The organism is Neisseria sp. WLZKY-1, assembly GCF_046546535.1.
Lineage (GTDB): Bacteria > Pseudomonadota > Gammaproteobacteria > Burkholderiales > Neisseriaceae > Neisseria.
Genome location: NZ_JBKGTW010000003.1, coordinates 55,904 through 112,348 on the forward strand (window position 1 = coordinate 55,904; position 56,445 = coordinate 112,348).

The 56,445-nt window shown below is 58.0% G+C and carries 54 protein-coding genes and 1 pseudogene (2 of these 55 only partly in view); 32 read left to right on the forward strand and 23 right to left on the reverse strand.

All coding sequences use genetic code 11. The annotated features are described in order from the left end of the window. Positions 1-483, reverse strand: partial view of a sulfate ABC transporter substrate-binding protein gene (locus tag ACLD9W_RS01730; RefSeq protein WP_410840413.1) — the 5' portion only. 558 nt of this gene lie to the left of the window's left edge; 483 of the gene's 1,041 nt are visible here — the first part of the coding sequence; it begins with the start codon at positions 481-483; its stop codon lies beyond the left edge, outside the window. A gap of 231 nt (positions 484-714) precedes the next feature. Here ACLD9W_RS01730 and ACLD9W_RS01735 point away from each other — a divergent pair, with 231 nt between their 5' ends. Beyond that, positions 715-2,106: an OmpP1/FadL family transporter gene (locus ACLD9W_RS01735; protein ID WP_410840414.1), complete on the forward strand. Its 1,392-nt coding sequence runs from the start codon at positions 715-717 to the stop codon at positions 2,104-2,106. Between the two features lie 192 nt (positions 2,107-2,298). Then, the gene (gene pqiB / locus ACLD9W_RS01740) at positions 2,299-3,927 is read left to right on the forward strand and encodes an intermembrane transport protein PqiB (protein ID WP_410840415.1); all 1,629 of its coding nucleotides are present in this window, start codon (positions 2,299-2,301) and stop codon (positions 3,925-3,927) included. Positions 3,928-4,160: 233 nt separating this feature from the next. Here pqiB and ACLD9W_RS01745 read toward each other — a convergent pair whose 3' ends face one another. The 6 genes from ACLD9W_RS01745 to lepA form a co-directional block, all read right to left on the reverse strand. After that, a complete protein-coding gene (locus ACLD9W_RS01745; RefSeq protein WP_410840416.1) occupies positions 4,161-4,322 on the reverse strand; it encodes a hypothetical protein in 162 nt (53 codons plus the stop codon). Between the two features lie 130 nt (positions 4,323-4,452). Beyond that, the gene (lepB, locus tag ACLD9W_RS01750) at positions 4,453-5,514 is read right to left on the reverse strand and encodes a signal peptidase I (protein ID WP_410840417.1); all 1,062 of its coding nucleotides are present in this window, start codon (positions 5,512-5,514) and stop codon (positions 4,453-4,455) included. Between the two features lie 72 nt (positions 5,515-5,586). Further along, the gene (locus ACLD9W_RS01755) at positions 5,587-6,156 is read right to left on the reverse strand and encodes a GTP pyrophosphokinase (RefSeq protein ID WP_410840418.1); all 570 of its coding nucleotides are present in this window, start codon (positions 6,154-6,156) and stop codon (positions 5,587-5,589) included. A gap of 54 nt (positions 6,157-6,210) precedes the next feature. Then, positions 6,211-6,627: a hypothetical protein gene (locus ACLD9W_RS01760; RefSeq protein ID WP_049260249.1), complete on the reverse strand. Its 417-nt coding sequence runs from the start codon at positions 6,625-6,627 to the stop codon at positions 6,211-6,213. Positions 6,628-6,689: 62 nt separating this feature from the next. Then, entirely contained in the window at positions 6,690-6,977 is a 288-nt protein-coding gene (locus ACLD9W_RS01765) for a hypothetical protein (RefSeq protein ID WP_410840419.1), read from the reverse strand. A gap of 58 nt (positions 6,978-7,035) precedes the next feature. Further along, positions 7,036-8,829 (reverse strand): translation elongation factor 4, encoded by a 1,794-nt coding sequence (gene lepA, locus ACLD9W_RS01770; protein WP_410840420.1) that lies wholly within the window; start codon positions 8,827-8,829, stop codon positions 7,036-7,038. Positions 8,830-9,056: 227 nt separating this feature from the next. Here lepA and leuS point away from each other — a divergent pair, with 227 nt between their 5' ends. The 3 genes from leuS to ACLD9W_RS01785 all read left to right on the forward strand — a co-directional run bounded on the left by leuS (position 9,057) and on the right by ACLD9W_RS01785 (position 13,512). After that, the gene (gene leuS, locus ACLD9W_RS01775; RefSeq protein WP_410840421.1) at positions 9,057-11,690 is read left to right on the forward strand and encodes a leucine--tRNA ligase; all 2,634 of its coding nucleotides are present in this window, start codon (positions 9,057-9,059) and stop codon (positions 11,688-11,690) included. Positions 11,691-11,820: 130 nt separating this feature from the next. Beyond that, positions 11,821-12,402: an acyltransferase gene (locus tag ACLD9W_RS01780; RefSeq protein WP_410840422.1), complete on the forward strand. Its 582-nt coding sequence runs from the start codon at positions 11,821-11,823 to the stop codon at positions 12,400-12,402. A 24-nt stretch (positions 12,403-12,426) separates the two neighbouring features. Then, positions 12,427-13,512: a DegT/DnrJ/EryC1/StrS family aminotransferase gene (locus tag ACLD9W_RS01785; protein WP_410840423.1), complete on the forward strand. Its 1,086-nt coding sequence runs from the start codon at positions 12,427-12,429 to the stop codon at positions 13,510-13,512. Positions 13,513-13,950: 438 nt separating this feature from the next. Here ACLD9W_RS01785 and ACLD9W_RS01790 read toward each other — a convergent pair whose 3' ends face one another. From ACLD9W_RS01790 to ACLD9W_RS01810, 5 genes are all read right to left on the reverse strand, one after another. Continuing rightward, a complete protein-coding gene (locus ACLD9W_RS01790; RefSeq protein WP_410840424.1) occupies positions 13,951-15,150 on the reverse strand; it encodes a sugar transporter in 1,200 nt (399 codons plus the stop codon). Between the two features lie 169 nt (positions 15,151-15,319). Further along, positions 15,320-16,615: an adenylosuccinate synthase gene (locus tag ACLD9W_RS01795; RefSeq protein WP_410840425.1), complete on the reverse strand. Its 1,296-nt coding sequence runs from the start codon at positions 16,613-16,615 to the stop codon at positions 15,320-15,322. 148 nt (positions 16,616-16,763) lie between these two features. After that, complete coding sequence (locus ACLD9W_RS01800; RefSeq protein ID WP_410840426.1) at positions 16,764-17,912, reverse strand: ATP phosphoribosyltransferase regulatory subunit; 1,149 nt, start codon at positions 17,910-17,912, stop codon at positions 16,764-16,766. Positions 17,913-18,292: 380 nt separating this feature from the next. Then, positions 18,293-18,640 carry a hypothetical protein gene (locus tag ACLD9W_RS01805; RefSeq protein WP_410840427.1) on the reverse strand — a complete coding sequence of 116 codons (348 nt, stop codon included), beginning with the start codon at positions 18,638-18,640 and terminating at the stop codon, positions 18,293-18,295. Between the two features lie 283 nt (positions 18,641-18,923). Beyond that, complete coding sequence (locus ACLD9W_RS01810) at positions 18,924-20,093, reverse strand: L-lactate dehydrogenase (RefSeq protein WP_410840428.1); 1,170 nt, start codon at positions 20,091-20,093, stop codon at positions 18,924-18,926. A gap of 262 nt (positions 20,094-20,355) precedes the next feature. Between ACLD9W_RS01810 and iscR the strand changes: the two genes are divergently transcribed. From iscR to iscA, 7 genes are all read left to right on the forward strand, one after another. Next, positions 20,356-20,799, forward strand: coding sequence for a Fe-S cluster assembly transcriptional regulator IscR (gene iscR, locus ACLD9W_RS01815; RefSeq protein WP_410840429.1), 444 nt, complete (start codon positions 20,356-20,358; stop codon positions 20,797-20,799). Positions 20,800-20,830: 31 nt separating this feature from the next. Next, positions 20,831-22,045, forward strand: a complete 1,215-nt coding sequence (locus ACLD9W_RS01820) for an IscS subfamily cysteine desulfurase (protein WP_410840430.1) — start codon at positions 20,831-20,833, stop codon at positions 22,043-22,045. 76 nt (positions 22,046-22,121) lie between these two features. Then, positions 22,122-22,589 (forward strand): hypothetical protein, encoded by a 468-nt coding sequence (locus ACLD9W_RS01825; protein WP_070773466.1) that lies wholly within the window; start codon positions 22,122-22,124, stop codon positions 22,587-22,589. Between the two features lie 198 nt (positions 22,590-22,787). Then, on the forward strand, positions 22,788-22,916 hold the full coding sequence (locus ACLD9W_RS01830; protein ID WP_002234986.1) for a hypothetical protein: 129 nt from the start codon (positions 22,788-22,790) through the stop codon (positions 22,914-22,916). A gap of 68 nt (positions 22,917-22,984) precedes the next feature. Continuing rightward, on the forward strand, positions 22,985-23,377 hold the full coding sequence (gene iscU / locus ACLD9W_RS01835; protein ID WP_410840431.1) for a Fe-S cluster assembly scaffold IscU: 393 nt from the start codon (positions 22,985-22,987) through the stop codon (positions 23,375-23,377). Between the two features lie 47 nt (positions 23,378-23,424). Then, positions 23,425-23,673, forward strand: a complete 249-nt coding sequence (locus tag ACLD9W_RS01840; protein ID WP_410840432.1) for a recombinase RecA — start codon at positions 23,425-23,427, stop codon at positions 23,671-23,673. 40 nt (positions 23,674-23,713) lie between these two features. After that, positions 23,714-24,034 carry an iron-sulfur cluster assembly protein IscA gene (gene iscA / locus ACLD9W_RS01845; RefSeq protein ID WP_410840433.1) on the forward strand — a complete coding sequence of 107 codons (321 nt, stop codon included), beginning with the start codon at positions 23,714-23,716 and terminating at the stop codon, positions 24,032-24,034. Here the strand turns inward: iscA and arfA are convergent. Further along, positions 23,994-24,220 (reverse strand): annotated as a pseudogene (gene arfA / locus ACLD9W_RS01850) (alternative ribosome rescue factor ArfA). The gene iscA and the pseudogene arfA overlap by 41 nt on opposite strands. A 67-nt stretch (positions 24,221-24,287) precedes the next feature. On the opposite strand from arfA, the gene hscB reads away from it, so the two are divergent. From hscB to ACLD9W_RS01890, 8 genes are all read left to right on the forward strand, one after another. Next, positions 24,288-24,785, forward strand: coding sequence for a Fe-S protein assembly co-chaperone HscB (hscB, locus tag ACLD9W_RS01855; RefSeq protein ID WP_410840434.1), 498 nt, complete (start codon positions 24,288-24,290; stop codon positions 24,783-24,785). Positions 24,786-24,839: 54 nt separating this feature from the next. Beyond that, positions 24,840-26,693 carry a Fe-S protein assembly chaperone HscA gene (gene hscA, locus ACLD9W_RS01860; RefSeq protein WP_410840435.1) on the forward strand — a complete coding sequence of 618 codons (1,854 nt, stop codon included), beginning with the start codon at positions 24,840-24,842 and terminating at the stop codon, positions 26,691-26,693. Positions 26,694-26,771: 78 nt separating this feature from the next. Further along, positions 26,772-27,167: a TIGR02328 family protein gene (locus ACLD9W_RS01865; protein WP_410840436.1), complete on the forward strand. Its 396-nt coding sequence runs from the start codon at positions 26,772-26,774 to the stop codon at positions 27,165-27,167. Positions 27,168-27,209: 42 nt separating this feature from the next. Beyond that, on the forward strand, positions 27,210-27,551 hold the full coding sequence (fdx, locus tag ACLD9W_RS01870) for an ISC system 2Fe-2S type ferredoxin (RefSeq protein ID WP_094030967.1): 342 nt from the start codon (positions 27,210-27,212) through the stop codon (positions 27,549-27,551). A gap of 124 nt (positions 27,552-27,675) precedes the next feature. Beyond that, a complete protein-coding gene (gene iscX, locus ACLD9W_RS01875) occupies positions 27,676-27,873 on the forward strand; it encodes a Fe-S cluster assembly protein IscX (RefSeq protein WP_036495570.1) in 198 nt (65 codons plus the stop codon). Continuing rightward, positions 27,873-28,664, forward strand: coding sequence for a polyamine aminopropyltransferase (locus ACLD9W_RS01880; protein WP_410840437.1), 792 nt, complete (start codon positions 27,873-27,875; stop codon positions 28,662-28,664). Before iscX ends, ACLD9W_RS01880 begins: the two co-directional genes overlap by 1 nt. Before the next feature lie 449 nt (positions 28,665-29,113). Continuing rightward, positions 29,114-30,136 (forward strand): YeiH family protein, encoded by a 1,023-nt coding sequence (locus ACLD9W_RS01885; RefSeq protein ID WP_410840438.1) that lies wholly within the window; start codon positions 29,114-29,116, stop codon positions 30,134-30,136. A 281-nt stretch (positions 30,137-30,417) separates the two neighbouring features. Next, on the forward strand, positions 30,418-31,830 hold the full coding sequence (locus ACLD9W_RS01890) for an SLC13 family permease (protein WP_410840439.1): 1,413 nt from the start codon (positions 30,418-30,420) through the stop codon (positions 31,828-31,830). Positions 31,831-31,848: 18 nt separating this feature from the next. Here the strand turns inward: ACLD9W_RS01890 and ACLD9W_RS01895 are convergent, their stop codons facing one another. Then, complete coding sequence (locus ACLD9W_RS01895; protein WP_410840440.1) at positions 31,849-32,088, reverse strand: hypothetical protein; 240 nt, start codon at positions 32,086-32,088, stop codon at positions 31,849-31,851. Here ACLD9W_RS01895 and ACLD9W_RS01900 point away from each other — a divergent pair. Next, positions 32,066-33,586 carry a polyamine aminopropyltransferase gene (locus tag ACLD9W_RS01900; protein WP_410840441.1) on the forward strand — a complete coding sequence of 507 codons (1,521 nt, stop codon included), beginning with the start codon at positions 32,066-32,068 and terminating at the stop codon, positions 33,584-33,586. The two genes, ACLD9W_RS01895 and ACLD9W_RS01900, sit on opposite strands and share 23 nt — an antisense overlap. Before the next feature lie 105 nt (positions 33,587-33,691). On the opposite strand, the gene ACLD9W_RS01905 is transcribed toward ACLD9W_RS01900, so the two are convergent. The 6 genes from ACLD9W_RS01905 to ACLD9W_RS01930 all read right to left on the reverse strand — a co-directional run bounded on the left by ACLD9W_RS01905 (position 33,692) and on the right by ACLD9W_RS01930 (position 40,935). Beyond that, the gene (locus ACLD9W_RS01905; RefSeq protein WP_410840442.1) at positions 33,692-34,858 is read right to left on the reverse strand and encodes a PIN domain-containing protein; all 1,167 of its coding nucleotides are present in this window, start codon (positions 34,856-34,858) and stop codon (positions 33,692-33,694) included. A 45-nt stretch (positions 34,859-34,903) separates the two neighbouring features. After that, the gene (locus ACLD9W_RS01910; RefSeq protein ID WP_410840443.1) at positions 34,904-35,335 is read right to left on the reverse strand and encodes a hypothetical protein; all 432 of its coding nucleotides are present in this window, start codon (positions 35,333-35,335) and stop codon (positions 34,904-34,906) included. Positions 35,336-35,410: 75 nt separating this feature from the next. Further along, the gene (locus ACLD9W_RS01915) at positions 35,411-35,746 is read right to left on the reverse strand and encodes a YbaB/EbfC family nucleoid-associated protein (protein ID WP_410840444.1); all 336 of its coding nucleotides are present in this window, start codon (positions 35,744-35,746) and stop codon (positions 35,411-35,413) included. 92 nt (positions 35,747-35,838) lie between these two features. Then, positions 35,839-38,223: a DNA polymerase III subunit gamma/tau gene (gene dnaX, locus ACLD9W_RS01920; RefSeq protein WP_410840445.1), complete on the reverse strand. Its 2,385-nt coding sequence runs from the start codon at positions 38,221-38,223 to the stop codon at positions 35,839-35,841. Positions 38,224-38,365: 142 nt separating this feature from the next. After that, on the reverse strand, positions 38,366-40,633 hold the full coding sequence (clpA, locus tag ACLD9W_RS01925; protein WP_410840446.1) for an ATP-dependent Clp protease ATP-binding subunit ClpA: 2,268 nt from the start codon (positions 40,631-40,633) through the stop codon (positions 38,366-38,368). Then, the gene (locus ACLD9W_RS01930; protein ID WP_410840470.1) at positions 40,630-40,935 is read right to left on the reverse strand and encodes an ATP-dependent Clp protease adaptor ClpS; all 306 of its coding nucleotides are present in this window, start codon (positions 40,933-40,935) and stop codon (positions 40,630-40,632) included. Before ACLD9W_RS01930 ends, clpA begins: the two co-directional genes overlap by 4 nt. A gap of 226 nt (positions 40,936-41,161) precedes the next feature. Between ACLD9W_RS01930 and ACLD9W_RS01935 the strand changes: the two genes are divergently transcribed. From ACLD9W_RS01935 to ACLD9W_RS01985, 11 genes are all read left to right on the forward strand, one after another. Then, on the forward strand, positions 41,162-41,512 hold the full coding sequence (locus tag ACLD9W_RS01935) for a hypothetical protein (RefSeq protein ID WP_410840447.1): 351 nt from the start codon (positions 41,162-41,164) through the stop codon (positions 41,510-41,512). An 8-nt stretch (positions 41,513-41,520) separates the two neighbouring features. Next, positions 41,521-41,934, forward strand: coding sequence for a DUF4279 domain-containing protein (locus tag ACLD9W_RS01940; RefSeq protein WP_410840448.1), 414 nt, complete (start codon positions 41,521-41,523; stop codon positions 41,932-41,934). 64 nt (positions 41,935-41,998) lie between these two features. Continuing rightward, a complete protein-coding gene (locus tag ACLD9W_RS01945; RefSeq protein ID WP_410840449.1) occupies positions 41,999-42,367 on the forward strand; it encodes a hypothetical protein in 369 nt (122 codons plus the stop codon). A gap of 197 nt (positions 42,368-42,564) precedes the next feature. Further along, positions 42,565-42,969: a lysozyme inhibitor LprI family protein gene (locus tag ACLD9W_RS01950; RefSeq protein ID WP_410840450.1), complete on the forward strand. Its 405-nt coding sequence runs from the start codon at positions 42,565-42,567 to the stop codon at positions 42,967-42,969. A 182-nt stretch (positions 42,970-43,151) separates the two neighbouring features. Next, positions 43,152-43,904 carry an HD domain-containing protein gene (locus ACLD9W_RS01955; RefSeq protein ID WP_410840451.1) on the forward strand — a complete coding sequence of 251 codons (753 nt, stop codon included), beginning with the start codon at positions 43,152-43,154 and terminating at the stop codon, positions 43,902-43,904. A gap of 142 nt (positions 43,905-44,046) precedes the next feature. After that, positions 44,047-44,379 carry a hypothetical protein gene (locus ACLD9W_RS01960; RefSeq protein ID WP_410840452.1) on the forward strand — a complete coding sequence of 111 codons (333 nt, stop codon included), beginning with the start codon at positions 44,047-44,049 and terminating at the stop codon, positions 44,377-44,379. Positions 44,380-44,576: 197 nt separating this feature from the next. Next, complete coding sequence (locus ACLD9W_RS01965) at positions 44,577-45,164, forward strand: hypothetical protein (RefSeq protein ID WP_410840453.1); 588 nt, start codon at positions 44,577-44,579, stop codon at positions 45,162-45,164. 68 nt (positions 45,165-45,232) lie between these two features. After that, on the forward strand, positions 45,233-46,285 hold the full coding sequence (locus ACLD9W_RS01970; protein WP_410840454.1) for a hypothetical protein: 1,053 nt from the start codon (positions 45,233-45,235) through the stop codon (positions 46,283-46,285). Between the two features lie 115 nt (positions 46,286-46,400). Next, positions 46,401-46,688 carry a hypothetical protein gene (locus ACLD9W_RS01975; RefSeq protein ID WP_410840455.1) on the forward strand — a complete coding sequence of 96 codons (288 nt, stop codon included), beginning with the start codon at positions 46,401-46,403 and terminating at the stop codon, positions 46,686-46,688. A 169-nt stretch (positions 46,689-46,857) separates the two neighbouring features. Then, the gene (gene mfd / locus ACLD9W_RS01980; RefSeq protein WP_410840456.1) at positions 46,858-50,724 is read left to right on the forward strand and encodes a transcription-repair coupling factor; all 3,867 of its coding nucleotides are present in this window, start codon (positions 46,858-46,860) and stop codon (positions 50,722-50,724) included. Positions 50,725-50,815: 91 nt separating this feature from the next. After that, positions 50,816-53,710, forward strand: a complete 2,895-nt coding sequence (locus ACLD9W_RS01985) for a DNA methyltransferase (protein ID WP_410840457.1) — start codon at positions 50,816-50,818, stop codon at positions 53,708-53,710. 505 nt (positions 53,711-54,215) lie between these two features. On the opposite strand, the gene ptsP is transcribed toward ACLD9W_RS01985, so the two are convergent. The 3 genes in view from ptsP to ACLD9W_RS02000 are tightly spaced (at most 13 nt apart) and all read right to left on the reverse strand, a layout consistent with a single transcriptional unit that may run on beyond the window. After that, positions 54,216-55,967, reverse strand: coding sequence for a phosphoenolpyruvate--protein phosphotransferase (gene ptsP, locus ACLD9W_RS01990; RefSeq protein WP_410840458.1), 1,752 nt, complete (start codon positions 55,965-55,967; stop codon positions 54,216-54,218). Between the two features lie 2 nt (positions 55,968-55,969). After that, positions 55,970-56,239 (reverse strand): HPr family phosphocarrier protein, encoded by a 270-nt coding sequence (locus ACLD9W_RS01995; protein WP_410840459.1) that lies wholly within the window; start codon positions 56,237-56,239, stop codon positions 55,970-55,972. A gap of 13 nt (positions 56,240-56,252) precedes the next feature. Further along, a protein-coding gene (locus ACLD9W_RS02000; RefSeq protein WP_410840460.1) for a PTS sugar transporter subunit IIA crosses the window boundary here: on the reverse strand, positions 56,253-56,445 show its final stretch. It continues 209 nt past the right edge of the window; only the last 193 of its 402 coding nucleotides appear in the window; the start codon falls outside the window, past its right edge; it ends in the stop codon at positions 56,253-56,255.

Consider the following 56,445-nt stretch of genomic DNA (forward strand, 5'->3'; position numbering starts at 1 on the left):
ATTGGCGATCACCAGTTTCACGCCCTCCCCTGCCAAGTCGCCCCAGTCCTTAATCTGCTTGGGGTTGCCTTTGCGTACGAGAAACACGGTCGTGCTGGTGAAGGGCACGGCGTTATTGGGAAACGCCTTCTGCCAGTCGGCCTTCACCAAACCTTTTTTCACCAGCAGATCGATGTCGGAAGCCTGGTTCATCGTCACCACATCGGCCTGCAAACCGTTGGCAACGGCCAGCGCCTGCTTGCTCGAGCCACCGTGCGACTGCTGCACCGATACCGCCGCGCCGTCGTGGCGCTTTTTGTATTCTTCGACAAACAGCGGATTGAAATCCTTGTAAAAATCGCGGGCAACGTCGTAAGAAACGTTCAACAGCTTCGTCTCCTGCGCCGCGCCGCCTGCGGAAGCGGTGTTTTGCGCCGCATTGTCGGGCGCACAGGCTGAGAGCGCGGCGGCGGCAATCAAGGCGGCAAATGATTTTTTCGGCATGGGGTTTCCTTTGATGTTTTTTTCAGAAGGCGGATTTATGCCAGAGGCCGTCTGAAAAGGGAAAGAACCGTTTGCCGCAGCCTTATGGCCTTTGGTTATAAACCCTTTCAGACGGCCTCCTTTCAGGTCGTCTGAAATCCGCATTAAATCGCAAAACACAGAAAAAAGTTTACACCACACGTTATTTTGTTAAAATTCGAGCCTTTACTTTAAACTGCGTTAAAACAACACATGAACCAAACCGCCAACCGCCTCCGCATTACCGCCCTCATCACCGCCGCCGCCCTCTCCGCCCAAGCCCAAGCCTCCGGCTACCACTTCGGTACCCAGTCCGTCACCGCCCAAAGCACGGCCAACGCCGCCGCAGCCGAAGCCGCCGACGCCGCCACCATCTTCTACAACCCCGCCGGTCTCGCCAAACTCGACGGCAGCGAAGTCACCGCCGCCCTCAACATCGTCGCCCCGCACATCGCCTACGGCGACGCCGAAGCCGAATATTTCCGCGGCGGCAGCGTGCGCGGCGAAACCTCCGGCAAAATTACCAAAGACATCGTGCCCGCGCCCCACCTCTACGGCGCATACCGGGCAAACGACAACCTGACACTCGGCCTGGGCGTCTACATTCCCTTCGCTTCCTCCACCGAATATCAGAAAAACTCCGTCCTGCGCCACAACCTCAACCAACTCGGCCTCACCACCGTTGCCATCGAACCCGTCGCCGCCTACAAAATCAACGACCGCCACGCCGCCGCCGTCGGCCTGATCGCCCAATATTCCACCGCAGAGCTGCGCAAATACGCCGACTGGAACGCCTCCGGCCGCCTCGGCGCACACAACGGCCTTTCAGACGGCCACGCCGAAGTCAAAGGCAAAGACTGGGGCTTCGGCTACCAGCTCGGCTGGCTGTGGGACATCGACGACCGAACCCGCGTCGGCCTCAACTACCGCTCCAAAATCAGCCACGACATCAAAGGCACGGCCGACTGGACGCCCGACGGCGCCGCCGTCACCGCCCCCAGCCCCCTGCTCGGCGGCAAAAACGCCTACGATGCCCTCATCAGCACCGTTTCCGGTTACAAACCGCACGAAAAAGCGCACGTCAAAATCGTCACCCCCGAATCCCTGTCCGTGCACGGCATGTACCAAGCCACAGCAAAAACCAAACTCTTCGCCGACCTGACCTGGACGCGCCACAGCCGCTTCAACCGCGCCGAACTCATCTTTGAAAACAGCAAAGCCGCCGTCAACGGCCGCTCCGACCGCACCGTCATCACCCCCAACTGGCGCAACACCTACAAACTCGCCCTCGGCGGCGCCTACCAATACAGCGAACCCCTGCAACTGCGTGCCGGCCTCGCCTTCGACCAAAGCCCTGTGCGCGACGCGCAAAGCCGCCTCAACACCCTGCCCGACGGTAACCGCATCTGGTATTCCGCCGGCGTTAAATACACCCACAAAAAGCGCCACGTCTTCGACATCGCCTACAGCCACATCCACATCAACGACACCCGCGTCCAAGCAGCCGCCGCCTCCGGATACGACGTCGACAGCAAAGGCCGCGCCTCCGCCTCCTTCAAAAACCACGCCGACATTCTGGGCTTGCAGTACACCTACAAATTTTAGGACTGTTCAGACGGCCTCAATGCACACAGAGGCCGTTCCCGCCTTCGCGGGAATGACGTTTCTGAAAGCGCAGCTTCAACGAAGTGAAAAAAGGCCACCTGAAACGCCAAAGGGCTTTCAGACGGCCTTTTCCGTTGCCATGCCCACAGCGAAACGGCATAATTGCCGCCTTTTTACACACACAGCAGCCCCATGTCCCAAGACCGCCCCACCCCCGTCCCCTCGCGCGTGCGCAAAACCAACGCCGCCGCATCACTAATCTGGATCGTGCCGCTGGCCGCCTTTCTCGTGGGCGGATGGCTGCTTTTCGACCATATCCGCAACACCGGCCCGAAAATCACCCTCTACCTCGACAGCGCCGAAGGCATCGAAGTGAACAACACCGTCGTGCGCGTGCTCAGCGTCAACGTCGGCAAAATCACCAACATCCGCCTGCGCGAAGGCGGCAAAGGCGTGGAGCTGACCGCGCAGCTTAACGCCGACGTGAAAGACATGATGAAAAGCGACACCCAGTTTTGGGTGGTCAAACCGCGCATCGACAGCAGCGGCATCTCCGGCCTCAACACCCTCGTCTCCGGCGCCTATATCGCCTTCATCCCCGGCAAAGCGCAGGAAAACCGCGACACTTTCGACGTATCCGACATCCCGCCCGTCGCCGCCCTCGGACAAGACGGCCTGCGCCTGAAACTCTCCGGCAGCAACAGCAAAATGCTCGACATCGGCGCGCCCGTCGTCTACGGCAGCCTGCCCATCGGCCAAGTGGAAAGCGTGCGCTTCGACCCGCAGCGCCGCCGCAGCGACTACACCGTCTTCATCGGCCACCCCAACGACAGCCTCATCAACAGCAGCAGCCGCTTCTGGCTCGACAGCGGCATCCGCATCCAATCCGAAGGTGGCGGCTTCCAGCTCGACAGCGCCCCCCTGGGTGCCCTCATTTCCGGCGCCATCACCTTCGACACCCCCGACAAAACCGCTCGCCCAGCCGAAGGCGGCACACCCTTCGAACTCTACGACAACCGCGCCGCCGTCGACAGCCTGCCGGGCGAACGCGCCCTCTACTACACCGCCTTTTTCAAACAGTCCGTGCGCGGGCTGGGCAAAGGATCGCCCGTCGAATACAAAGGCCTGCGCGTCGGCAGCGTCGCCGACGTGCCCTACTTCGCCGCCGGCGACAGCCTTAAACTGTTCGCCAACGGCTGGATACCCGTGCGCCTGCGCATCGAACCGCACCTTATCGAACAAAATGCCGACCACGAAAGCCGCAGCTACTGGCAGAACACCTTTCAGACGGCCTTAAACAAAGGCCTGAGCGCCGCCCTCGCCTCCGACAACCTGATACTCGGCAGCAAAATGGTCGAACTCTCCGACACCCCCGCCACCGGCGGCACACTCAAACCCTTCGCCGAATACGGCGGCGCGCCCGTTATCGCCAGCCGCAGCGGCGGCGGACTGGACGACTTGCAGGCACAGCTCTCTGCCCTGCTCGACAAATTCAACAAACTGCCGCTGGACAAAACCGTAGACGGACTCAACGGCAGCCTGGCCGAACTCAAAGCCACGCTCAAATCCGCCAACAGCCTGCTGGCCAAACCGCAGACGCAGGCCATACCCGCCGAGCTGAACAAAACACTGGCCGAGCTGCGCCAGACACTAAACGGCGTGTCGCCCGAATCGCCCGTCTACCGCGACGTCCAAGACACCCTGCGCAACATCGACAACACCCTGCGCGACGTGCGCCCACTGCTCAACACGCTGAAAGAAAAGCCCAATTCGCTGATTTTCAACCAAAACGCTAAAGACCCCGTGCCGCAAGGCAGGTAAACGCGGCAGCACAGACATTCAGACGGCCTGTTTCTCCAAACAGGCCGTCTGAATATTTGCACGGCAGACAAGACAAAAGCGGCACAGGCCGTCTGAAACGTTTTAACTTCGTTGAAACCCCGCTTTCAGACGGCCGGACTTTTTTTTTGGTTGGCAACAGCGCGAAGCAGTTGGCAGCAGCGTTTCAGACGGCCTTTTGCAGCGGCAGGCCGTCTGAACACCCGGGATTTCTTTTAAATCTCAAACACCGACCAATCCGGCCCTCCGCGTTTGAACCATTGGTGCGGCAGCACCATGCGCCCGACGGAGAACGCGCTGCCCACGGCGGGGTGGGCATTACGGTCGGTGTGAAAATGGAGGGAATCCTGCCGCATTTCGCACGGGTGTGTTGGCATTTAACTTGTGACAGTTTCTTGAGTAAAAAATATCCGAATGCCGGGCGGTTCAAATAGAGAAAGGCCGTCTGAAACGCGCTGTGCGGCGGCGGGTTTCAGACGGCCTTTGGTTCGTCAAGGCAAACGGTGCTTAGCGGATGCTGCTGCCGATGCGTCCCAATTCGCTCAAATTCATCCAGATAAAGAAGGCTTTGCCGACGATGAGTTTGTCGTCCACAAAACCCCAGTAGCGGGAATCGGCGCTGTGGTCGCGGTTGTCGCCCATCATAAAGTAGCTGCCCTGCGGCACGGTGCAGGTAAAGCCGCTGCCGTCTTCTTCGTAGCGGCAGTTTTGGTGCTGAATGTCGGTTTGCGCTTTTTGTCCTTGCGAATCGGCGATGAAGACGTAGTTGCCGAGGGAATCGGTGCTGACGGAAGGCACGCCGTCGGCTTTGAGCACGTCGAAGTTCCGTCCGGAAAAATCGGCGGCAAAGCGGCGGGCTTCGACGGTTTGCTGCGGGTTGTCGTCGTGCGGGTAGGCGTAGGCGCCCGCTTCGGTGTCAGTTTCGACGATGCTGCCGTTGACTTTGAGCACTTTGTCTTTGTATTCGACGGTATCGCCCGGCAGGCCGACGGCGCGTTTGATGTAGTTGACGGAGGGTTCGAGCGGATAGTTGAACACCACCACGTCGCCGCGCTCCACTTTGCCCGTATCAATCAGAACGTTGTTGACAATCGGCGTGCGGATGCCGTAGGCGAATTTGTTGACGAGGATAAAGTCGCCTTTTACCAGCCCCGGGCGCATGGAGCTGGACGGGATTTGGAAAGGCTCGGCCACGAAGGTGCGCAGCACGAAAACGGCGAGGATGATGGGGAAAAAGCCCGCCATGTAGTCGCGGAAGTGGTTTTCGTCGTCGAGCGAGCCGGTGAGGATTTTCTGGCCTTTTTCGTCGGTCTGCACCTGCTTCGTCGGCTTGAACGAGAACTTGCGCCACAGCCACACCGCGCCGGTGAAGGCGACGAAAATCAGCAAAACGGCGGTGAAGCTGAGTTTGACCGCAAGCACGCCGAACACGCCGACCATCATTAAGAGGTAGCCCCATTGCAGGCCGTCGCCCCACTCGCCTTTTTCGTTGCGCTCTTTGCTGCTGAGGGAAAACAGGCCGATGCCCGCGATCAGGGCGGCAACGGCGAGATAGACAAATTGGTTCATGATTTTTTTCCTTGTTGTTTGTGATTGTTTTCAGACGGCCTTTTCAAGCGTTGAGGCCGTCTGAAAGGTATTTCAGACAGGGACGAACTGCCGTTTGTAAGCAATGTGGTTGCGGATGTTTTCGGCGGCGTCTTTTTCGTCCCAGATTTGCAATTCCCACGGGTAGCAATCATTGGGTTCAAAATAAACGCACAAGCTGATGCAGCCGTTTCTGTTGTGCAGATACCAGTTTTTCAGGCTGTATCGGGTTTTCCAGTCGTCCAGCCGCTGCATGATTTCGGCGACGCTTTCTGAAGGCAGAATTACGCGCGCGCCGAAGATGTCGTTTAGGATATTGTTTACGGGGTATTGGTTTTCGCGCTCGGTGTAGCGGCGGATTTTGTCGGCGATGCTTTCGGCGGTTTTGACGCGGTAGAAAAAATCGATGCCGCGCGTGTCGGCGAACGCCAAGTAATCGTTAATCGCTTCGTGCAGGTTGAGACGGTAGGACAAAATATGCTCGGTCGGCACATGGGCGAGCGTGCGGCTGAGATTAAGCTTGGCGACTTTGCCGGTTTCAAAATAATCCTGCGAATATTGGGCGTGGATGCGGTTGATTTCGCGGATTAGGCGTTCGGTTTTTTGAAGATTAGTTTCTTGCATGATTTTGCCTTTCAGGCCGTCTAAAAACGTTTTATGCCTCAAAAGGCTGCTGCGTTAATCCGGCACGCCCGGATAGCTTTGTTTCCAGCACAATTCTTCTTTGGCGGAGCGCAGGCAAGTCCAGCCGTCGGGGCTGGTTTGCTTGGCAGGCAAATTGTTGAGCGTGTGCTTGGATGGCTTCCATTCGCCGTTTTCTTCGCCCGAGCGGGACGGCATTCGGGCTTCGTAATCAGCGCTTATTTCGCGCCCGTTTGCCAGCTTGAAACGGAAGCCGCCCGCTGCCGAAAGCCCCTGACCCGGGGTGAAAACATGTACGCTTTCGTATGATTCAAATGTGCACGCGCCCGTTTGCGGGACGTGTTTGCGTGTACTCAGGTTTTGGTAGCGGCATTCGCCTTCTGTCGGTGGTTCAACACGGCTGGCGTGTGCGGTGGTGGACAGCAGCAAAAGGATAAACAGCTTGCTTTTCATGCGGAAAACTCCTGTGAATATGGGAAACAGCGGGATATTTCAGGCAGTCTGAAAACTGTGTTCTACACATTCCCGTAAACAGCCATCCAAAGCCACAGCAAAACGGTGGGAATTAGGATGGTTTTCCAAGAATGGTCGTGTTTACCGATTAGGGTTTTTACAAAAAACACCAGTGAAAAAACAGCGGCAATCAGCGTCCAAAAAATAACAATCATGCCGACCATTTGCATGATTTGCGACATGGGTTTGGGCGTGCGCGCCAAAGTGTTCAAGCCGGAAACGGCAAGCCATGTGCCGACTAGGATACCGATGTTTCGGGCTTTTTCGGTTGCGGTAAGCGTGTTGCTCATGGTGGGTTTCCTTGTAGTGTGATTAGGTTGGTGAATGTTTTTCAGGCTGCCTGAAAACTTATTTATCCCCAATCTCCAAAATCGCCAAAAACGCTGATTGCGGAATCTCCACATTCCCCACCTGTTTCATGCGCTTTTTGCCTGCCTTTTGTTTTTCCAGCAGTTTTTTCTTGCGGGTAATATCGCCGCCGTAGCATTTGGCGAGTACGTTTTTGCGCAGGGCTTTGACGTTTTCGCGGGCGATAATCTGCCCGCCGATGGCAGCCTGTACGGCGATGTCAAACATTTGGCGCGGGATAAGCTCACGCATTTTGCTGGCCAGTTCGCGGCCGCGCTGCACGGCGGTTTGGCGGTGCACAATCAGGCTGAGCGCGTCCACTTTGTCGCCGTTTACCATAATGTCCAGCTTCACCAAGTCGGCGGGCTGAAATTCTTTAAACTCGTAATCCAGCGAAGCATAGCCGCGCGAAGTGGATTTGAGTTTGTCGAAAAAGTCCATCACCACTTCGTTCATCGGCAAGTCATAAGTGAGCATCACCTGCCGCCCCATATACTGCATATTGCGCTGCACGCCGCGTTTTTGGTTGCACAGGGTCATCACGTTGCCGACATAATCCTGCGGCACGAGAATGGTGGCGGTGATAATCGGCTCCATAATGGTTTCCACCGTGCCGATGTCGGGCAGTTTGGACGGGTTTTCCACGTCAATTTTTTCGCCGTTTTTCAGGATCACTTCATACACCACGGTCGGCGCGGTGGTAATCAAATCCATGTCAAACTCGCGCTCCAAGCGCTCTTGCACGATTTCCAGATGCAGCAAGCCGAGAAAGCCGCAGCGGAAGCCGAAGCCCAGCGCCTGCGATACTTCGGGTTCAAATTTCAGCGAAGCATCGTTTAATTGCAATTTTTCCAGCGCATCGCGCAGGGCTTCGTAGTCGTGGCTTTCCACGGGATAGAGACCGGCAAACACTTGGCTTTGCACTTCTTTAAAGCCTGCCAGCGGCTCGGCGGCGGGGTTGTTGGCAAGGGTTACGGTGTCGCCCACTTTCGCCTGCCCCAGCTCTTTCACGCCGGTAATCAGAAAGCCCACTTCCCCTGCGGTTAATTCTTGTTTTTGCACCGATTTGGGCGTGAACACGCCGAGCTGTTCCACCTGCGATTCGGCTTTGGTGGACATAAACTGCACTTTGTCTTTCAGTTTCAGGCTGCCGTTTTTCACCCGAATCAGCATCACCACGCCAACGTAGTTGTCAAACCACGAATCAATAATCACGGCTTGCAAGGGCGCGTCGGCATCGCCTTCGGGCGCGGGGATTTTGGCGACGATTTCTTCCAGCACGTCTTCCACGCCCAGCCCGCTTTTGGCGGAGCAGGTTACCGCGCCCACGGCATCGATGCCGATGATGTCTTCAATTTCCTGCGCCACGCGGTCGGGGTCGGCGGCGGGCAGGTCTATTTTGTTGAGTACGGGCACGACTTCCACGCCCAAATCGATGGCGGTGTAGCAGTTGGCAACGGTTTGCGCTTCCACGCCCTGCGACGCGTCCACCACCAGCAGCGCGCCTTCGCAGGCGGACAGGCTGCGCGAGACTTCGTAGGAAAAGTCTACGTGTCCGGGGGTGTCAATCAGGTTGAGCAGGTAGGTTTCGCCGTTTTTGGCTTTGTAGTTCAGCGCGGCGGTTTGCGCCTTAATCGTGATGCCGCGCTCTTTTTCGATGTCCATGCTGTCCAAAACCTGCGAACTCATTTCGCGGTTTTCCAAGCCGCCGCAGAATTGGATGAAGCGGTCGGCAAGGGTGGATTTTCCGTGGTCGATGTGGGCGATGATGGAGAAATTTCGGATGTTTTTCATGGCAGCGTTTTATTTAAGTTTGGAGGCCGTCTGAAAGCCTTTCAGACGGCCTGAATCTTCAAAAATGCAAACAGCCACGCATTCTAGCGGAAAACGGCCTGTTCTGCGCACTCAAAGCAGAGTGAGGCCGTCTGAAAACGCTTTTCAGACGGCCTTATCCTATAAACAAAGGCCGTCTGAAAACGGTATAATCCGCGCCTTAAATTTTTTACCGAAAGACATCCGCCATGCAAGAGCACTACCACCCTTCCGCCGTCGAACCCGCCGCCCGCCGAAAATGGGATGAAGCGGGCATTTTTCATGCCGCCGAAGACGCGTCCAAGCCCAAATATTATTGTTTGTCGATGTTTCCCTACCCCAGCGGCAAGCTGCATATGGGGCATGTGCGCAACTACACCATCGGCGACGTGTTGAGCCGTTTTAAATTGTTAAACGGTTTCAACGTGATGCAGCCGATGGGCTGGGACGCTTTCGGTATGCCCGCCGAAAACGCGGCGCTGAAAAACGGCGTGGCACCGGCGGCGTGGACCTACGACAACATCGCCTACATGAAAAAACAGCTGCAAAGTCTCGGTTTTGCCATCGACTGGCCGCGCGAGGTGGCGACCTGCAAGCCGGATTACTACCGCTGGGAGCAATGGCTGTTTACACGTTTGTTTGAAAAGGGCATCGTGTACCGCAAGCTCGGTACGGTGAACTGGGACCCGGTCGATCAAACGGTATTGGCCAACGAGCAGGTGATCGACGGGCGCGGCTGGCGCAGCGGCGCGCCGGTGGAAAAACGCGAAATCCCGATGTATTACTTCCGCATCACGGATTACGCCGAGGAGCTTTTGGCCGATTTGGACAAACTCGAACACTGGCCGGAGCAGGTGAAAACCATGCAGCGCAACTGGATTGGTAAATCGCGCGGCATGAACGTGCGCTTTGCGCTGGCTGACGACAGCAAGGCCGGTTTGAGCGGCGATTTTGCCGAATTTTTACAGGTTTACACCACCCGCCCCGATACGCTGATGGGCGCAACTTATGTGGCCGTGGCCGCCGAGCATCCGCTGGCCGCCGCCGCAGCGGAGGGCAATGCCGAATTGCAAAACTTCATCGCCGAATGCAAAGCCGGCAGCGTGGCCGAAGCGGATATGGCGACGATGGAGAAAAAAGGCCTGCCCACCGGCCGCTTTGTGATTAATCCGCTCAACGGCGAGCGCCTGCCCGTATGGGTGGCAAACTATGTCTTGTGGGGCTACGGCGACGGCGCGGTAATGGCCGTACCGGCACACGACGAGCGCGATTTTGAGTTTGCTACCAAATACGGTCTGCCGAAAAAACAAGTGGTCGAACTCATCGAGCCGCAGCCTTACAACGAGGCCGAATGGCAGGAATGGTACGGCGCGAAAGAAAATACCCGCCTGATTCACAGCGGCGAATTTGACGGGCTGGACTTTCAGACGGCCTTTGACGCCATCGGCGCCAAATTGCAGCAAAGCGGCGCGGGCGAGGCGAAAACGCAATACCGCCTGCGCGACTGGGGCATTTCGCGCCAACGCTACTGGGGCTGCCCGATTCCGATTGTGCATTGCGACACCTGCGGCGACGTGCCCGTACCTGCCGAGCAGCTGCCCGTGGTATTACCCGAAAACGTCGTGCCCGACGGCATGGGTTCGCCACTGGCCAAAATGCCCGAATTTTACGAAACCGCCTGCCCCAAATGCGGCGGCGCAGCCAAACGCGAAACCGACACCATGGATACCTTCATGGAATCGAGCTGGTATTTCTTCCGCTATATGTCGCCCGCGTTTTCAGACGGCATGGTCAAGCCCGAAGCGGCGCAATACTGGGGCGCGGTCGACCAATACATCGGCGGCATCGAACACGCCATTTTGCACCTCCTGTACGCCCGCTTCTTCACCAAACTGATGCGCGACGAAGGTTTGGTGAAAGTGGACGAGCCGTTTGAACGCCTGCTCACACAGGGCATGGTGGTGTGTGAAACCTACTACCGCGAAAACGCCGACGGCAGCAAAGACTGGATCAACCCGGCCGATGTGGATTTGACCTTTGACGACAAAGGCCGCCCCGTTTCCGCCGTCCTCAAAGCCGACGGCCTGCCCGTGGTCATCGGCGGCACGGAAAAAATGTCCAAATCCAAAAACAACGGCGTCGATCCGCAGCAGCTTATCGATGCCTACGGCGCAGACACCGCCCGCCTGTTTATGATGTTTGCCGCCCCGCCCGAACAGTCGCTCGAATGGAGCGACAGCGGCGTAGAAGGCGCGCACCGCTTCCTGCGCCGCCTGTGGCGCACCGTGTACGAACACGTTTCCCACGGCATCGTGCCCGCCTTTTCAGACGGCCACGACAGCCTAGATAAAGCGCTAAAAGAACTGCGCCACAAGCTGCACGCCACCGTCGCCAAAGTTTCCGACGACTACGGCCGCCGCCAGCAGTTCAACACCGCCGTCGCCGCCGTGATGGAACTCTTAAACCAATACGACAAAACCGACACCGCCTCCGAACCGGGCCGCGCCGTCGCCCAAGAAGTATTGGAAGCCGCCCTGCGCCTCTTGTGGCCGATTGTGCCGCACATCTGCGACGAGCTTTGGAGCGCGTTGAGGCCGTCTGAAACCCTGTGGGGCGCAGGCTGGCCGCAAGTGGACGAAACCGCCCTCGTCAAATCCGAAATCGAAATCATGGTGCAGGTAAACGGCAAGCTGCGCGGCAAAATCACCGTCGCCGCCGACGCGCCCAAAGACCAAATCGAAGCCGCCGCCCTCGCCACCGACGGCGCGATTAAGTTTATGGAAGGCAAACCGGCCAAGAAAATCATCGTCGTCCCCGGCCGGCTGGTGAACATCGTGGTGTAAACCGCAATGCTCAGGCCGTCTGAAAACGCAGCTAAAACCTTTTCAGACGGCCTTTTCCACTTTAATACATCCGAGGCCGTCTGAAACCGCGCAACCGATTTTCAGACGGCCTGTCTTTACGGGAACCCCCATGACCGACTACACAGCCCACCCCACCGCCATCATCGACGAAGGCGCCAGCATCGGCGCAGGCTGCCGCATCTGGCATTTCGTCCATATCTGCGCCGGTGCGAAAATCGGCCGCAACTGCTCGTTCGGCCAAAACGTATTCGTCGGCAACAACGTTGCCATAGGCGATAACTGCAAAATCCAAAACAACGTTTCCGTGTACGACAACGTCTTTCTCGAAGACGGCGTATTCTGCGGCCCCAGCATGGTGTTCACCAACGTCTACAACCCGCGCTCGCTGATTGAGCGCAAAAGCGAGTACCGCGACACACGCGTCAAAACCGGCGCGACGCTGGGCGCAAACTGCACCATCGTCTGCGGCGTTACCGTCGGCCGTTTCGCCTTTGTCGGCGCGGGTGCGGTAGTCAATAAAGACGTGCCCGACTACGCGCTGGTGGTGGGCGTACCCGCCCGCCAAACCGGCTGGATGAGCGAATACGGCGAACAACTCGATTTGCCCCTTACCGGCAGCGGCGAAGCCGTCTGCCCGCACAGCGGCGACAAATACATCCTTTCAGACGGCCTCGTACATAAGGCCGTCTGAAAACGCATCCCGTTAGGAAACCCCATGCAATTTATCGACCTTGCCGCCCAACAGGCGCGGATTAAAGACCAAATCGACGCAGGCATTCAAAAAGTGCTCGCCCACGGCCAATACATACTCGGCCCCGAAGTGGCCGAATTGGAAGAAAAACTGGCTGCCTTTTGCGGCGCGAAACACTGCATCAGCGTCGCCAACGGCACCGACGCGCTGCAAATCGCCCTGATGGCGCTGGGCATCGGCGCGGGAGACGAAGTCATCACCCCCGGCTTCACCTACATTGCCACCGCCGAAACCGTCGCCCTCTTGGGCGCAAAACCCGTTTACGTCGATGTTGACGAACAAACCTACAACCTCGACCCCGCCCTGCTCGAAGCCGCTGTCACAGAGCGCACCAAAGCGATTATTCCCGTGTCGCTCTACGGCCAATGTGCCGATTTCGACACGATTAACGCCATCGCCGCCAAACACAATCTGCCCGTTATCGAAGACGCGGCGCAAAGTTTCGGCGCAAGCTACAAAGGGCGCAAATCCTGCAAGCTCACCACCATCGCCTGCACCAGCTTTTTCCCCAGCAAACCGCTGGGCTGCTACGGCGACGGCGGCGCGGTGTTCACCAACGACGACAGCTTGGCCGTTGCCATACGCCAAACCGCCCGCCACGGCCAAGACCGCCGCTACCACCACATCCGCGTCGGCGTAAACAGCCGTCTGGACACGCTGCAAGCCGCCATCCTGCTGCCCAAGCTGGCCATACTCGAAGAAGAAATCCGCCTGCGCGGCCAAGTGGCGCAGACATACGCACACGAGTTGGCCAAAGCCGACATCGCCGCGCCCTTTATCGAAGCACACAATGTGAGCGCGTATGCCCAATACACCGTGCGCGTGAAAAACCGCGACGCGGTTCAGACGGCCTTGAAAGCCGCAGGCATCCCCACCGCCGTGCACTACCCGATTCCGCTCAACAAGCAGCCTGCCGTCGCCTCCGATGCCGTCCTGCCCGTGGGCGAGCGTATCGCCGAAGAAGTGATGAGCCTGCCGATGCACCCCTACATGACCGAAGCGCAGGTGCGGCAGGTCGTCGGCGCGCTGCATCGGGCCGTGAAACGGTAAACCCCGCAGGCATTAAGCGGCACGATTGAGGCCGTCTGAAACACCGTTTTACGAGCTTTCAGACGGCCTCAAACCGTTTTTGTGCAGGATGTGCACACAGCGGCGAACGCGGTTTTTTGGGTTTTGTCGGAAACCGTGCGGGCGCGCGAAAGGCCGTCTGAAAGTGGGGGGTCGGCTTTCAGACGGCCTCAAACCATTCTTATGCAGGATGTGCACACAGCGGCGCACGCGGTTTTTTGGGTTTTGTCGGAAGCCGTGCGGGCACGCGAAAGGCCGTCTGAAAGCGGGAATTCGGCTTTCAGACGGCCTTAATTGTTCTTGTGCAGAATGTGCCGCACAGCGGGCACGCGGTTTTGGGATTGTCGGCAACCGTGCGGGGGCGCGAAAGGCCGTCTGAAACCCCCCAATCCGTTTTCCAACTCCGTTGAAACCGCGCTTTCAGACGGCCTCCGCGTCCGTTTTCCCCTGCGGCGCGTCGGCAAAATCGGGCTGTTTCACCAACACCAGCGCCAGCAGCAGGGCGAGGGCGGCGAGGCTGCCGCCTGCGTAGCCGATGTTGTTCAGGCCGAACCATTGGGCGGCGTAGCGGCCGAACAGGGCGCCGCCGCCGATGCCGACGTTGAACAGCGACGAGTAAATGGAAGACGCGACGTCGGTAGCGTCGGCGGCAAAGTGCAGCACGCGCGAAATCATGGCGAGGCCCAGGGTGGTAATCACGATGCCCCAGAAGAAACACAGCGCCATCAGCAGCCAGCCGGGCGCGGACAGAGGCAGCAGCAGGAACATGGCGGCGGCGGTGGCGGCGGTGGCGGCGGCGAAGAAAACGCGGGCGTTGCGGCTGAAATGCCGTCCGAAAAGATACGATCCGGCAAAGCCCGCCGCGCCGTATACCAAGAGCAGCAGCGTGGCCTGCTGCGGGGCGAAACGGGCGCTTTGCAGGGCGAAGGGTTCGATGTAGCTGTATGCGGTGAAGTGGGCGGTAATCATCAGGATGGTGAAGGCGTAGAGCAGCATCAGGCTTTTGCGTTTGGCGAGCACGGGCAGGCTGTCGAGCGAGCCGGTGTTGGCGCTGGGCAGTTTGGGCAGGCTTTTCGCCAGCACGAGGGCGACGGGTACGGCGGCCAGGCCGATAAGCAGGAAGCTGAGCCGCCAGCCGTAGGCGTTGCCCGCCAGCCGCCCCAGCGGGATGCCGAGCACCATCGCCAGCACGGTGCCGGTACTCAAAATGCCGAGCGCCTGGTTGCCCTTGCCCTGCGGTGCGACGCGCACGGCCAGCGCGGCGGTAATCGACCAAAACAGGGCGTGGGTCAGGGCAACGGCAACGCGCGAGGCGAGCAGCACGGCGAAACTCTGTGCGAAATACGACAGCACATGGGCGGCGGAGAACACGGCAAACAGCACGAGCAGCAGGCCGCGCCGTTCGGTGTTGCGGGTGGTGAGCATCAGCGGCAGCGACATCAGGGCGACGACCCAGGCATAGACGGTAATCATGATGCCGGTGTCGGCGGGTTTCATGGCAAAACCCGCGCCGATGTCGCTGAGCAGGGCGACGGGGATGAATTCGGTGGTGTTGAAGATAAAGGCGGCGCAGGCAAGGGCGAAGACGCTGAGCCAGCGGGCGGATTCGCTGTTGGGCATGGGGGCTTTCGGGGTTGGATGTGTGGTGTGTTTTCAGACGGCCTTTTGGTTTTCAGACGGCCTGTTGTTTGCAGGCCGTCCTAACGTCAGGAAAACATATGGCGGTATCGTGCGAAAGGCCGTCTGAAAGCCTGTTTTCGCGCTTTCAGACGGCCTCTTGCCTCCGTAATCAGGCAAACGGGTGTTGCAGCAAAATAGTCTGCTCGCGGTCGGGGCCGGTGGAGATGATGGCGACGGGCGCGCCGCACACTTCTTCGATGCGTTTGAGATAGCGGCGGGCGTTTTCCGGCAGCGCGTCGTATTCGGTGATGCCGAAGGTGGATTCCGTCCAGCCGGGCAGGGTTTCGTATACGGGCGTGCATTTGGCGACGGCGTCGGCGCCGAAGGGCAGGATGTCGGTGCGTTTGCCTTCAAATTCGTAGCCGACGCAGATTTTGATTTCTTCGATACCGTCCATCACGTCGAGTTTGGTGATGCACATGCCGGTGATGCCGTTGATTTGGATGGAGCGTTTGAGGGCGGCGGCGTCGAACCAGCCGCAGCGGCGCGGACGGCCGGTGACCGAGCCGAACTCGTGGCCGCGTTCGGCCAGACCGGCGCCGATGTCGTCGAAGAGTTCGGTCGGGAAGGGACCCGAGCCGACGCGGGTGGTGTAGGCTTTGACGATGCCCAGCACATAGTCGAGCATATGCGGCGGCACGCCCGCACCGGGGGCGGCGGCGCCGGCGGAGCAGTTGGACGAGGTGACGAAGGGGTAAGTGCCGTAGTCGATGTCGAGCAGCGTGCCCTGCGCGCCTTCAAACAGCAAGTGTTCGCCGCGCGCGTTTTTTTCGTAGAGGGTGCGGGCAACGTCGTGAATCATCGGCAGGATGCGGTCTTTGAAGCCTTCGATTTTCGCCATGATGTCTTCGTAGGAGACGGGCGCGGCGCCGTGCAGGTGTTGCAGTTGGATGTTGTAAAGCTCGACGTTGGCGCGGACTTTTTCCGCCAGTTTGCCGCAGTCGAAAAGGTCGACGGCGCGCACGGCGCGGCGGGCGACTTTGTCTTCGTAGGCCGGGCCGATGCCGCGGCCGGTGGTGCCGATTTTCTGGTCGCCCTTCGAGGCTTCGCGCGCCTGGTCGAGGGCGATGTGGTAGGGCAGGATAAGGGTGGCGGTGGGAGCAATTTTCAGACGGCCTTCGACGTTTTTCACGCCGGCGGCGGTGAGTTCGTCGATTTCGCCCAGCAGGGCTTCAGGGGAAACGACGACGCCCGAGCCGATAAAGCAGTCGAGTTTTTCGTGCAGGATGCCGCTGGGTATCAGGCGCAGGATGGTTTTTTTGCCGCCGACGACGAGGGTGTGCCCGGCGTTGTGGCCACCCTGGAAGCGGACGACGCCGTTGCTCTGCTCGGCCAGCCAGTCTACGATTTTGCCTTTGCCTTCGTCGCCCCACTGCGAGCCGACGACTACTACGTTTTGTGCCATATTGTGTTTGCCTTAAATGAGGGGAAAACGGGAGGCCGTCTGAAAAAGGCGGCCGCTGGAAATGTGCTGCTTGCTTGGCTTTTTAGACGGCCTGATGCGCGAGGCTGCGTGCTTGGAGGCCGTCTGAAAACGCCGTATCGGGTCTGCCCTATTCCGTGACCGTCCACGCGCCGTTTTGCTTTTGCAGGCGGCGCGTGCTGCCGCTGCTGCTGTTGGAGGGCAGGCCGTAGTCGATAACGACGGTTTCGCCCGCCGCGCGCAACTGTGCGACGGCTTCGGCAGCTTCGGCCGCGTCGGCCAGGGCGACGGAAATAGCGGGACGGCGCTCGTTTTGCGGCAGGCGTCCGAGGAATTTGCGCAAATCGAAGCTGAAACCGGTGGCGGGGCGGGCGCGGCCGAAGTGGACGCCCAAGCCGTCGTAACGGCCGCCGCGCGCTACCGCATCATGGCCGCCGCTGCCGTAAGCGGCGTAGAGCAGGCCGCTGTGGTAGTTGTCGACGCGCAGCTCGGCCAAATCGATGTGGACGCGCTGCTGCGGGAAGGCGGTGCACACGGCTTCGAGTTCGTCGAGGGCACGGCTGACGGCGGAGAGTTCGGGCAGTTTCTGCCGCGCGGCGGCGAGGGTTTCGCGGCCGCCGTAGAGCGCGGGCAAGAGGGCGAGGGCTTTCTGCCACATACCGTCGAGCCGCCATTCTTTCAGACGGCCTTCAACAGCGGCGGCGTCTTTGTCCTGCATCAGCTCGAGCAGGGTTTCTGACTGCTGCGCGTCCAGCCCTGCGGCGGCGGAGAGGGCGCGGAAAACGCCGATGTGGCCGAGCGAGAGCAAGACGTCGCCGAAATCGGCGGTGTTCAGGCTGTCGAGCATCAGGCCGATGATTTCGATGTCGGCTTCGATGCCGCCGTAGCCGTAAAGCTCCGCGCCCACCTGCAAAGGTTCGCGGGTGTTTAAAAAACCTTCGGGACGGGCGTGCAGCACCGAGCCTGCGTAGCACAGACGGTTGATGCCTTGGTTGGACGAGAGGAGGTGGGCGTCGATGCGGGCGACCTGCGGCGTGATGTCGGCGCGGATGCCGAGCTGGCGGCCGCTGATTTGGTCGGTGACGCGGATGGTTTTGAGGGAGAGGCCGGAGTCGATATGGGTGAGCAGCGAGCGGCTGTATTCCATCAGCGGCGGATGCACGAGTTCGTAGCCGTGCGAGCGGAACAGGGCGAGGATTTTTTCTTTCGCGCTTTCAAGCTGCCGCGCCCCGGTGGGCAGGATGTCGGCGACGTATTCGGGAAGCTGCCAAGGCTGCATAGTGGTGGACGACGCATAAAAAAAGCGGCCGGAAGACCTGCGTCTGCGTTGTTTTTAAAGCCGCACTTTAACATAAAAAAACAGTTTGTGCAGTTTGCTTTTCCATCGTTAAGAGGGGCTGGCAAGAGCGAAGTTGAAGCCGTCCCCGCCTGCGCGGGGATGACGTTTCTGAAAGGCGGGAAACGGGTTTTCAGACGGCCTCGACCGCCCTGCCCCGTTGCCGCTTCGGCGGCACGATACGGGGCAAGCTGGGCCGCCCGCAGCATGCGGGTATCGCGAAAACGGTTGAGGCCGTCTGAAAACGCGGCTTCAACAAAGTTAAAACCCTTTTCAGACGGCCTGTTTTCTTTGGCTGACGGTCTGCTTAATACATTGAGATACTACATATACTCGTCAAACACACTGCGCCCGGCCTTACGTTCTGCCTCGCGTTTTTTCATTTCATTACGGAAACTGCGCCGAGCGTCCGCTTCCCATTTTTTGCTGCCGAAATATTCTTCGGACTGTTTTTTCTTGGCCTGCTTGCCGGGCTTTTTGTTCTGCGCCGCATTGTCGCGGACGCTTGTTTTGCGCGGGGGCGACTGCACAAACGCTTTAGTTTGCTGCGCCCTTTCGTTCAAATACCGGGAACGCTCCGCCCTGTTTCCCACCACTCCTGATTCACGGAAGAATGCCCCTTCCGTCTGGCTGATGCCCCTGCCGAATTCATAAACTTCTTCCGCTGCCACAACTGCCGACGCAGCCAGCAAAGCCGAAACAAGCGAAGCCGTAAGATTTTGTATTTTTTATCCGTAATCAATGTTGCAATGAAATTAAAAAAACCTTCCGAATAGACATAAACAAAAGGCAGCAAAATTATAAGGCACGCCGCACCGGCACGCCATTTCCTACCCTGCCGCCCTCTTCCGGCTCGGTTTGCCGTTTTCCTAACGAAAAGCGGCAGAAACAAGAAAAGGCCGTCTGAAAAACCTGTTCGGGCTTTTTCAGACGGCCTTTTTGCCATTCGGACAATCAGCGGGTCGGCAGCGGATAGGTGCCGTCCACCAAAATGCTGCTGTCCACTTCGGACAGGTTGCGGTGGCCGGTGAAGGCCATGGTGACGTCCATTTCGTTGTACATGATTTCGAGGGCGCGGCGCACACCGTCTTCGCCGTATGCACCCAAGCCGTAGAGGAAGGCGCGGCCGGTCATGAAGCCGCGCGCACCCATCGCCCAGGCTTTAAGCATGTCTTGGCCGCTGCGGATGCCGCTGTCGAGCCAGACTTCGGTTTGACTGCCGACGGCCTGCACGACATTTGGCAGGGCATGGATGGACGAGGGGGCACCGTCGAGCTGGCGGCCGCCGTGGTTGGACACGACGATGGCGTCCGCGCCGTGTTTGACGGCCAATTCGGCGTCTTCGGGTTCCATAATGCCTTTGATGATGAGTTTGCCGCCCCACAGGTCTTTGATGCGGGCAACGTCGTCCCACGACAGGCGCGGGTCGAACTGCTCGGATGTCCAAGAGGAGAGCGAAGACAAATCACCAACGTTTTTCGCGTGGCCAACGATGTTGCGGAAGGTGCGGCGTTCGGTGTGCAGCATGTTCCAGCACCATTCCCATTTGGTTGCCAGATTGATGCAGTTCATGATGGTGGGCTTGGGCGGCGCGGACAGGCCGTTTTTGATGTCTTTGTGGCGCTGGCCGAGCACCTGCAAATCGGCGGTGAGAATCAGGGCGGAGCATTTGGCATCCTGCGCACGCTTGATCAGGTTTTCCATAAATTCGCGGTCGCGCATCACATAAAGCTGGAACCAAAACGGCGCGGAGGTGTTTTCCGCCACGTCTTCAATCGAGCAGATGGACATAGTGGAAAGGGAAAACGGCACGCCGAATTTCTCGGCGGCACGCGCGGCATGGATTTCGCCGTCCGCCCATGCCATGCCGGTGAAACCGGTGGGGGCAATGGCCAGCGGCATTTTCACTTTCTGGCCGATCATCTCGCTTTCCAACGAGCGGCCTTCCATATTTACCAGCACTTTCTGGCGGAACTGGATGGGCTCGAAATCAGTGGTGTTGGCGCGGTAGGTCTGCTGCGTCCACGAACCGGAGTCGATGTAGTCGTAAAACATCTTCGGCATTTTGAATTTCGCCACGCAGCGCAAATCTTCGATGCAGGTCATTTTGCTTAAATCACGCATTGTTTTGTTCCTTTTCCTTCGTTATCTGCATTCCCGAAAACGGCAATTTGCCCGCATCGGCGGGCAATACCGGATTTTCAGACGGCCTTTTGCAGAAAGCCGCAAAACCGCGCACTCTATCGAAATAAATAATAGAACGCAAACGCATATCATTTAAAATTCAGCCAAGTCTTGACTATCATCAAACAAACCTCAAATACTTGACCGATTCACTCAACTATAGCACAATCGCGTCTACAAAACATAACATCACGAAACCGCCATGCGACTCACTACCAAAGGACGCTTCGCCGTTACCGCCATGCTCGATTTGGCGATGCACGCGCAAAACGGCGCGGTCAAACTGAACGACATCAGCGAGCGCCAAAACATCTCGCTTTCTTATTTGGAACAGCTTTTCGGCAAACTGCGCCGCGCCCGTCTGGTAGACAGCATACGCGGCCCCGGCGGCGGTTATGTGCTAGCGGCAGACGCGGGACAAATCAGCATCGCCCAAATCATCACTGCCGCCGAAGACAAGCTCGATGCCACGCAATGCAGCAGCAAAGCCAACTGCCACAACGGCGCGCCCTGTCTGACCCACGATTTGTGGGAAAACCTGAACCGCACCATCAACCAATATTTAAGCAGCGTCACCCTGCAAAGCGTGCTCAGCCAAAAAGACCACCACTCCGGCAAAGTCATCAACCTCACCCATATAAACTGAACCCGACACAAACATCAGGAAAGACCACACCATGACCGTCAAAACCCCCGTTTACCTCGATTACGCCGCCACCACTCCGGTTGACAAACGCGTTGCCGAAAAAATGATTCCCTATCTCACCGAAACTTTCGGCAACCCCGCTTCCAACAGCCACAGCTTCGGCTGGGTGGCCGAAGAAGCTGTTGACCAAGCCCGCGCCAACATCGCCGCACTGATTAACGCCGACCCGAAAGAAATCGTCTTCACCAGCGGCGCCACCGAGTCCAACAACCTCGCCATCAAAGGCGCGGCGCATTTTTACAAAAGCAAAGGCAAGCATTTAATTACCGTTAAAACCGAACACAAAGCCGTGCTCGATACTATGCGCGAACTCGAGCGTCAGGGCTACGACGTAACCTATCTTGATGTACAGGAAAACGGCTTGGTTGACCTCGAAGTATTGAAAGCCGCCATCCGCGACGACACCATTTTGATTTCCGTCATGTGGGTGAACAACGAAATCGGCGTGGTGCAAAACATTCCCGCCATCGGCGAAATCTGCCGCGCGCGCAAAATCATTTTCCACGTTGACGCCGCCCAAGCCTGCGGCAAAGTGCCGGTTGACGTAGAAGCCGCCAAAGTCGATCTGCTTTCCATGTCCGGCCACAAAGTGTACGGCCCCAAAGGCATCGGCGCATTGTATGTGCGCCGCAAACCGCGTGTGCGCCTTGAAGCGCAAATGCACGGCGGCGGCCATGAACGAGGCTTCCGCAGCGGTACATTGCCCACGCACCAAATCGTCGGCATGGGTGAAGCCTTCCGCATCGCCAAAGAAGAGCTGGAAAAAGATATGGCGCACTACCGCAAACTGCGCGACATCTTCCTCAAAGGCATCGAAGGCATTGAAGAAGTCTATATCAACGGCGACCTCGAACACCGCGCCCCGAATAACCTGAACGTCAGCTTCAACTTCGTCGAAGGCGAAAGCCTGATTATGGCGGTGAAAGAACTCGCCGTATCCAGCGGTTCCGCCTGTACTTCTGCCAGCCTTGAGCCAAGCTACGTCCTGCGCGCGCTCGGCCGCAACGACGAACTGGCGCACTCATCCCTGCGCATCACCTTCGGCCGCATGACCACTGAAGAAGAAGTGCAGTTTGCAGCAGAACTGATCAAGTCCAAAATCGGCAAACTGCGTGAACTGTCGCCGTTGTGGGAAATGTTCAAAGACGGGATTGATTTGAACTCGATTGAATGGGCGGCGCATTAAATTGGCTTGTAAATAGAGCAATGAAACGTGAACACAGGTGTTCACGTTTCGAAGCCATATAACTTATGAAATATATATGGAAAAAAATTTACGGTTTCAACGCAAAAATGCTTCTTCCAATGCATCCGTAGGTAGAGAATTTGAAGTCTGGGCTGAACAATATTTTGCTCAAGCAGAAGGATTAGATTTAACGAGAAACTTCAAATTAAGTATTGGTGCGGGAGAAGTAAAAAAAGAACATAATTTTGATTTGGGCTGTGATTACGATGCTAAAAAAATACTAGTTGAATGCAAATCACATACATGGACGGATAGTGGTAAGGTACCAAGTGCGAAACTGACTGTTTGGAATGAGGCAATGTTATATTTTTTGCTTGCTCCAAGTGAATATCGAAAAATAATGTTTGTGCAAAAAGATTTTAATTCCAAACTTAAAAAAACTTTAGCCCAGTATTATCTACAGCGGTATTCTCATCTTATCCCTGAAGATGTTGAACTTTGGGAATATGATGTAGTTAGTCATAAACCAACTAGATTGCGCTAAATACCCAATCTATATTTACATCTTAAAAGTAAAAATGCAGCAAATGTGGGGAAGCCCAACAAATCCGTTAAACCACCCGAAACGTTAGGTTTGGCAACTTAACCCGCATATTAAAAACAAAAAAGGTCGTCTGAAAACCCTAAAAGACCTTTTCAGACGACCCAAAAGCCACCACATTAAAATCAAGGATACAAAACCATGAACGAACAAGATTTAGATTTGGACAATCTCGACAATCTGCTTGAAGATTTTGACGGCGTTACTGTGGAAGGCGGCGTCGATTCGGAAAACGACGATGGCTGCGAAGGCGGCGCGTGCAAAATCTAAACTCCAGGCCGTCTGAAAACCAGTAAACAAACCACTTAAACCATCAAAAACATTAAGGAAACCACATCATGGCATACAGCGATAAAGTAATCGATCACTACGAAAACCCGCGCAACGTCGGCACATTCGACAAGGGCGACGATTCCGTCGGCACCGGTATGGTCGGCGCGCCGGCCTGCGGCGACGTAATGCGCCTGCAAATCAAAGTGAACGACGAGGGCATCATCGAAGATGCGAAATTTAAAACTTATGGCTGCGGTTCGGCCATCGCTTCGTCCAGCCTGATTACCGAGTGGGTCAAAGGCAAAAGCCTGGATGACGCGCTGGCAATCAAAAACAGCGAAATCGCCGAAGAACTGGAATTACCGCCGGTGAAAATCCACTGCTCGATTCTGGCCGAAGACGCGGTAAAAGCTGCTGTGGCCGACTACCGCAAGAAAAAAGAAGCGGTAACGGCCTAAGCCTTGGCCGACGACAGAGGCCGTCTGAAACCGAATTGGGAGCATTTATGCCTTTTACCGAAGCGCAAACCGCCTCGCTCTTGGCTGTGAAAGGCGTGGGCAAAACGGTATCGCAGCGTTTGCAGCAAATGGGTTTGGACGATGTGGAAAAACTCGCCGCCGCCGACCCCGCCGATATTTTGCAGCAGGGCGCGGCTTTAACCGGCTCGACCTGTTGGAAAAACAGCCCGCAGGCCAAAGCCGCCATCGCCGCCGCAGTCGCATGGGCTAAACAAACCGTTTCAGACGGCCTCTAAAACCCGAAAGGCCGTCTGAAAAACAAAGCAAAGGAAAAACATGATTACCATCACAGAAAACGCCGCCAAATACATCAACAGTTATCTGACCAAGCGCGGCAAAGGCTTGGGCGTGCGCTTGGGCGTAAAAACCAGCGGCTGCTCGGGCATGGCCTACAACCTCGAATTTGTCGACGAGCCGGCTGCCGAAGATTTGGTATTTGAAGAACACGGCGCCAAAGTGTTTATCGACCCCAAAAGCCTGGTTTATCTCGACGGCACGCAGGTGGATTACACTAAAGAAGGCTTGCAGGAAGGTTTCAAATTTGAAAACCCAAATGTCAAAGAATCATGCGGCTGCGGCGAGAGCTTCCACGTTTGAGACGCGCAAAAAAAAGACGGGACAGTTTTCAAAACCGTCCCGCCATTTTTTAGCAGACTGCCTGTGGTAGCTGCCTTTGCCTTTTTTCTTCCGCTCCGTTTTGTGGCGGAACAAATTGGATTTCACCAGGGCTTTGAGCGCGTTGTCGCGGATTTTGCCCTTGTTGTGCTGCACTTTCGCACTCATTTGATTTTCCTTTTGTTTTACGGACGGCGAATTATATACAAGGCCGTCTGAAACGGCAAATATTTTTATGAACCAATACTTTACCCTGTTTGACCTGCCCGTAGGCTTTACACTTGACGAAGATACGCTGGAAAGCCGTTACCGCACGCTGGCTGCGCGTTTCCATCCCGACCGCTTCGCCGCCGCATCGGCGTTTGAGCAAAAGCAGGCCGTGATGATGTCGGCCACCGTCAACGAAGCCTACCGCACGCTGAAAAATCCCATCGACCGTGCCGCCTACCTGCTCAAAGAGCAGGGCATCGACGCCGACGCGCCCGAACATACTTCGTTTGCGCCCGAATTTCTGATGCAGCAGATGGAATGGCGCGAAACGCTGATGGAAGCACAGATGGAAAACGAAGCCGCCGCGCTGAAAAATCTGGAAAATGAAATCGCCGCTGAAGCAGAAAAACTGTTTGCCGACCTGCAGCAGGCGTTTGCCGACAAGCGGCATGAAGAGGCGGCGCAGCTGGTGCGGCAGGGACGTTTTTTCGACAAACTGCTGCGCGAAATCCGCCAGGCCTGACAGGCCGTCTGAAACACCGCCTTCCAACCCAAACACACCAATCTCCCGAATATCATGGCTCTACTCCAAATCGCCGAACCCGGCATGTCTGCCGCGCCGCACCAACACCGTCTCGCCGTCGGCATCGACTTGGGCACAACCAACAGCCTCGTTGCCACCGTCAAAAGCGGCAGTGCGGTCTGCCTGCCCGACGAACAAGGCCGCGTTACGCTGCCCTCGGTGGTGCGCTATCTTTCAGACGGCATCACCGTCGGCCACGAAGCCCTCGCCGCGCAAAAAAGCGACCCGCAAAACACCATCAGCTCGGCCAAACGCCTTATCGGCCGCAAACTCGAAGACATTGACGCCGCATCGCTGCCCTACCGGTTTGACGAGAGCGAGCGCATCATCGGGCTGGCCACGCGCCAAGGCGTGAAAAACCCCATCGACGTATCCGCCGAAATCCTCAAAACCCTCAAAACCCGCGCCGAAGAAAGCCTCGGCGGCGCGCTGGTGGGCGCGGTGATTACCGTGCCGGCCTATTTTGACGACGCGCAGCGCCAGGCCACCAAAGACGCGGCGCGTTTGGCCGGCATCAATGTGTTGCGCCTGCTCAACGAGCCGACCGCCGCCGCCATCGCCTACGGCCTCGACAACGGCTCGGAAGGCACATTTGTGGTGTACGACCTCGGCGGCGGTACGCTCGACGTATCCGTGCTCGAATTGAGCAAGGGCTTGTTTCAAGTCAAATCCACCAACGGCGACAGCGCCTTGGGCGGCGACGATTTCGACCAACGCCTGTTCTGCCACCTGCTCGAACAACTCGGTCTGTCGCAATTATCCGACCAAGACAGCCAACTCCTGCTCTCGCTTGCCCGCCGCGCCAAAGAAGAGTTGACCGACCGCGAGCAAACCCACATCGAAACCGAGCTTTCAGACGGCCGCCCAATCCGCGCCACCGTTACCCGCCAAGAATTTCAAGAGCTGACGCGCCATCTGGTGCAAAAAACCATCGAACCGGTGAAGCAGGCGCTCAAAGACGCGGGCGTGTCCAAAGCCGACATCAAAGGCGTGATTATGGTGGGCGGCTCGACCCGTATGCCGCATATCCAGCAGGCCGTAGCCACATTTTTCGGCCAAACGCCGCTCAACAATCTCAACCCCGACCAAGTCGTCGCGTTGGGCGCGGCCATGCAGGCCGATGTACTTGCGGGCAACAAAACCGCCGGCGAATGGCTGCTGCTCGACGTGATTCCCCTGTCGCTCGGCCTCGAAACCTACGGCGGCCTCGCCGAAAAAATCATTCCGCGCAATTCCACCATCCCCACCGCCCGCGCCCAAGATTTCACCACCTTCAAAGACGGCCAAACCGCCATGACCGTGCACGTCGTACAAGGCGAGCGCGAATTGGTGTCCGACTGCCGCAGCCTCGCCAAATTCACCCTACGCGGCATCCCGCCGATGACCGCCGGCGCGGCGCGTATCCGCGTTACCTTCCAAGTCGATGCAGACGGCCTGTTGTCGGTATCCGCGCAGGAGCAGTCCACCGGCGTGCAGGCGCAAATCGAAGTCAAACCCTCTTACGGCCTCGACGACGACACCATCACACAGATGCTCAAAGACAGCATGGCCAACGCCGCCGAAGACATGGCCGCCCGCGCCCGCGCCGAAGCCGCCGTTGAAGCAGAAGGGCTGCTCGGCGCAGTGGCCGCCGCGTTGGAACTCGATGCCGACCTGCTCGACGCAGCCGAGTTGGCCGCCATCCAAAACAGCATCGCCGCGCTTGAAGGCCGTCTGAACAACGGCAGCGCCGAAGAAATCCGCGCCGCCGTGTCCGACTTGGGCAACGCCACCGACAACTTCGCCGCCAAACGTATGAACCGCAATATCCAACGCGCCCTAACCGGACAAAGCGTGGACGATATTTAAACGGACAATGGTTTCAGACGGCCTGTATGTAAAAGAAGCGTTGATACACCAAAGGCCGTCTGAAAAGGTAAAAACACTATGCGCCTCTGGCACGAAACCCTCATTCCCCACCTGCCCCGCGCCCAGCTTTTGGGACAGCACCGCGAATGCGCCGCCCTGCGCGGCGCGGGCTGGGGCAGGCCGCACGCGACGGTGAATTATGTGTTCCGCTATCCGCGCAGCCTGCTCTACCGCTACCACCTGCTCGTCATGAAGGAAATGCAAAAACGCAGCTACCGCCCCGACGCGCAATGGCTCGCACCCGAATATCGCGGTAAAAGCCTGCCGCCCGAACCGCCGGAAACTGTCGCAACCCAAAGCAGCCCCGTTTACCCCGAACACGACGACGCCTATTTGGCCGAATGCCTGCAAAACCTGAAAAACAAAGGCATCGAAATCGACATAAACCATACAGACAGCATACCGGCCGTCTGAACACAACAAACCACCAAACCACTTTCATAAAGAGAAAAAACAATGCCCAAAATCACCGTACTCCCACACGCCACACTCTGCCCCGAAGGTGCGGTCATCGAAGACGCACCCGAGGGCAAAACCGTACTCGACGTATTGCTCGATCACGACATCGAAGTCGATCACGCCTGTGAAAAATCCTGCGCCTGCACCACCTGCCACGTCATCATCCGCCAAGGTTTCGACAGCATGGAAGAACCGACCGAACTCGAAGAAGACCTGCTCGACCAGGCCTGGGGCTTGGAAGCCGACTCGCGCCTGAGTTGTCAGGCCGTGGTGGCCGATGAAGATTTGGTGGTCGAAATCCCCAAATACACCATCAACCACGCCCGCGAAGACCATTAAAACCAAAGGCCGTCTGAATACCAATGTAGGCTGGGTCATAACCCGACACAAGTCGGCCCATATCTTTCAGACGGCCTCTTCGCGAAAAACAACATATGAAAAACAACACATAAGGAAGCCGATGATGAAATGGACCGACACCCAACGCATCGCCGAAGAGCTTTACGATTTACACGGCGAAAGCATCGACCCCAAAACCCTGCGCTTCACCCAGTTGCGCGACATGATTCTCGCCCTGCCCGAGTTCGACGACGACCCTGCCCGCTGCGGCGAGCGCATTCTCGAAGCCGTGCAGCAGGCTTGGATTGAAGAAGCCGAATAATGCCGCCCCGCCATCCCTACCGCCGCCTGCGCCCCGCCCGCGACGCCCTGCCCGAAGTCGGCATCTCCGAAGAAAACGGCATCCGCTCCCTGCATCTGGGCAGCAGCACCATCCAAAGCTCGATGAGCCTCGACAAGCCCGCCGAACTCGTCCTCTCGTACAGCCGCGCCATGATGGCCTGGCTGCTCTTTGCCGACCCGCCCGCGCACATCACGCAAATCGGCCTCGGCGGCGGCTCGTTCGCCCGCTGGATAGACGCGTACCTGCCCGACACGCGGCAAACCGCCGTCGACATCAATCCCCAGGTTATCGCCGTCGCCCGCAGCCTGTTCGAACTGCCGTTTGAAGGACAGAACTTCGAAATTGTCGAAGCCGACGGCGCGCAATATGTCAAAACCCTGCTCGGCGGCACCGACATCCTGCTGGTCGACGGCTTCGACGGCGAACAAATCATCGACAGCCTCGTCACCGCCGAATTTTTCCAAGACTGCCGCCGCGCCCTGTCTTCAGACGGCATCTTCGTCACCAACTGGTGGAGCGGCGACCGCCGTTTCCCCCGCTTCGTCGAAACCCTGTCCCGCTGCTTCGACGGCCGCGTCTTGCACATTCCCGCCGAGAGCCACGGCAACATCGCCGTTGCCGCCTTCAAACAAAGCCCGCGCGAGACGCGCTTCGACGCCCTGAAAAAACGCGCCGGCCGACTCGCGCAGCAATACGGCCTCGACTTCCACGCCCTCCTAGCCGCTGTCAGAGCCGCCAACCCGCACAACGGCAAATCGCTGCTTCTGTAAACGGCGCTTTCCGCTTTTCAGACGGCCATAAAGGCCGTCTGAAAACATATTCGGATGCGGCAGAACACACCGCCTACGCCAAAAACCTACAAGATATTTCCGCGCCCGACAGGCTGGAACAAAAACACAAAACCGCCCGGGTCAACCTGCCGAAAAAATTCAAGCGCAACTAAATATCCGGCATATCCGGCTGTCTGAAAACAAGGTTCCAAGAAAATGAAAACGGCAAAGGGCTTCTGTTTAACAGGAGCCCTTTGCCGTTTTTCAGACGACCTCTTCCCTCTTCTCCTACCGCCCTCCCATGCCGCCACAAGGTAAATCGGTGTTAAGATAGCCCGCCGTGCGAAACCGCGCCCTGCGGCTTTGGCCGCTCCCGCCTACTCGGGAATGACGTTTCTGAAAGCGCAGTTTCAACGAAGTAAAAAAGCAAAACAACAAAGGAGAAAACCATGTCCCCCAAAAAAATCCACACACTGATTCCCTTTGCGGCGGCGGCCGCGCTGTGCATGGCCGCCGCTTCGCTGCCGTTTTTCCGCGAGTCGGGCGTCAGCCCGCTGACGCTCGCCATCGTGCTGGGCATGGCGGCGGGCAACAGCCCGCTTAACCGCCACACGGCGGCTTTGGGCGATGCCGTGCTGTTTGCCAAGGGCACGCTGCTGCGGCTGGGCATCGTGTTTTACGGTTTCCGCATCACCGTGCCGCAGCTGCTGTATGCGGGCTGGCCGGCGCTTTTGGCGGACATGTGCGTTGTGGCGGGCACATTTATGCTGGCGCTGTATCTGGGCAGACGGCTGCGGCTGGATGCCGACACGGCGGCGCTGGTGGGCGCGGGCAGCGCGATTTGCGGTGCGGCGGCAGTGCTGGCGGCGCAGCCGGTGTTGAAGGCGAAAGAGGCGGCCGTGGGCGTGGCGGTGGCGACGGTGGTGGTGTTCGGCACGCTGGCGATGTTTGTTTACCCGCTGATGGCGGCGGCGCTGCTGCCGCACGGTGCACCCGATGCCGCATGGTTCGGCTGGGGCATCTACACGGGCGCGACAGTGCACGAAGTGGCGCAGGTGGCGGCGGCGGGCGCGGCGGTGAACTCGGTCACGGCCGACGTGGCGGTGATTACCAAAATGATCCGCGTGCTGCTGCTCGCGCCCTTTTTGCTGCTGCTGCCGCGCCTGATGCGACGTTTTAACGGCGGCGCGGACGCTGGCGGCGGCGCGTCCGTGCCGTGGTTCGCTCTGGGCTTTATCGCGGCGGCGGTGTTCAACAGCTTCGTGCCGCTGCCCCAAGCGCTGCACGGCGGCATTTTGCAGGCCGACACTTTTCTACTGACGGTGGCGATGTTCGCCCTCGGCTTCAGCACGCGCTGGCAGAGCGTGCATCAGGCGGGCATGCGGGCGCTGCTGCTGGCCGCCCTTTTGGCGCTCTGGCTGCTGATCGGCGGCGGCGCCATCTCCTATGCGGCCTGCCGCCTGTTTGCCTGACGCAGGCAGGAAGGCCGTCTGAAAAGGCCGTCTGAAAACCCGAAATAGGGTTTTCAGACGGCCTTTTTGCTTTGCCGCCGCCAACTACGCAGCGCCCCCGCTTTTCAGACGGCCTGTTGTCCGCCCTGCCCTTGCGCCGCCCGCAAACCCGTCCCGCAGCCTTTTCAGACGTCCTTTCGCCGTTCGCGCAATCCTTTTTGCGCCGTTGTGTAAACTTATGTTATCTTATGCGGCAGGCGGGTAAACCGCCGCAAGAAAAATCCAACCCGGGAGAGATTTCCATGACCGACAAACCGAAAAGCGAACAGCAGCCGGAAAACGTCGAGTTATTGAGCGCGCAGGCGCCGATAACCGATTTTCGCGGGCTGGTAATCGCCATCGTTGCCGCGCTTATCAGTGCTGTGCTCTACCAAATCCTGCCCTACGACAGCGATGTCAATAAGGGGCTGACCATTCTGGCCTTCGTGGCGATTATGTGGTTTACCGAAGCGGTGCACATTACTGTTACCGCACTGATCGTGCCGCTGTTTGCCATTCTGTTCAAAATCCCCGATATGGACACCAAGGCCGCGCTGGCGGGCTTTGCCGACCCGATTATCTATGTGTTTTTCGGCGGCTTCGCGCTGGCGACGGCGCTGCATATGCAAAAGCTCGACCGCAAAATCGCCGTGTGGCTGATTTCGCTCTCGCGCGGCAATACTTTTGTCGCCGTGCACCTGCTGTTTGCTGTTACCGCCTTTTTGTCGATGTGGATCAGCAACACGGCCACGGCGGCGATGATGCTGCCGCTGGCAATGGGGCTGATGAGCCATCTGGACAAGGAAAAAGACCGCAACACCTTTGTCTTCGTGCTCTTGGGCATCGCCTACTGCGCCAGCATCGGCGGCCTGGGCACGGTGGTCGGCTCGCCGCCCAACGCGATTGCCGCCAAAGCGCTGAATCTGGATTTTGCCGGCTGGATGAAGTTCGGCCTGCCGATGATGCTGGCACTTTTGCCGCTGATGCTGTTTTCGCTGTTTGTCGTGCTCAAGCCCAATCTATCGGCCAAAGTGCAGGTGGAACACGAAGACATCCCGTGGACGCTGCACCGCGTGATTGCCATGCTGATTTTCCTGGCCGCCGCCGTGGCGTGGATCTTCGGCGACACGCTGAAAAAAGAGCTGGGCATTTCCAGCCCCGACTCTTTCGTCGCCCTCACCGCCGCCGTGGCCGTAGTGATTTTCGGCGTCGTGCGCTGGCGCGAAGTGGCGCGCAATACCGACTGGGGCGTGCTGCTGCTCTTTGGCGGCGGCATCACCCTGAGCACGCTGCTGCAAAAATCGGGCGCCTCCGCCGCACTGGGGCAGGAAATGGCGAGCACCTTCGTGCTGGCGCATCCCTTTATCGTGATCCTCGCCGTGTCCGCCTTCATCATCTTCCTCACCGAGTTCACCAGCAACACCGCCTCCGCCGCCCTCTTGGTGCCGGTGTTCGCCAGCGTGGCCGAACAGATGGGTATGCCCAAGGAAGTGATGGTGCTCATCATCGGCATCGGCGCCTCCTGCGCCTTTATGCTGCCGGTAGCCACGCCGCCGAATGCGATTGTGTTCGGCACCGGCATCGTTACCCAGCGCGACATGCTCAAAGTGGGCATGGTGCTCAATATCCTCAGCATCGCCCTGGTGTCGCTGTGGGCTTATTTCTTCCTGATGTAAGCGCCGTTTGTTGATTGCTTAGAGGCCGTCTGAAACCCCGTTTTCAGACGGCCTCTTCCTGCGGCGGCACGCCCGTTCGCTTTTTTTCAGACGGCCTCCGTACACGGTTGCGCGGCCGAGTGCAAAGGCCGTCTGAACGCCCCGCTTTTCAGAAACGTCATCCCCGCGAAGGCGGGGACGGCCTGCCGCCGCGTTTGCCGTATAATCGCCCGCTTCCGTCGAGGCCGTCTGAAACATGAAATCCCAGTCCCAACGCATCCTCATCATCTCCGTTTTCATCGTCGCCAGCTGCGGTCTGGCTTACGAACTCATCATCGCTGCGCTGGCGAGCTATCTTTTGGGCGACAGCATTTTGCAGTTTTCGTCGGTTATCGGCCTGTATCTTTTCTCGATGGGCATCGGCGCACACCTTACCCGATACATCAAAGAAGAAGACACGCTCTCGCGTTTTGTCGAAATCGAATTGCTGGTGGGCATCATCGGCGGCTTGTCCGCGCTGGCTTTGTTTGTGGCCTTCGGGCTGTCGGCCGCACCGTTCCGCACGCTGCTTTACGCCTTTGTGCTGATAGTCGGCACGGTCGTCGGCATGGAAATTCCGCTGGTGATGCGCGTGCTCAACCGCCGCGATACGGATTTTAAGGAACTCGTCTCGCGCGTACTGACCTTCGACTATCTCGGCGCGCTGGCCGTATCGCTGCTGTTTCCGCTGGTGCTTGCGCCCAAGCTCGGCATGGCGCGTTCGGCCTTGCTGTTCGGCCTGTTAAACGCCGCCGTCGCCTACCTCACCGCCCGCGTGTTCAAAGCCGAGCTGCCCCGCTACCGCGCCATCCGTCTGCGCGCCTTTCTCGTACTCGCCGCGCTCGCCGCCGCCTTTGTTTACGCCAACCAAATCACTTTCAAAGCCGAACAAAGCTACTTCGGCGACCCGGTTGTATTTGAAAGCCACTCGCCCTACCAGCGGCTGGTGGTTACGCGCTGGAAAGACGACACGCGGCTTTACATCAACGGCAACCTGCAATTTTCCTCGCGCGATGAAGCCCGTTACCACGAAGCCCTCGTCTTGCCCGCCATGCAGACGGCCTCGCGCGCCGAACACGTTTTGATACTCGGCGGCGGCGACGGCCTGGCCGCGCGGGAAGTGTTGAAATATCCGAATGTTAAGCAAATCACGCTGGTCGATTTAGACCCCGACATGACCGCCGTGTTCAAAAATTCCGCCGCCCTCAGCGCGCTCAACCAAGGCTCGCTGTCGCACCCGAAAATGCGCGTTATCAACGACGATGCCGCCAAATGGCTGGAAACCGCGCCGCAGAAATTCGACGTCATCATCATCGACTTGCCCGACCCGTCGAATTTTTCGCTGGGCAAACTCTACTCCGTACCGATGTACCGCCTCGTCGCCCGCCACCTCGCGCCGCAGGGCAAAATCGTCGTCCAATCCACCTCGCCCTATTTCGCGCCGCATGCCTTTTGGTCGGTGGTCGCCACGCTCGAAGCGGCCGGCCTCCACACCGCGCCCTATCATGTGTATGTCCCTTCGTTTGGCGAATGGGGCTTTGTGCTGGCCGGTTTTAGCGCGGATTTTGCCGTGCCGCAGAAGTTTGACGTGCCCACGCGCTATCTCAACGCCGACACCGCCGCCGAAATGTTCCGCTTCCCGCCCGACATGGCGCGGCGCAAGGTCGAGCCCAACCATCTGAACACGCAGGCTTTGGTGAATTATTTTGAGCAGGACTGGCGCAACGTGATGCGCTAGGCCGCCCCCGCCTGCGCGGGGGTGACGTTTCTGAAAGGCCGTCTGAGAACCCGAGAGGGCGTTCAGACGGCCTTTTACCGTTTTCGTCAACGACTTGGCGGCGAATCAGGGCTTTTGGGCATAAACGATTTTCTTCCCTTTGAGCGAGATGGTTTTCTTGCTGCGCAGGCGTTCGATTTGGCCTTGTGTTTCGGCCTTGATGTCGAAGGAACAGGCCGTCTGAAACGGTTTGAGCACGGCGCGGATGCTGTTTTGCAGGGTGTCCGGGCTTTTCGGACGGTTGGGGCGTGACAGCAGCGCACGGATGCGGTTGTCGATTTTCTGCCGCTCTTTGTCCCCGAGCGGCGGCAGTTCGGCGCCATCGGCAGACGGCGGCGCAGTTTCCTTCGGCGGGTAGGACACACTGCCGTCGGCGGCGATGTGCAGCGTCCGGTCGGCCTGCATGCGGGCGATCAGACGGCCGATGAGGACGTCGCCGACCCCGACGCACAGTTTTTCGCCTTTCTGCCGCAGGGCTTCGCGCAGGGCGTGTTGGGTTTTCGGCTGCGTATTGCGGATATGGCGGCACAGCAGTTCTTCGGCGTCGGCATCACTGAGGAAATAGGCAACCGTGCCGCTTTCGGCGTCGATACTGACAAGCCGCCGCCATTCGAGTTTGCGGATGACTTTGCCGACAGTTTCCTGCTGCTCTTCGGGGCTTTGTTCTGCCAGCAAACCGCGCAGCAGATAGTTGCGCAGATTGCCTTCGAGGTTGGCAAGACGGCGGGGACGGTGGGCGTCGGCGCGGCGCAGGGCGGTGACGGCGGCGCGGTAAAAAGGTTCGAGAGAATCGGCAGGTTCGGGGCTTTGCTCGTTTTCAGACGGGCTTGGCGCAGGCTCGTCCGACGGCTTTTCGCACGGAGCAGGGGCGGCGACCATTTCGGTTTGGCCGACGCGGCCGACAACGGCGGCGGGGTTGCGGTTGCGGATGTGTTCGACCAGCGTGTCGTAGCCGCCGTCGCGCGACAGGATGGCGATTTGCGCGTGCGGGTCGGATTCGATGATGCGGCCGAGGTAGAAGCTGATATAGAAATCGAGGGCGTTTTTGCCGCTTTTTTCCAGGCGGATGAAACGGACGTTTTTGCCGAAGCGGCACAGCGATTCGCACAGTTCGAGTTCGATGTTTCTTTGCTGGTGCAGGCCGAGAAACAGCCAGATGCAGGTGTTTTTGTCGTCGAGGCGGTCGAGGTTGGCCGGTTGCAGGTTTTCAAAGTCGATGAGCAGATGGTTCATGGCGATCTTTCGTTTGCTTGTCGGTTGCTGCCGCTTTCAGAAATGTCATCCCCGCGCAGGCGGGGACGGCCTTTGATGCGGATGCCGCCGGCAGCGGCGCGGTGGGTGCGGTTTGGTTTTGATGTGTTCGAACCATGTTTGCGGGCTATAGCCGCTGTCGCGCAGGTTTTCGCGGAAGGTGTAGCGGCAGATTCTGCCCTTGCCGTCGCGCCAGCTTGCGATGATTTTGTCGTCGTCGTAGCGGAAGCGGCGACGGGCGATGATGTACAAAGAAAGGATGCAGAACAGCCTGCCCGTCAGCCAGAGGGCGGCGGCATACCATGCGGAAAAACCGGCGGCGAAGGATGCAATCAGAGCAGCAAAGGCGGCCAATGTGCAGTAGTCGGAGGCGGCACGCAGCAGGTCGGCGGCGCGGGAGCAGCGGGCAAAGCCGATGCGTTCGACTTCGTGACACCACATCGGGGAAAACAGGAGCATGGTTTCCTTTCGTCAAAACGGGCGGCGGATATTCAGACGGCCTGACGCAAAATGCGTCAGGCCGTCTGAAAAGGCTTATTTGAAGAAATCGCCTATGCCTGCGGGCAGCCCTTGGGTGAACTTGCCCATGGTGGAGGCGGTGAGCGATTCGGCGGCCTCGTGCGCGGCGTTGACGGCGGCGAGGACGAGGTCTTCCAGCATTTCCTTGTCTTCGGCGGCTTCGGCGATCAGCTCGGGGCTGATGCTGACGCTGCGGATTTGGTGGTTGCAGGTCATGACGACCTTCACCAGGCCGTTGCCCGCTTCGCCGCCCACTTCGGTGACGGCCAGCTCGGCCTGTGCTTTTTTCATGTTTTCCTGCATTTTTTGAGCCTGCTGCATCAAGCCGCCCAGTCCTGCTTTTCCGAACATCGGGGATACTCCTGTGGTTGGTGGTTTAAAAAAGAAAAGGATGGTGCCGCGCCCTTTGACGCGACGTTTTTCATTTCGTTGAAACGCTGCTTTCAGACGGCCTGAACGGCGTATTCTTCGAGGTCTTCCGCGCGCATCAGGCTGTCTTCGTGCCAGCCTTCGGCGTTTAGGGCGCCCATCAGGGCGCGGCAGGCGGGGTCGGCTTCGAGGCGGCGGCGGGCTTCGTCGCGGCCTTCGCGCTGCAGGCGCGCGCGGCGCATGGCGGGGGTCTCCCAACCTTGGCCTTCCTGCCACGGCACGGTTTGCAGGCTGAGGCCGTTCAGGCCGTAGGCTTCGGCGAGGGCGTTGCGGATTTTGTCGAAATATTCTTTGGTGGTGGTGGCCGGGGCGTTGCCGTTGAGGGCGAACAAGAGGCGGTTTTGCGCGGCGTCGTAGTCCGTCCACGCCATGTGGTCGGCCAGCATCTGCGCGGCGCCGAGGCGTTTGTTCAGGCGTTTGATCACGGCGTGCCAGTGGGCGGCGGACAACTCGGGCATGGGAGCAAAGTCGGCTTCTTCCGCGCCCTCTTCCTCCGCACTGTCTTCTTCCGCGTTTTCCTGCTCCTGCGCGGGCTCTGCGGCGGGCAGTTCGTCGAAAGGGATGTCTTCGTCGCGCTGCCATGCGGCGGGTGTGGCGGGCAGGACGGTGTTTTCTGCTGTGAGGCCGTCTGAAACGGGCGCGCTTGGTGCCGCTGTTTCGTCCTGCGGGTTTTCAGACGGCCTTTCGTCTGCCGCAACGGTGGCGGCGGGTTCGCGGACTTGGTTTGCGGGGTTTTCAGACGGCCTTACTTCTGTTTGCGGTGCGGCGGTGAGGCCGTCTGAAACGGCTTCGGACAATGCGGCTGCGTTTTCAGACGGCCTCTGTTTGGCTTGTACGTCGGCGGACGGTTTGCGGCCGTCTGAAACGGGGATTGCTTCGGCGGCGGCGTCTTCCCACGGCGGGATGCCGTCTGCGTCGTTTTGTTCTGCCGCGCGGTTTTCAGACGGCCTTTTGTCTGCGGCAGCGGCGGCGGGTTCGCGGACTTGGTTTGCGGGGTTTTCAGACGGCCTTGTTTCGCTTTGCGGCGCGTTGGTCAGGCCGTCTGAAACGGGTTCGGACGATGCGGCGGGGTTTTCAGACGGCCTTTCGGCTGCGGCAGTTATTGTAGTGCTTGCTGGCAAGCTGTTTGCGGGGCTTTCAGACGGCCTCTGTTGTCCGGCCCGCGTGTCGGCGGGCGTTTTGTGGCCGTCTGAAACGGGGGCGGCGGTTTCAGACGGCCTGTGCTTTGTTTCTGCCGCTCCGTTATCGGCAGAAGCGGGGGCGGGGTCGCTGAGGCCGCTGCCGGCGATATGGCCGCCGGTGTGCGCGGGGGCGGCCATGGGGGCGAAGGCGAGCATGCGCAGGAGGGTCATGACGAAGCCGGCGTATTCGTCGGGGGCAAGGCTCAAATCCTGTTTGCCGCGGATGGCGCATTGGTAGTAGAGCTGGATTTGTTCGCCGCCCAGTTGCGCGGCGAGGGCGGCGAGGGCGGGACGTTCGGGGTCGTCGGTGGGCACGGCGGCGGGTACGGTCTGCATCAGGGCGAGGCGTTGCAGCAGCAGGGCGAGTTCGCTCAGGGCGTTGTCGAAGCCGACGGCGCGTTCGGCCATTTCCTGCGCTTTTTGCAGGAGGGCGGCACCGTTTTGTGCGGCGATGCTGTCGAGCAGTTCGTATAAATAGCGTTTGTCCACCGCGCCTATCATTTGCCGCACGTCGTTTTCCGTTACCTGCCCCGAACCCATGGCGATGGCCTGGTCGAGCAGGCTGAGGGCGTCGCGCATCGAGCCTGCGGCGGCGCGGCCGAGCAGTTGCAGGGCGGCGGGCTCGAAAGGGATTTGTTCGGCGGTGAGGACGTGTTCGAGGTGGGCGGCCACCTGCTGCGCGGTCATGTTGCGCAGGACGAATTGCAGGCAGCGGGAGAGGACGGTGACGGGGACTTTGTGCGGGTCGGTGGTGGCGAGGATGAATTTGACGTGTTCGGGCGGCTCTTCGAGGGTTTTGAGCATGGCGTTAAACGCACTTTTGGAGAGCATGTGCACTTCGTCGATGATATAGACTTTGTATTTGCCTGCGGTAGGGGCGTATTGGGCGTTTTCCAGCACTTCGCGGATGTTGTCGATGCCGGTGTTGGAGGCGGCGTCGATTTCCAGAAGGTCGACGTAGCGTCCGGCGTCGATGTCGCGGCAGCTTTGGCATTCGCCGCAGGGTTCGCCGTGCTGCGGCTTTTCGCAGTTGAGGCTTTTGGCGAGGATGCGGGCGATGGTGGTTTTGCCGACGCCGCGTGTGCCGGTGAGCAGGTAGGCGTGGTGCAGACGGCCTTTGTCGAGGGCGTTTTGCAGGGCTTTGACGACGTGTTCCTGGCCGACTAGGTCGGCAAAGGTTTTCGGACGCCATTTGCGGGCGAGGACTTGGTATGCCATAGGGAAAGCTCGTGTGGCCGTCTGAAAGGCGGCTGGGGAAAAACGCGGCATTATAAACGAAACGCTACGCGCGGCGGCGGAAGAAAGGCCGTCTGAAAACGCCGGATGCGGTTTTCAGACGGCCTGACGGAAGATGCGGCGCTTACACGGCGGCGGCGCTGGTTTCTTTTTCAAACGCCAGCTGGGCTTCTTCTTTGTCCGCGTTCCAGCCGATGCGCACGAAGCCGCCGTCGGCGAGGCGGCCGAAGAGGAGTTCGTCGGCTAGGGCGCGGCGCAGTTTGCTTTGGATGAGGCGGTGCATGGGGCGGGCGCCCATTTGCGGGTCGAAGCCTTTTTCGGCGAGGTAGGCGCGCAGTTCGGGCGTGAATTCGGCTTCGACTTTTTTCGCCAGCAGCTGCTGTTCGAGTTGGAGCAGGAATTTGTCGACGACGCGGGCGATGACGGCGGTGTCGAGCGGGGCGAAGGGGATGACGGCATCGAGGCGGTTGCGGAATTCGGGGGTGAAGGTTTTGCTGATGGCCTGCATTTCGTCGCCGCGTTCGCGTTTGGCGGTGAAGCCGAGGGTCGGTCGGCTGAGGCTTTCGGCGCCGGCGTTGGTGGTCATGATGAGGATGACGTTGCGGAAATCGGCGCTTTTGCCGTTGTTGTCGGTGAGCCTGCCCGCGTCCATCACCTGCAACAGGACGTTGAAGATGTCGGGATGGGCTTTTTCGATTTCGTCGAGAAGCAGGACGCAGTGCGGCTGTTTGTTCACGGCTTCGGTGAGCAGGCCGCCCTGCTCGAAGCCGACGTAGCCCGGCGGCGCGCCGATCAGGCGGGAGACGGCGTGGCGCTCCATGTATTCGGACATGTCGAAGCGTTGCAGGGGTACGCCGAGGGAGAAGGCGAGCTGGCGGGCGACTTCGGTTTTGCCGACGCCGGTCGGACCGGAAAAGAGGAAGCTGCCGACGGGTTTGTCGGGCAGGCCGAGGCCGGAGCGGGACATTTTGACGGCGGCGGCGAGGGCGTCGATGGCGGCATCTTGGCCGAACACCATGTTTTTCAGGTTGCGGGCGAGGTGTTTGAGGATTTGTTTGTCGTCGTGCGACACGGTTTTTTCGGGGATGCGGGCGATTTTGGCGACGACGGCTTCAATCTGCGCTTTGCCGATAACTTTTTTCTGTTTGGACTTGGGCAGGATTTTCTGCGCCGCGCCCGCTTCGTCCATGATGTCGATGGCTTTGTCGGGCAGGAAGCGTTCGTTGATGTAGCGGTCGGAGAGTTCGGCGGCGGCTTCGATGGCGCCGTTGGTGTAGCGCACGTCGTGAAACTGTTCGAACATGGGTTTGAGGCCGCGCAGGATGTCGGCGGTTTCGGCCACGCTGGGTTCGGCGACGTCGATTTTTTGGAAACGGCGGCTGAGGGCGTGGTCTTTGCTGAATATGGTGCGGAATTCGTCGTAGGTGGTGGCGCCGATGCAGCGCAGGCGGCCTTTGGCAAGGGCGGGTTTGAGCAGGTTGGAGGCGTCCATCGTGCCGCCCGATGTGCTGCCCGCGCCGATGATGGTGTGGATTTCGTCGATAAAGAGAATGGCGCCGTCGGTTTCGTCGAGGGCTTTGATGACGTTTTTGATACGCGCTTCAAAGTCGCCGCGGTATTTCGTGCCCGCCAAAAGCGCGCCCATGTCGAGCATGTAGACAGTGTCGCCCGCCAGCACGTCGGGCACTTGGCCGCCGACGATTTGGTGTGCCAGCCCTTCGGCCAGCGCGGTTTTGCCCACGCCTGCCTCGCCGACGAGCAGCGGGTTGTTCTTGCGGCGGCGGCACAAAACCTGCACCAGCCGCTCCATTTCGGCTTTGCGGCCGATCAGCGGGTCGATGCGTCCGGCGCGCACTTCGGCATTGAGGTTGACGGTGTATTTGGCCAGCGCGTCGCCGCCTACGGCGGGTGCGGCTTCGTCTTCTTCGTTTTCAGACGGCCTCTGCGCCTCTTCGCCGGTTTCACCGTGGGCGAGATAGCGCAGGATTTCCACGCGGCCGACGGATTGCAGTTGCAGGAAATACACGGCGGGACAGTCTTTTTCGCCCATCATTGACACCAGCACGTCGACCGGGCGCACTTCGCGTTTTTCCACCGACTGCGCGTGGATAATCGCCCGCTGCATCACGCGCTGGAAGCCGAGTGTGGGCTGGGTGTCGGTTTTGTCGAGCAGGCCGGCGGGCAGCATGGGCGTGTTGTCCTGGATGCTGCTCAAAAGCTGGCCGGAGAGCACGTCCACATCCACATGCAGGGCCTCGAGCACTTTCTGCACTTCGTCCGACTGCTCCAACAAGGCCAGCAGGAGCTGTTCGAGCGTAATCATCTCGTAGCTGCGCGCGCGGGCGTCGGCGTAAAGCTCCTGCAAAATCTGTTCCAAAGCGTCCGAAATCATGAAACCTCCTCTATCGTACATTTGAGCGGGAAACCCGCATCGGCGGCGCGGCTGTGCACCTGCATCTGCTTGGTCTGCGCCACGTCGCGCGTGTAGGTGCCGCAAAGGCCTTTGCCCTCGTGGTGCACCAAGAGCATCACGGCCACGGCGCGCTCCTCGGGCAGCATAAATACTTCGGTGAGTATCTTCACCACGAAATCCATGGTGGTGTAGTCGTCGTTTATCAGGAAAACGCCGTATTGGCGCGGCGGACGCAGTTTCAGGGTGCTGCCGCCTTCCGATTGTTGGTGCTGTGTTCCCATAGGGCAGGTCTTCTTGTCGGTGTGGTCGAAGCTGCCCATATATTGCCTACGGCCGCGTTTTTCAATCTTTCAGACGGCCTGCGCCCGCAGCGGCAATGAAATAAGAATAATTATCTTATCACAGACAAATCACGCCCGTCCGCCGATTTGCACGCGAAACAGCAATAAGTTTGACATCCGTCAGACCCTACTCTTTTCAGACGGCCTCCATTACAATCCGCGCGCTTTGCATACCGCGCTTCCGATACGTTTAAGGCCGTCTGAAAAACCTTTCAGACGGCCTCAGCCGCATGTCCGCCCGCTATCGGACATACACTGCTGCATAACAGGCATTCGGCTGCAACCCTGTTTTCAGACGGCCTCAGACACAGGAATCCCCCCATGCTATACGCCCTCTACCCACACCAAAAAACCGACATATTTAAGCATTGACTGGACATCGGAAAACTACGACCTGCTGGACAGCGAAGGCTGGCTGGACACCCAGTCCGTGCAACCGAAATTCAACCTGAAAGCAGGCAAAACCCCCGCAGCGCTCAACCGCGCTACGACATCATTTTCCATTGGGGCTATTTAAGGGTTTTAATGATGCTGAATAATTCAATTGAAGTAACATTTTATATGGAATCAAATGATTATATTAACATGAGAGAAATAGACAAAATACTTAATATTAAAAATGCCGAGTTTTATAGTAAGGGAGATTTATTTACCTCACCAAACAAAAAGGTTCAATTTATAATTGAACACTCTTACTATTCTTTTGGTATAGATAAAGAGGAAAATTTAAATGAAAAAATTAATAAAATTATACAGAAAATAGAAGACATAAAGAAAAATTTAAACTATATATTTAAAAAATATAAACTAAATAAGGAGCTTATAATTTACAGCTGGGCCAACGATGAGGCTACTCGTGAATATAAATTCTCCTTAAATCAAATTCAATTATTATCTGAGTTAGGAATAGAGTTAAAAATCATTCATTATGATTTTTAGTATAAGTGTGGATTAATTTCAAGATCTAACAACCCCAATCGTCAGCCAAAAAGTCAAAACCCTTTTGCAGCCCGAAGCCGAGCGGCGCTGGGTGCAGTTTTTAGACATTGCCATCAACGGGCACGGTGTATCCGACGATTTCTTCGCCCTGCACGCTACCAACCACGAACACGCCACCGATTTTGCCCACAGCGTTTATGAAAAAACGGGCTTTGACGGCTGCGAAGAATACGAATTTGACGTGCAGCAGCTCAAAGACGCATTTGACTGGGACGTATCCATCGCCACGGACACCGATTACCCCACGCAAACCATCGTCAGCGGCGATTTGTGCCGACGGCTGATGCAGGCGGGCTTGAAAAACACCGTCCGCTTTTACCACCGCATCGACAACCGCGACGCGGAACAATCCATATGGCTTGCCAGCGAGTAGACGAACCCAAGCCAAAGGCAGCCTAAAAACCGAAACGTCGTCTGAAAACCCACTTTCAGGCTGCCTTTCAGACGACCGCAAACGCAGCCTGAAAACAAGCGTAGGGTGTGCAGCTTGCTGCGCACGCGGTTTACAAGGTTGAGGCAAAAAACCGCGTGCGTGGCAAAGCCACACACCCTACGCCATGCAGGCTACGCTTGCTCTGCGTATCGGCGACTGCCTTAGCGGACACCCTGCCGCTGGAACACAGTATCCGCGATGCGTGCAGCGACCGATATTTCGCGCAGGTTGATGTGCAAACCTGCGTGCGGCAAGATGCCGAGCGCAGCGCAACGGCTTGGCACAACGCCCAAGCGCAAGCCATTGCGAAAATGCAGCAATGGGACGAAGAGCCAAAATATGCCGATGCCGCGCTGAAAAAATACCATGCGGCAGAGCAGGCTTTTGCCGCATACCGAAACCGTTATTGCGACTGGGCGGCATCATTGGGCGGCGGCGCAATCGGAACGGCAAGGCAAATGCGCAAAAATGCGTGCATTGCCGAACAAAACCGCACCCATGCCAAGCAGTTGCAGCAAATGATGAACGATTGGACGTTTTAACGATTTGAGGCAACCTGAAACCGTGTTGCGCCTTTTTCAGGCTGCCTATAAAGCAAGCAAGTCGGGTTCTGAAATCCGACCTTGGCGCGGCATTGAATGTTTTGTCGGATACTTGTATCCGAGCTACACAACTAAACCAAAAGTCAAATTAAATTCTTTTTAAAAACACAAGAGGCAAAAAAGTGAATATAGGCAAATATCAATGGGCAAAACAAACCTCAGGTATTTTAAATACATATGAAAAAATAAGCCTATTTTGGCAAATCATCCAATCCGAATGGAGGCTGGCAATAGAAAAACGCCGTTTTCGCAACGTAACACTGTCCCAAATAGAACAAATCAAAATTCCTGACAGCAGCCTGATACGCAATATAAATGCAGACATTAATAACTTGTACTCCATTGAATTATTAAAACATTGCATTAGAACTTATTGCTGGGCATCGTTGTTGGCTCATACCGATAACGTGCAAGTGGATTCCGAGCAGCTTTACCTTGCATCGCTTTTACATGATTTAGGATTGTCAGATCAACATATTCATCACGCGCAATGTGGTTGTTTCGCTGTTTACGGCGCAGAGCAAGCAGTAAAAATTTTACAGCGGCATCACGCGGAAGAACAACTACGACATATTGTTTATGAGGCAATTAGTGCACATTTAAACCCGTGGGTTGATACGATGGATTTTGATAATGTGGCAGTTTATACCAATCAAGGCGCATTTTTGGATGTAACAGGAAAACGTTTATACAAAATTCATCATGCCAATCAAAACGAGGTCTTACAAAGCTATCCGCGAACGGATTTTCAACGTGAAATTCTGGCAACAATGGAAAATCCTCATCATAAAAGCACACGAGCGGGTTTAATGAAAAAAGCATTTATGAACATGGTTCGGTCAAATCCGTTAGATGCAACGATAAATAAGCCATAGGGATACCACCCTACCGTGCATACAGTTTCGTAGGTCGGGCATTTATGCCCGACAAACACAGATAAATTGAAAACCGTCGGGCATCAATGCCCGACCGACAAACTCCCCAATAAACAAGGCAGCCTGAAAAGCAAAAACCAACATGAAACTCCCCTACCCACCCGAACACATCGCGCATTTCTCCGTCTATTACTACCAATACATAAGCTGCGAAGCGTTTTTACGAAACCCGCATGAAATCATAGACAACTACCCAGCTTACGAACCGTTTATCATCAAACGGATACAGCAGATAGACGGCAGCGACGGATTTGTCTGGTATCACAGCGACAACATTCAAGCCCTATGGATACCGCCCTTTGCCCTCAGCGCAATTTTGCAAGACGGGCTTGCCCAATTTAAACAAAAACAAGGCATCGTGTTTACAGGCTCGGATGGCTGGCAACAGGATGCCCAGCAAGGAATAGACAGATGATGGACAAACGGGCTGATTTTATTCCACGTCCCCAACCCAGAAGACGAAGGCGTGTCTTTATTGCTGTCGCCGTTTAAGTTAGCCATTCCCGAGTATGGCTTGTAAACCCAAAGGCAGCCTGAAAGCGCATTTACAGACTTCTATGAAGCCTTGCCCCATTTCAGGCTGCCTACCGCCCCCATACAACTGGAGAAACCATGCTATACGCCCTCTACCCGCACAAAAAAACCGACATATTAAGCATCGACTGGACATCGGAAAACTACGATCTGCTAGACCAAGAAGGCTGGCTGGACACCCAATCCGTGCAACTGAAATTCAACCTGAAAGCAGGCAAAACCCCCGCCGCGCTCAGCCGCTACGACATCATTTTCCATTTGGGCTATTTAATTGTCAGCAAAAAAGTCAAAACCCTTTTGCAGCCCGAAGCCGAGCGGCGCTGGGTGCAGTTTCTAGACATCACCATCAACGGACATGGCGTATCCGACGACTTCTTCGCCCTGCACGTTACCAACCACGAACACGCCACCGATTTTGCCCGCAGCGTTTACGAAAAAACGGGCTTTGACGGCTGCGAAGAATACGAATTTGACGTGCAGCAACTCAAAGACGCATTTGACTGGGACGTATCCATCGCCGCAGACGCCGATTACCCCACGCAAACCATCGTCAGCGGCGATTTGTGCCGACGGCTGATGCAGGCGGGCTTGAAAAACACCGTCCGCTTTTACCACCGCATAGACAACCGCGACGCGGAACAATCCATATGGCTTGCCAGCGAGTAGGCAGCCATCCATGCCCGACAAAACACCGATAAACCCGACAACCGCCCATTATTAAGAAAGGTCAACCCATGCCCCACGCCCCCGAACCAGGTACGGTTTACGCCGTCCATTCCCCGCTCGACCAACGCTGGCACACCTACCAGCTTGTCCGCGTCGTCCCCGACAAAGCCAACAAACTCAGCCACGTCCATATTTGGGCAATGCAAGACACATTCGCACGCTTGGAAGACATTGTATTAGGCGAACTGCAACACGCCCCAACTTACACTTTGGCGCGTGACTCCAATAGCCCGCGTCTGCAGATTGCAAGTTATATGGGCAAAATCCCCGCCGACCATATCCCGCTGGGCGTGCTGCCGTTGCTTGCCGATGCGCCGCCCACATCCTACCGTGGCGACATCAACTGCTTCCCCTTCGTGCCCGAAACAGCGCACGTAATCGATGCCGCAGACATTGAGCAAGCCCATTACCGTAGCCAAGAAACCGCCCCGTTCGACTGCGCCGCCTTCGCCCGCCGATACCCGCAAATGCGCGTGCTGTCCCTGTTTGACTCCGAAATCGCACACTTCGCCGCCCTCGCGCAACTGCCCGAGCTGCGCAGCCTCAGCCTTATCCGCTGCTTCCCGCTCGACGACGAACTGCCCGATTTGTCTGCGCTGCCGCAGCTTAATTTCCTATGGATAAGCGGCTTTCCCCATGCCGCAGGCAGTGCGCTCAAAGCCCAAGCCAAAAAACTGCCGCAGCTGGACTACGAAATCACCGGTTTGCGCAAACCCGAATGGTACGCCGCCAACCGCGACAATCCACTCGCCGCCCTTGCCGATGCCGAACACATCCGTGCCGCCGATGCCAAAGCCGCCGCCAAAATCTACAAAGACAGCCTGAAAACCGCCCTCGCCCTGCCCACCGACGGCTTTCAGACGGCCTTGGAACAGCTTGCCGCCCGATACGCCGCCGCGTTCAACGAACTCAACACCCAACGCGGCTGGATAGAAACCGAAGAGCGCGAAACCCTGTGCGATGCGTTTCACACCCTTGCCAGGCTCGCTGCCGAAACCGTCGGCGCAAGCGTTGATACCGATACGCTGCAGGCTGCGTTGGACAAAGCGCGCGATTGGTAAAGGCAGCCTGAAAGCCGTAGCTCGGGCATTCATGCCCGACAAAACACCGATCGATTCAACAACGTCGGGCATCCATGCCTGACCTGCAAACTCAAATATTATTTAAGGGTAAAACATGAACACCAGCGCCCAAACCGTTTCCCCCGATTTCCAAATCCGCTGCCCTACATCCCATTGCACGGGCTGGGTCTGCTACATTGAAGACGAGCCGCCGTTTTTCGGCTGCGGCGAATGCGGCGATGAGTGGTACAGCAAGGCGGATTTGGATGCCGACATCGCCCGCATCATAGAAAAATATCCCTACCGTCGCGCCGTTTACCGTTGGAAAAACGGTTGGCAGAGCATGCCGTTTGAGCAGGAGCCTGCCGACTACCGCGATCTTGTGGAAACCGAGCCGTTTTGATTTTGCTTCCGCAATTTTGCAGCTCGGGTTCTCGAATCCGACATTTTCGCCGCATTAACCGCTTTGTCGGATACAAATATCTGACCCACATTCTCTGAAAACCGCCCTAACCCGTTTTTCAGGCTGCCCCCTATTTCTCCAACCAACCCCAAACACAAAAACCCAAACCATGACCCACCCCCTTCCCACCCCATCCGCCCCGCGCGTGCGCTGGCTGAACCTTACCGCCGGCAGCCTGCCGTATTTTTTAACGCAAAACCTGCCGCCCAAAACACTGAAAATCGTGTTTACGCCCGATGCGGAAACCGCGCTGCGGCTGCAAACGGCGTGGCAGTTTTTCCGCCCCGCCGACAATGCGCTGTTTCTGCCCGACTGGGAAACGCTGCCGTATGAGCGTTTTTCGCCGCATCAGGATTTGGTGTCCGAGCGGCTGTCGGTGTTGTGGCAGCTGAAAAACGGGCTGGCGGACGCGCTGTTTGTGCCCGTATCCACGGCGATGCAGCGGCTTGCGCCTGCGCCGTTTCTGCTGGGACGCACGTTTTGGCTGAAAACGGGGCAGCGGCTGGATATTGCGGCGCTGCGGCAGAATCTGGTGGAAGCGGGTTACAGCGCGGTATCCAACGTGGTGGCGGGCGGCGAATTTGCCGTGCGCGGCGGGATTGTGGACTTGTTCCCCACGGGCAGCGACACGCCGTATCGCATTGATTTGTTTGATGATGAAATCGACAGCATCAAAACGTTTGACCCCGACAGCCAGCGCACCATTGCGCCCGTGTCGGAAATCCGCCTGCTGCCCGCGCATGAGTTCCCCACCGATGATGCGGCGCAAAAAATCTTCCGCAGCCGTTTCCGCGAGGAGATAAACGGCAATCCGAACGATGCGGCGGTGTATAAGGCGGTGAGCGGCGGCCAGTTTGGCGCGGGGGTGGAATATTATCTGCCGCTGTTTTTTGAAGACGGCTGCGCGACGCTGTTTGACTACATCGGTGCGGACGCGCTGGCGGTGTGCGTGGGCGATGTGCACGCCGAGGCGCGGCGGTTTGAAGCGGAAGTGAAATCGCGTTTCCAAATGGCGCAGGGCGACGAAACCTATCCGCCGCTGCCGCCGCAGCATCTGTATCTGGCGGCAGACCAGTTTTCAGGCTGCCTGAAAGCCTATCCGCAAATCCACCCCGAATTGGGCGGTGGGGCGTTTGCGCTGCCCGATGTGGCGGTGAACCGTCAGGCGGAGCAGCCTTTGCAGGCCTTGCAGGATTTTCAGGCTGCCTTTAACGGGCGGATTCTGCTCACCGCCGAAAGCGCGGGCAGGCGCGAAACCATGTTGGGCTTTTTCGCGCAGCACGGTTTGAAACCGAAAAGCGTGGACGGCTGGCAGGCGTTTTTGGAGAGTGATGAGAAGCTGTGCATCACGGTAACGCCGCTGGCGTACGGGTTTCGGCTGGGGCAGCCTGAAAACGGCGTAGGTCGGATTCTTGAATCCGACATTCCTGCAGCGTCGGATGTTTTGTCGGATACGAGTATCCGACCTACGGGCGTTTCAGACGGCATCGAAGGCAGCCTGAAAGCCCAAGTCCGCCCGCGCTACACCGACGGCACGCTTATGCACATCGGCGATTACGTTCGCGTAGAACAGGCATGGCACGGACGCATCGTCGCCCTGTTTGATCTGAACGAATACGGCGATGAAAGCCTGGCAGGTCTGGCAAACGGCATTATGGTCAAGTTTGACGAAGCAGGCTTGGTGCACTATGAAAACGAACAGTTGGCAGACGAACTTACCTTTATTGCCCGCGCCGACAAGCAGCCTGAAAACGGCGTAGGTCGGATTCTTGAATCCGACATTCCCGCAGCGGCGGACATTTTGTCGGATACGGGTATCCGACCTACGGGTGTTTCAGACGGCCTTTCAGGCAGCCTGAAAATCGCCCTTATCACCGAATCCGACCTCTACCAATACGTCGCCAAAAGCCGCAGCAGCACGCGGCGCAAGAAGCACGCCGCCGTGTCCGATGGTTTGTTGCGCGACCTTGCCGAAATCAGCATCGGCGACCCCGTCGTCCACGAAGAACACGGCATCGGGCGCTATATGGGTTTGGTGTCTATGGACTTGGGCGGCGAAGCGCAGGAGATGATGTTGCTGGAATACGCAGGCGAAGCCCAGCTTTATGTGCCTGTTTCGCAACTGCATTTAATCAGCCGCTACTCGGGCGCGGCGCATGAAAACGTGCAACTGCACAAGCTCGGCAGCGCGGCATGGAGCAAAGCCAAGCGCAAAGCCGCCGAAAAAGCCCGCGACACCGCCGCTGAGCTCTTAAATCTCTACGCCCGCCGTGCCGCCCAGCAAGGCTACAAATTCCAGTTTAACGAAGACGACTACCGCGCCTTTGCCGACGGCTTCGGCTACGAAGAAACCGAAGACCAGGCCGCCGCCATCGCCGCCGTCATCAAAGACTTAACCCAAGCCCGCCCGATGGACAGATTAGTCTGCGGCGACGTGGGCTTCGGCAAAACCGAAGTCGCCCTACGCGCCGCCTTTGTTGCCGTAATGGGCGGCAAACAAGTCGCCGTGCTCGCGCCGACTACGCTGTTGGTGGAGCAGCACGCGCAAAATTTTGCCGACCGTTTCGCCGATTTTCCCGTCAAAGTTGCCCAGCTTTCGCGCTTTAACAGCAGCAAAGAAACCCGCGCCGCGCTCGCAGGCATGGCAGACGGCACGGTGGATATTGTCATCGGCACGCACAAGCTGGTGCAAGACGATATTGCGTTTAAAAACTTAGGCTTGGTGATTATCGACGAAGAACACCGCTTCGGCGTGCGCCAAAAAGAGCAGCTGAAAAAACTGCGCGCTAACGTGGACATTCTCACGCTTACCGCCACCCCCATTCCGCGCACATTAAGCATGGCATTGGAAGGGCTGCGCGACTTCTCGCTGATTACCACCGCCCCCAGCCGCCGCCTCGCCGTGAAAACCTTTGTCAAGCCGTTCAGCGAAGGCAGCGTGCGCGAAGCCGTGTTACGCGAACTCAAACGTGGCGGGCAGGTATTTTTCCTGCACAATGAAGTAGATACCATAGAAAATATGCGCGAGCGGCTGGAAACCCTGCTGCCCGAAGCCCGTATCGGCGTGGCGCACGGGCAACTGCGCGAGCGCGAATTGGAACAAGTGATGCGCGACTTTTTACAGCAAAGATTCAACGTGTTACTCTGTTCCACCATCATCGAAACCGGCATCGACATCCCCAACGCCAACACCATCATCATCAACCGCGCCGACAAATTCGGCATCGCCCAACTGCATCAACTGCGCGGGCGCGTCGGGCGCAGCCACCACCAAGCCTACGCCTACCTGCTCACGCCCGAATACATCAGCAAAGATGCAGAAAAACGGCTGGACGCCATCGCGGCGGCAGACGAACTGGGCGCGGGTTTTTCGCTCGCCATGCAAGACTTGGAAATACGCGGCGCGGGCGAAATACTCGGCGAAGGGCAGTCGGGCGAAATGGTGCAGGTCGGCTTCACGCTCTACACCGAAATGCTCAAACAAGCCGTGCGCGACCTCAAAAAAGGCCGCCAACCCGACTTGGACGCGCCCTTGGGCGTAACCACCGAAATCAAGCTGCACAGCCCCGCCCTGCTGCCCGAAAGCTACTGCCCCGACATCCACGAGCGTTTGGTACTCTACAAACGCCTTGCCACCTGCGAGAGCGAAGGACAAATCAACAGCATCCACGAAGAATTAGTGGACAGATTCGGACTGCCCGAGCAGCCCGTCAAAACCCTGCTCGACAGCCACCGCCTGCGCCTGACCGCCAAAGCCCTCGGCATCACCGCCATTGATGCGTCCACCGACGCGCTCACGCTTACCTTCGGCAAACACACCGTCGTCGAGCCTGCCGATATTATTTTGCTGATGCAGAGTAATAAAAACTACCGCATGGCGGGGGCGGACAAATTGCGCGTTTCCGCCGTGATGGAAGACATCGAAACACGCATAAAAACCGTGCGCGCGGTGATACAGAAACTGTCTGGGAAATAAGCGTTTTCAGACGGCCTTTTATGATTTTCAGACGGCATAGTAGGCCGTCTGAAACCAACCCAAACCGACACGGCAACCCAAGGGAAAACCCATGACCGTCCACACCTACGAACACAAATACCGCCTTGCCCAAGCCTTCGAGCGCCGCTGGAAAAACGAAAAGCGCGAAGAAGCCGAAGCCAAAACCTTTTGGGACGAATTTTTCCGCATCTTCAACCTCGACCGCTACAAAACCGCCAGCCTCGAATACGCCGTCAAACACCACCGCCAGAAAACCACCAAATTTGCCGACGTTTTCTGGGTAGGCAGGCTCTTGTGCGAACACAAATCCGCCAACAAAGACCTCGACAAAGCCTTTGCGCAGGCCGCAGGCTATGTGGACGAAATCCGCCGCCACAATCCGGAAGACGTGCCGCGCCATGTCATCGTGTGCGACTTCGCCACCATGCGCCTTTACGATTTGCAGGCCGACACGCGCATCGATTTCCCGCTCGAAGACTTGCCCGAGCAGATTAAAAACCGCAATTTCGACTTTATGGACGGCATCGGCCGCGACCTCAAAGCCGCCGAAGAGCAGGCCAACATCGAAGCCGCCGATGCCGTGGGCAGCCTCTACCAAGCCTTTCGCGCCGATACCGCCTACAACGAACACGCCCTCAAACAATTCATCATCCGCCTTTTATTCTGCTTTTTCGCTGACGACACCCTGATTTTCGACAAAGGCCAGTTTGAAGACTACCTGCGCCGCCACACCAAAGAAGACGGCAGCGACACCGGCAGCACCCTCAACCAAATCTTCCAAGTGCTCGACACCCCGCCCGACAAACGCCCCGCGCGCATGAACAGCGAGCTTAAAGCCTTTCCCCATGTCAACGGCAAACTGTTTGAACACCAGATTGACGAATTTTATTTCGACGCCGAATTGCGCCAAAAGCTGCTCGAATGCTCGCAGCGCGACTGGGCGAAAATCAGCCCCGAAATCTTCGGCAGCCTGTTTCAAAGCGTGATGGACGGCAGCGAACGCCGCGCCGCCGGCGCGCACTACACCGAAGAAGCCAATATCTTAAAAGTCATCGACAGCCTGTTTATGAACAGCCTGAGCGCCGAACTGGCCGCCGCACGCAAAAGCGGCAAAGCCCAACGCCGCAAGCTCGCGCAAGCGCTGCACGAAAAAATAGGCCGTCTGAACTTCCTCGACCCCGCCTGCGGCTGCGGCAATTTTCTGGTCGTCGCCTACCGCGAACTGCGCCGCCTCGAAGACGAAATCATCGGCGAGCTTTTTGCCGAAAACCAGCTGCTCGACATCGCCACCATGCAGCGCGTCCACATCGGCCAATTCCACGGCATCGAGCTGGACGAATACCCCGCCCAAATCGCCAAAGTCGCCATGTGGCTCACCGACCACCAATGCAACCTCGCCACCGCCGAACGCTTCGGCACCACCCGCCCCACCATCCCGCTCACCGACAGCGCCGAAATCATCAACGCCAACGCATTGCACACCGAATGGCCGCAGGCCGATTACATCTTCGGCAACCCGCCGTTTATCGGAAAAGCCTACCAAAGTGCCGCGCAAAAAGCCGATATGGCCGCCATTGCAGGCCGTCTGAAAAACAGCGGCGTATTGGATTACGTATCCGCTTGGTATCTCAAAGCCGCCGACATCATGGAACATAGTCACCAGCAATCAATCACCCCCCCCCCCGATAAAAATTTACAATCCGAAATTCAGACGGCCTTTGTTTCCACCAATTCCATCTGCCAGGGCGACCAAGCCGCCACCTTATGGCAGCCCCTGTTTGAACGCGGCATCCGCATACAGTTTGCCCACCAGACCTTCCAATGGCAGAACCAGGCCAAAGGCGTGGCTGCCGTGCACTGCATCATCGTCGGCTTCGCATTCAAACAGCCCGACAGCCCCACGCTGTTCCGCTATCCCGACATCAAAGGCGAAGCGCAGCCGCAGGCCGCCCGCAACATCAACGCCTATCTGATTGATGCCGACAACGTTGCTATTGAAAAAAGCAACATTCAAATTACTAACGAAACTGGAATCTGCTTCGGCTCAATGCCCAACGATGGCGGCCATCTGCTGCTTACACCCGAAGAAAAAACCGTCCTGCTCGAAGCCGAACCCTTGGCCAAGCAATACATCCGCCCCTTTCTCGGTGCGGAAGAATTTCTCAACGGCAAACAACGCTGGTGCTTATGGTTTGACGGTTGCGATCTGGAACAGCTCAACCGTGATTTGAAAAAAATGCCGCAAGTGGCGCAGCGTATTGAAAAAGTGAAAACCGCACGTCAGGAAAGCAAACGTGCTGCCACCCAAAAACTCGCCGCCACCCCGCACCTGTTCGGCGAAATCCGCCAGCCCGCAAGCGGCAACTATCTTGCCATTCCCGAGGTTTCATCAGAAAAACGCAACTACATTCCCATCGGCTTTCTCGACAGCAACAGCATTGTCAGCAACAAAATCTATACACTTAGCAGCCCCACGCCGCTTTACCATTTCGGGCTGCTAATGTCCGCCATGCACAACGCCTTTATGCGTACCGTGGCAGGCCGTCTCGAAAGCCGCTACCAATATTCGGCAGGCATCGTGTACAACAACTTCCCCTTCCCCTTTGCCGCGCAAACGCCGTCTGAAAGCAAAAACGGCAGCGCACCGCCCGCCGCCGAACAGAAAGCCCGTGCCAAAATCGAAGAGGCTGCACAAAAGGTGTTGGACGTGCGCGAACAATACCGCCAAGCCGCCGTCAAAAAAGGCAGCACGCCGCCCACCCTCGCCCAACTCTACAACCCCTACACCGTCCACCCCTATCCCGACCTGCTCAAAGCCCATCAGGCGCTGGACAAAGCCGTCGACGCCGCCTACGGCTACACCGGCAAAAACGACGACGCCGACCGCGTGGCATTCCTGTTTGATGTGTACCGGCAACACCAAACCGCCACCCCCGAAAAAAAACCGCGCAAAAAGGCCGTCTGAAACCGTAGGCGGCGTCGAGTTCGGTTTGCAAGCGCTCGGACAGTTGGCCACGTTGGTTTTGGTAGTGCCGCCAATACATGCCCGGCGTGAAGCGGCAGGTCTGCGCGGCTTCGCTCTGGATGATGATGAGCTGGCTCAGCACAAAGGCGGCGGGGGCGTTTGGGCATGGTCGCTCTTTCGGGTGTTTTGCTTTTCAGGCTGCTTTTGCGGTTTGGCAGGCAGCCTGAAATGTATCGGCCGCTGTGTTTGCTCTCCCGCTTGTATTCCGTCGGGGCATAAACGGGGAAGGGAGTCAGATCCTCGGCAGGATTGGCGGTTTCAGACGGCCTGAAAATAGATACAAGTATCCGGCCTACGGGATGTTGCTTTGAGGCCGTCTGAAATTTGTCGGGCAACAGCGTCTCCTTCCGTTCGCGGAGGAAGGTTGAGTGGATGCGCGGCAGGTTCGGCTGTTTCAGACGGCCTTTCGGCCGAGATCGGCCGTCTGAAAACCGCAGACGGGGTTTCAGACGGCCTCTTCCTGGCCGTTGAGCTGTTTGAGCAGTTTGTCGGTTTTGTCGGGGTCTTCGTTGCGCAGGATGCGCAGGATGTCTTGTTCGAGGCGGTCGATGCTGCTGTGGATGACGATGTCTTTCACGGCCAGCAGGTTGTTGGTGTTCATGGAGAAGCTGCGCAGCCCCATGCCCAGCAGCAGGCGGGTGTAGAGGGTGTCGCCGGCCATTTCGCCGCAGAGGGAGACGGGTTTGTTCATGCGCTGGGCGGTGCGCAGGATGTGGGCGAGCAGGCGCAAAACGGCGGGGTGGGCGGGCTGGTAGAGGTAGCTGACGGCGTCGTCGCCGCGGTCGACGGAGAGGGTGTATTGGATGAGGTCGTTGGTGCCGATGGAGATGAAGTCGGCGTGTTTGAGCAGGCTGGATACGGTGAGGGCGGCGGAGGGGATTTCGATCATGCAGCCGGTCTGCACGCTGCCGAAGGTTTCGCCGCATTCGGTGAGCTGGCGGCGAGCGGTGTCGAGGTGGACGTGGCATTGTTTGAGTTCGGCCACAGAGCTGATCATCGGCCACATGATTTTGACGGGGCCGAGGGCAGCGGCGCGCAGGATGGCGCGCATTTGGGTGCGGAACATGACGGGCTCGGCCATGCACAGGCGGATGCCGGTGAGGCCGAGGGCGGGGTTGAGGCTGCCGTTGGGCGTACCGTTCTGGCCGAACCAGCGGGGGTTTTTGTCGACGCCCAGATCGACGGTGCGGATGGTGAGGGGTTTGCCTTTGAGTTTTTTGACGATGGCGGAATAAACGGCAAACTGTTCTTCTTCGTCGGGCAGGGTGTCGCGGTTGAGATAGAGGTATTCGCTGCGAAAGAGGCCGACGCCGTCGCCGCCGAGGGCGTGCAGGGCTTTGATGTCGTCGGCGCTTTCGATGTTGGCCGAGAGTTCGATTTGGATGCCGTCGGTGGTGGCGGCGGCGGTTTTTTTCAGTTTGCCCAGTTCGCGCTGTTTGCTTTTGTAGGCGCGCAGGCGGCGGCGGTATTCGGCGATGACGAGGTCGTCGGGGTCGATGATGAGGACGCCGTTGATGCCGTCGACGATGACCCATTCGTGTTCGCTGATGAGGGCGCGGGCGTTGGAGAGGCCGATAACGGAGGGGATGTCGAGGCTGCGGCCGAGGATGGCAGTGTGGCTGGTGGGGCCACCGGCGTCGGTAACGAAGGCGGTGACGCGCTGTTCTTTAAATTGGACGGTGTCGGCGGGCGAGAGGTCGTGGGCGATGAGGATGGTGTCGTCGAGGAGGTTGGCGTCGAGGTTGAGCTCGTTGCCCGTGCCGATGAGGTTGTTGTGGATGCGCTCGGCCACTTGCAGCATGTCTTGTTTGCGCGCCCGCAGGTATTCGTCCCCGATGGCGTCAAACTGGGCCGCCAGGCGGTCGGTTTGGATTTTCAACGCCCATTCGGCGTTGATTTTCTGCTCTTCGATGATGTCGGCCGGTTCGCGCGACAGGGTGACGTCGGTGAGCAGCATCAGGTGCAGGGAGATGAAGGCGCCCAGTTCGGTGGGGGCGTTTTCGGGAATGGTGCTGCGGATTTGTTCGAGCTGGCGGCGGGTGGTTTTCACGGCGGCCTCGTAGCGGGCGGTTTCGCCGTCGATTTCGTTTTCCGCCAGGTCATACTGCGGCACTTCTCCGCGTCCGCGCACCAAAAGATGGGCGCGGCCGATGGCGATGCCTTTGCCCGCCGCCACGCCGTGCAGCACGATGCCCATGTTTATTCTCCTTCGCCGAAGTAGTCGTTAATCAGCGCGGTGAGCGCCTGCATGGCGGCCGCTTCGTCGGCGCCGTCGGTTTCCAGCGTCACCATGCTGCCTTTGGCGGCGGCGAGCATCATCAGTCCCATAATGCTTTTGCCGTTGACGCGCTGCCCGTTGCGCGTTACCCAGACTTCGCAGGCAAACGGCGAGGCCGTCTGAACGAATTTGCTCGACGCACGGGCGTGCAGGCCGAGTTTGTTGATGATTTCGATGTCTTGTTTGAGCATGGTCTGGGATTTCCTATTCGGGGGCAGCGGTGAGGGCGATGATGCCGCTGACGGCCGCTTCGCGCACGGCTTCGGTAAAGGCGGCGAGGTCTTCAGCGGCGGCGGAATACTGCACGGCCTTCACCAGCATGGGGGCGTTGAGGCCGGTGAGGATGGCCACTTTCTGCGGCACGACGAGGCGGCGGGCGGCGTTGCACGGCGTTGCG

Excerpts from the sequence above, each read along its gene's own strand:
- mfd (WP_410840456.1), top strand. The coding sequence starts at position 46,858 with ATGACCCACCCCCTTCCCACCCCATCCGCCCCGCGCGTGCGCTGGCTG.
- iscR (WP_410840429.1), top strand. The coding sequence starts at position 20,356 with ATGCGACTCACTACCAAAGGACGCTTCGCCGTTACCGCCATGCTCGAT.
- ACLD9W_RS01800 (WP_410840426.1), bottom strand. The coding sequence starts at position 17,912 with ATGCAGCCTTGGCAGCTTCCCGAATACGTCGCCGACATCCTGCCCACC.
- ACLD9W_RS01960 (WP_410840452.1), top strand. The coding sequence starts at position 44,047 with ATGAAACTCCCCTACCCACCCGAACACATCGCGCATTTCTCCGTCTAT.
- ACLD9W_RS01795 (WP_410840425.1), bottom strand. The coding sequence starts at position 16,615 with ATGGCACAAAACGTAGTAGTCGTCGGCTCGCAGTGGGGCGACGAAGGC.
- iscA (WP_410840433.1), top strand. The coding sequence starts at position 23,714 with ATGATTACCATCACAGAAAACGCCGCCAAATACATCAACAGTTATCTG.
- ACLD9W_RS01830 (WP_002234986.1), top strand. The coding sequence starts at position 22,788 with ATGAACGAACAAGATTTAGATTTGGACAATCTCGACAATCTGCTTGAA.
- ACLD9W_RS01880 (WP_410840437.1), top strand. The coding sequence starts at position 27,873 with ATGCCGCCCCGCCATCCCTACCGCCGCCTGCGCCCCGCCCGCGACGCC.
- pqiB (WP_410840415.1), top strand. The coding sequence starts at position 2,299 with ATGTCCCAAGACCGCCCCACCCCCGTCCCCTCGCGCGTGCGCAAAACC.
- leuS (WP_410840421.1), top strand. The coding sequence starts at position 9,057 with ATGCAAGAGCACTACCACCCTTCCGCCGTCGAACCCGCCGCCCGCCGA.
- iscX (WP_036495570.1), top strand. The coding sequence starts at position 27,676 with ATGAAATGGACCGACACCCAACGCATCGCCGAAGAGCTTTACGATTTA.
- ACLD9W_RS01905 (WP_410840442.1), bottom strand. The coding sequence starts at position 34,858 with ATGAACCATCTGCTCATCGACTTTGAAAACCTGCAACCGGCCAACCTC.
- iscU (WP_410840431.1), top strand. The coding sequence starts at position 22,985 with ATGGCATACAGCGATAAAGTAATCGATCACTACGAAAACCCGCGCAAC.
- ACLD9W_RS01890 (WP_410840439.1), top strand. The coding sequence starts at position 30,418 with ATGACCGACAAACCGAAAAGCGAACAGCAGCCGGAAAACGTCGAGTTA.
- ACLD9W_RS01755 (WP_410840418.1), bottom strand. The coding sequence starts at position 6,156 with ATGCAAGAAACTAATCTTCAAAAAACCGAACGCCTAATCCGCGAAATC.
- ACLD9W_RS01940 (WP_410840448.1), top strand. The coding sequence starts at position 41,521 with ATGATGCTGAATAATTCAATTGAAGTAACATTTTATATGGAATCAAAT.
- ACLD9W_RS01930 (WP_410840470.1), bottom strand. The coding sequence starts at position 40,935 with ATGGGAACACAGCACCAACAATCGGAAGGCGGCAGCACCCTGAAACTG.
- ACLD9W_RS01825 (WP_070773466.1), top strand. The coding sequence starts at position 22,122 with ATGGAAAAAAATTTACGGTTTCAACGCAAAAATGCTTCTTCCAATGCA.
- ACLD9W_RS01915 (WP_410840444.1), bottom strand. The coding sequence starts at position 35,746 with ATGTTCGGAAAAGCAGGACTGGGCGGCTTGATGCAGCAGGCTCAAAAA.
- ACLD9W_RS01985 (WP_410840457.1), top strand. The coding sequence starts at position 50,816 with ATGACCGTCCACACCTACGAACACAAATACCGCCTTGCCCAAGCCTTC.
- fdx (WP_094030967.1), top strand. The coding sequence starts at position 27,210 with ATGCCCAAAATCACCGTACTCCCACACGCCACACTCTGCCCCGAAGGT.
- ACLD9W_RS01760 (WP_049260249.1), bottom strand. The coding sequence starts at position 6,627 with ATGAAAAGCAAGCTGTTTATCCTTTTGCTGCTGTCCACCACCGCACAC.
- ACLD9W_RS01785 (WP_410840423.1), top strand. The coding sequence starts at position 12,427 with ATGCAATTTATCGACCTTGCCGCCCAACAGGCGCGGATTAAAGACCAA.
- ACLD9W_RS01820 (WP_410840430.1), top strand. The coding sequence starts at position 20,831 with ATGACCGTCAAAACCCCCGTTTACCTCGATTACGCCGCCACCACTCCG.
- hscB (WP_410840434.1), top strand. The coding sequence starts at position 24,288 with ATGAACCAATACTTTACCCTGTTTGACCTGCCCGTAGGCTTTACACTT.
- ACLD9W_RS01900 (WP_410840441.1), top strand. The coding sequence starts at position 32,066 with ATGAAATCCCAGTCCCAACGCATCCTCATCATCTCCGTTTTCATCGTC.
- ACLD9W_RS01885 (WP_410840438.1), top strand. The coding sequence starts at position 29,114 with ATGTCCCCCAAAAAAATCCACACACTGATTCCCTTTGCGGCGGCGGCC.
- ACLD9W_RS01735 (WP_410840414.1), top strand. The coding sequence starts at position 715 with ATGAACCAAACCGCCAACCGCCTCCGCATTACCGCCCTCATCACCGCC.
- ACLD9W_RS01765 (WP_410840419.1), bottom strand. The coding sequence starts at position 6,977 with ATGAGCAACACGCTTACCGCAACCGAAAAAGCCCGAAACATCGGTATC.
- lepB (WP_410840417.1), bottom strand. The coding sequence starts at position 5,514 with ATGAACCAATTTGTCTATCTCGCCGTTGCCGCCCTGATCGCGGGCATC.
- ACLD9W_RS01970 (WP_410840454.1), top strand. The coding sequence starts at position 45,233 with ATGCCCCACGCCCCCGAACCAGGTACGGTTTACGCCGTCCATTCCCCG.
- ACLD9W_RS01840 (WP_410840432.1), top strand. The coding sequence starts at position 23,425 with ATGCCTTTTACCGAAGCGCAAACCGCCTCGCTCTTGGCTGTGAAAGGC.
- ptsP (WP_410840458.1), bottom strand. The coding sequence starts at position 55,967 with ATGGGCATCGTGCTGCACGGCGTGGCGGCGGGCAAAGGCATCGCCATC.
- ACLD9W_RS01810 (WP_410840428.1), bottom strand. The coding sequence starts at position 20,093 with ATGCGTGATTTAAGCAAAATGACCTGCATCGAAGATTTGCGCTGCGTG.
- ACLD9W_RS01895 (WP_410840440.1), bottom strand. The coding sequence starts at position 32,088 with ATGCGTTGGGACTGGGATTTCATGTTTCAGACGGCCTCGACGGAAGCG.
- ACLD9W_RS01780 (WP_410840422.1), top strand. The coding sequence starts at position 11,821 with ATGACCGACTACACAGCCCACCCCACCGCCATCATCGACGAAGGCGCC.
- dnaX (WP_410840445.1), bottom strand. The coding sequence starts at position 38,223 with ATGGCATACCAAGTCCTCGCCCGCAAATGGCGTCCGAAAACCTTTGCC.
- ACLD9W_RS01745 (WP_410840416.1), bottom strand. The coding sequence starts at position 4,322 with ATGCCAACACACCCGTGCGAAATGCGGCAGGATTCCCTCCATTTTCAC.
- hscA (WP_410840435.1), top strand. The coding sequence starts at position 24,840 with ATGGCTCTACTCCAAATCGCCGAACCCGGCATGTCTGCCGCGCCGCAC.
- ACLD9W_RS01975 (WP_410840455.1), top strand. The coding sequence starts at position 46,401 with ATGAACACCAGCGCCCAAACCGTTTCCCCCGATTTCCAAATCCGCTGC.
- ACLD9W_RS01995 (WP_410840459.1), bottom strand. The coding sequence starts at position 56,239 with ATGCTCAAACAAGACATCGAAATCATCAACAAACTCGGCCTGCACGCC.
- clpA (WP_410840446.1), bottom strand. The coding sequence starts at position 40,633 with ATGATTTCGGACGCTTTGGAACAGATTTTGCAGGAGCTTTACGCCGAC.
- lepA (WP_410840420.1), bottom strand. The coding sequence starts at position 8,829 with ATGAAAAACATCCGAAATTTCTCCATCATCGCCCACATCGACCACGGA.
- ACLD9W_RS01865 (WP_410840436.1), top strand. The coding sequence starts at position 26,772 with ATGCGCCTCTGGCACGAAACCCTCATTCCCCACCTGCCCCGCGCCCAG.
- ACLD9W_RS01965 (WP_410840453.1), top strand. The coding sequence starts at position 44,577 with ATGCTATACGCCCTCTACCCGCACAAAAAAACCGACATATTAAGCATC.
- ACLD9W_RS01910 (WP_410840443.1), bottom strand. The coding sequence starts at position 35,335 with ATGCTCCTGTTTTCCCCGATGTGGTGTCACGAAGTCGAACGCATCGGC.
- ACLD9W_RS01790 (WP_410840424.1), bottom strand. The coding sequence starts at position 15,150 with ATGCCCAACAGCGAATCCGCCCGCTGGCTCAGCGTCTTCGCCCTTGCC.